The organism is Shewanella sp. SM101, from assembly GCF_025654465.1.
Classification (GTDB): domain Bacteria; phylum Pseudomonadota; class Gammaproteobacteria; order Enterobacterales; family Shewanellaceae; genus Shewanella; species Shewanella oncorhynchi.
Window position 1 is genome coordinate 1 of record NZ_JAKKRH010000029.1, and the last position, 57,671, is coordinate 57,671.

The 57,671-nt window shown below is 43.8% G+C and carries 54 protein-coding genes, 2 pseudogenes and 1 riboswitch (1 of these 57 running past the window's edge); of the genes and pseudogenes, 17 read left to right on the forward strand and 39 right to left on the reverse strand.

What is annotated here, in order from left to right; translation table 11 throughout:
• The 3 genes and pseudogenes from L5M38_RS15780 to L5M38_RS15790 form a co-directional block, all read right to left on the reverse strand.
• Window positions 1-103: pseudogene (locus L5M38_RS15780) on the reverse strand (IS110 family transposase); the annotation flags it as partial.
• Window positions 104-609: 506 nt separating this feature from the next.
• On the reverse strand, window positions 610-906 hold the full coding sequence (locus tag L5M38_RS15785) for a hypothetical protein (protein ID WP_263179624.1): 297 nt from the start codon (window positions 904-906) through the stop codon (window positions 610-612).
• A gap of 22 nt (window positions 907-928) precedes the next feature.
• Complete coding sequence (locus tag L5M38_RS15790) at window positions 929-2,131, reverse strand: ATP-dependent nuclease (protein ID WP_263179625.1); 1,203 nt, start codon at window positions 2,129-2,131, stop codon at window positions 929-931.
• Window positions 2,132-2,231: 100 nt separating this feature from the next.
• Between L5M38_RS15790 and L5M38_RS15795 the strand changes: the two are divergent.
• Window positions 2,232-3,787 (forward strand): annotated as a pseudogene (locus L5M38_RS15795) (IS3 family transposase).
• Here the strand turns inward: L5M38_RS15795 and L5M38_RS15800 are convergent.
• The 6 genes from L5M38_RS15800 to L5M38_RS15825 form a co-directional block, all read right to left on the reverse strand.
• On the reverse strand, window positions 3,772-4,047 hold the full coding sequence (locus L5M38_RS15800; protein WP_263179626.1) for an ATP-binding protein: 276 nt from the start codon (window positions 4,045-4,047) through the stop codon (window positions 3,772-3,774). The pseudogene L5M38_RS15795 and the gene L5M38_RS15800 sit on opposite strands and share 16 nt — an antisense overlap.
• A gap of 486 nt (window positions 4,048-4,533) precedes the next feature.
• Window positions 4,534-5,031: a hypothetical protein gene (locus L5M38_RS15805; RefSeq protein WP_263166492.1), complete on the reverse strand. Its 498-nt coding sequence runs from the start codon at window positions 5,029-5,031 to the stop codon at window positions 4,534-4,536.
• 830 nt (window positions 5,032-5,861) lie between these two features.
• Window positions 5,862-8,696 (reverse strand): ExeM/NucH family extracellular endonuclease, encoded by a 2,835-nt coding sequence (locus L5M38_RS15810; RefSeq protein WP_263179627.1) that lies wholly within the window; start codon window positions 8,694-8,696, stop codon window positions 5,862-5,864.
• Window positions 8,697-8,979: 283 nt separating this feature from the next.
• The gene (locus L5M38_RS15815) at window positions 8,980-9,483 is read right to left on the reverse strand and encodes a GDYXXLXY domain-containing protein (RefSeq protein ID WP_263179628.1); all 504 of its coding nucleotides are present in this window, start codon (window positions 9,481-9,483) and stop codon (window positions 8,980-8,982) included.
• Complete coding sequence (locus L5M38_RS15820) at window positions 9,483-10,613, reverse strand: DUF4401 domain-containing protein (RefSeq protein ID WP_411568978.1); 1,131 nt, start codon at window positions 10,611-10,613, stop codon at window positions 9,483-9,485. The genes L5M38_RS15815 and L5M38_RS15820 overlap by 1 nt, the downstream gene beginning before the upstream one ends.
• Before the next feature lie 19 nt (window positions 10,614-10,632).
• Window positions 10,633-11,730 carry a DUF2157 domain-containing protein gene (locus tag L5M38_RS15825; RefSeq protein WP_263179630.1) on the reverse strand — a complete coding sequence of 366 codons (1,098 nt, stop codon included), beginning with the start codon at window positions 11,728-11,730 and terminating at the stop codon, window positions 10,633-10,635.
• Window positions 11,731-11,867: 137 nt separating this feature from the next.
• Between L5M38_RS15825 and L5M38_RS15830 the strand changes: the two genes are divergently transcribed.
• A complete protein-coding gene (locus L5M38_RS15830; protein WP_263179631.1) occupies window positions 11,868-12,683 on the forward strand; it encodes a substrate-binding periplasmic protein in 816 nt (271 codons plus the stop codon).
• Window positions 12,684-12,749: 66 nt separating this feature from the next.
• On the opposite strand, the gene L5M38_RS15835 is transcribed toward L5M38_RS15830, so the two are convergent.
• The 13 genes from L5M38_RS15835 to L5M38_RS15895 form a co-directional block, all read right to left on the reverse strand.
• Window positions 12,750-13,145, reverse strand: a complete 396-nt coding sequence (locus L5M38_RS15835; RefSeq protein ID WP_105252761.1) for a hypothetical protein — start codon at window positions 13,143-13,145, stop codon at window positions 12,750-12,752.
• 327 nt (window positions 13,146-13,472) lie between these two features.
• Entirely contained in the window at window positions 13,473-13,877 is a 405-nt protein-coding gene (locus tag L5M38_RS15840; RefSeq protein WP_105252762.1) for a hypothetical protein, read from the reverse strand.
• 32 nt (window positions 13,878-13,909) lie between these two features.
• Complete coding sequence (locus L5M38_RS15845) at window positions 13,910-14,374, reverse strand: GNAT family N-acetyltransferase (protein ID WP_028760288.1); 465 nt, start codon at window positions 14,372-14,374, stop codon at window positions 13,910-13,912.
• A 19-nt stretch (window positions 14,375-14,393) separates the two neighbouring features.
• Window positions 14,394-14,999 (reverse strand): GNAT family N-acetyltransferase, encoded by a 606-nt coding sequence (locus tag L5M38_RS15850; protein WP_131525840.1) that lies wholly within the window; start codon window positions 14,997-14,999, stop codon window positions 14,394-14,396.
• 412 nt (window positions 15,000-15,411) lie between these two features.
• Window positions 15,412-16,035 (reverse strand): 2OG-Fe(II) oxygenase, encoded by a 624-nt coding sequence (locus L5M38_RS15855; protein WP_028760290.1) that lies wholly within the window; start codon window positions 16,033-16,035, stop codon window positions 15,412-15,414.
• Window positions 16,036-16,228: 193 nt separating this feature from the next.
• Window positions 16,229-16,726: a GNAT family N-acetyltransferase gene (locus L5M38_RS15860; protein WP_131525839.1), complete on the reverse strand. Its 498-nt coding sequence runs from the start codon at window positions 16,724-16,726 to the stop codon at window positions 16,229-16,231.
• Window positions 16,727-16,756: 30 nt separating this feature from the next.
• On the reverse strand, window positions 16,757-17,305 hold the full coding sequence (locus L5M38_RS15865; protein WP_263179632.1) for an NAD(P)H nitroreductase: 549 nt from the start codon (window positions 17,303-17,305) through the stop codon (window positions 16,757-16,759).
• Window positions 17,306-17,491: 186 nt separating this feature from the next.
• Window positions 17,492-18,085, reverse strand: a complete 594-nt coding sequence (locus tag L5M38_RS15870; RefSeq protein ID WP_263179633.1) for a DoxX family protein — start codon at window positions 18,083-18,085, stop codon at window positions 17,492-17,494.
• A gap of 81 nt (window positions 18,086-18,166) precedes the next feature.
• Window positions 18,167-19,024, reverse strand: coding sequence for a DUF6279 family lipoprotein (locus L5M38_RS15875; RefSeq protein WP_263179634.1), 858 nt, complete (start codon window positions 19,022-19,024; stop codon window positions 18,167-18,169).
• A 192-nt stretch (window positions 19,025-19,216) separates the two neighbouring features.
• Window positions 19,217-20,329 (reverse strand): phosphotransferase, encoded by a 1,113-nt coding sequence (locus tag L5M38_RS15880; protein WP_263166512.1) that lies wholly within the window; start codon window positions 20,327-20,329, stop codon window positions 19,217-19,219.
• On the reverse strand, window positions 20,329-20,982 hold the full coding sequence (pnuC, locus tag L5M38_RS15885) for a nicotinamide riboside transporter PnuC (protein WP_263166514.1): 654 nt from the start codon (window positions 20,980-20,982) through the stop codon (window positions 20,329-20,331). The genes L5M38_RS15880 and pnuC overlap by 1 nt, the downstream gene beginning before the upstream one ends.
• 46 nt (window positions 20,983-21,028) lie before the next feature.
• On the reverse strand, window positions 21,029-21,289 hold the full coding sequence (locus L5M38_RS15890; RefSeq protein WP_028760297.1) for a hypothetical protein: 261 nt from the start codon (window positions 21,287-21,289) through the stop codon (window positions 21,029-21,031).
• Between the two features lie 97 nt (window positions 21,290-21,386).
• Complete coding sequence (locus L5M38_RS15895) at window positions 21,387-23,606, reverse strand: TonB-dependent receptor (RefSeq protein ID WP_263166516.1); 2,220 nt, start codon at window positions 23,604-23,606, stop codon at window positions 21,387-21,389.
• 54 nt (window positions 23,607-23,660) lie between these two features.
• Window positions 23,661-23,799, reverse strand: a riboswitch (TPP riboswitch).
• 197 nt (window positions 23,800-23,996) lie between these two features.
• On the opposite strand from L5M38_RS15895, the gene L5M38_RS15900 reads away from it, so the two are divergent.
• Entirely contained in the window at window positions 23,997-24,677 is a 681-nt protein-coding gene (locus L5M38_RS15900) for a Crp/Fnr family transcriptional regulator (protein WP_012196926.1), read from the forward strand.
• A gap of 67 nt (window positions 24,678-24,744) precedes the next feature.
• On the opposite strand, the gene tsgA is transcribed toward L5M38_RS15900, so the two are convergent.
• The 6 genes from tsgA to hinT all read right to left on the reverse strand — a co-directional run bounded on the left by tsgA (window position 24,745) and on the right by hinT (window position 28,905).
• Entirely contained in the window at window positions 24,745-25,920 is a 1,176-nt protein-coding gene (gene tsgA, locus L5M38_RS15905) for an MFS transporter TsgA (protein ID WP_219252759.1), read from the reverse strand.
• Between the two features lie 50 nt (window positions 25,921-25,970).
• Window positions 25,971-26,675: a purine-nucleoside phosphorylase gene (gene deoD, locus L5M38_RS15910; RefSeq protein ID WP_012196924.1), complete on the reverse strand. Its 705-nt coding sequence runs from the start codon at window positions 26,673-26,675 to the stop codon at window positions 25,971-25,973.
• A 300-nt stretch (window positions 26,676-26,975) separates the two neighbouring features.
• Window positions 26,976-27,371, reverse strand: a complete 396-nt coding sequence (locus tag L5M38_RS15915; RefSeq protein WP_263166519.1) for a YcfL family protein — start codon at window positions 27,369-27,371, stop codon at window positions 26,976-26,978.
• A 169-nt stretch (window positions 27,372-27,540) separates the two neighbouring features.
• Window positions 27,541-28,038, reverse strand: a complete 498-nt coding sequence (locus L5M38_RS15920) for a PaaI family thioesterase (RefSeq protein ID WP_168823948.1) — start codon at window positions 28,036-28,038, stop codon at window positions 27,541-27,543.
• Window positions 28,025-28,552, reverse strand: a complete 528-nt coding sequence (locus L5M38_RS15925) for a PaaI family thioesterase (RefSeq protein ID WP_028760303.1) — start codon at window positions 28,550-28,552, stop codon at window positions 28,025-28,027. Before L5M38_RS15925 ends, L5M38_RS15920 begins: the two co-directional genes overlap by 14 nt.
• Window positions 28,549-28,905, reverse strand: a complete 357-nt coding sequence (gene hinT / locus L5M38_RS15930) for a purine nucleoside phosphoramidase (protein WP_006081303.1) — start codon at window positions 28,903-28,905, stop codon at window positions 28,549-28,551. The genes L5M38_RS15925 and hinT overlap by 4 nt, the downstream gene beginning before the upstream one ends.
• A gap of 144 nt (window positions 28,906-29,049) precedes the next feature.
• Between hinT and L5M38_RS15935 the strand changes: the two genes are divergently transcribed.
• Window positions 29,050-30,816 (forward strand): M61 family metallopeptidase, encoded by a 1,767-nt coding sequence (locus tag L5M38_RS15935; RefSeq protein WP_263166521.1) that lies wholly within the window; start codon window positions 29,050-29,052, stop codon window positions 30,814-30,816.
• A 117-nt stretch (window positions 30,817-30,933) separates the two neighbouring features.
• On the opposite strand, the gene L5M38_RS15940 is transcribed toward L5M38_RS15935, so the two are convergent.
• Window positions 30,934-31,569, reverse strand: coding sequence for a LuxR C-terminal-related transcriptional regulator (locus L5M38_RS15940; protein ID WP_219233747.1), 636 nt, complete (start codon window positions 31,567-31,569; stop codon window positions 30,934-30,936).
• A 297-nt stretch (window positions 31,570-31,866) separates the two neighbouring features.
• Between L5M38_RS15940 and L5M38_RS15945 the strand changes: the two genes are divergently transcribed.
• Window positions 31,867-32,613, forward strand: a complete 747-nt coding sequence (locus L5M38_RS15945) for a cytochrome b/b6 domain-containing protein (RefSeq protein ID WP_105252822.1) — start codon at window positions 31,867-31,869, stop codon at window positions 32,611-32,613.
• 97 nt (window positions 32,614-32,710) lie between these two features.
• On the opposite strand, the gene cctA is transcribed toward L5M38_RS15945, so the two are convergent.
• The 3 genes from cctA to L5M38_RS15960 all read right to left on the reverse strand — a co-directional run bounded on the left by cctA (window position 32,711) and on the right by L5M38_RS15960 (window position 35,114).
• Window positions 32,711-33,061: a tetraheme c-type cytochrome CctA gene (cctA, locus tag L5M38_RS15950; RefSeq protein ID WP_263166522.1), complete on the reverse strand. Its 351-nt coding sequence runs from the start codon at window positions 33,059-33,061 to the stop codon at window positions 32,711-32,713.
• 511 nt (window positions 33,062-33,572) lie between these two features.
• Window positions 33,573-34,655 carry an AI-2E family transporter gene (locus L5M38_RS15955; protein ID WP_263179635.1) on the reverse strand — a complete coding sequence of 361 codons (1,083 nt, stop codon included), beginning with the start codon at window positions 34,653-34,655 and terminating at the stop codon, window positions 33,573-33,575.
• A 225-nt stretch (window positions 34,656-34,880) separates the two neighbouring features.
• Complete coding sequence (locus tag L5M38_RS15960) at window positions 34,881-35,114, reverse strand: sulfurtransferase TusA family protein (RefSeq protein ID WP_219250542.1); 234 nt, start codon at window positions 35,112-35,114, stop codon at window positions 34,881-34,883.
• A 111-nt stretch (window positions 35,115-35,225) separates the two neighbouring features.
• Here L5M38_RS15960 and L5M38_RS15965 point away from each other — a divergent pair, with 111 nt between their 5' ends.
• The 4 genes from L5M38_RS15965 (at window position 35,226) to L5M38_RS15980 (ending at window position 39,859) form a co-directional block, all read left to right on the forward strand.
• A complete protein-coding gene (locus L5M38_RS15965; protein WP_168823942.1) occupies window positions 35,226-36,695 on the forward strand; it encodes a M48 family metalloprotease in 1,470 nt (489 codons plus the stop codon).
• Window positions 36,696-36,823: 128 nt separating this feature from the next.
• Complete coding sequence (gene arsC, locus L5M38_RS15970; RefSeq protein ID WP_263179636.1) at window positions 36,824-37,174, forward strand: arsenate reductase (glutaredoxin); 351 nt, start codon at window positions 36,824-36,826, stop codon at window positions 37,172-37,174.
• A gap of 52 nt (window positions 37,175-37,226) precedes the next feature.
• On the forward strand, window positions 37,227-37,601 hold the full coding sequence (locus L5M38_RS15975) for a DUF2069 domain-containing protein (protein WP_028760312.1): 375 nt from the start codon (window positions 37,227-37,229) through the stop codon (window positions 37,599-37,601).
• 302 nt (window positions 37,602-37,903) lie between these two features.
• Complete coding sequence (locus L5M38_RS15980) at window positions 37,904-39,859, forward strand: hypothetical protein (protein ID WP_263179637.1); 1,956 nt, start codon at window positions 37,904-37,906, stop codon at window positions 39,857-39,859.
• Between the two features lie 118 nt (window positions 39,860-39,977).
• Here the strand turns inward: L5M38_RS15980 and hda are convergent, their stop codons facing one another.
• On the reverse strand, window positions 39,978-40,688 hold the full coding sequence (gene hda, locus L5M38_RS15985; protein ID WP_168823935.1) for a DnaA inactivator Hda: 711 nt from the start codon (window positions 40,686-40,688) through the stop codon (window positions 39,978-39,980).
• 62 nt (window positions 40,689-40,750) lie between these two features.
• Window positions 40,751-41,842 carry a DUF2066 domain-containing protein gene (locus tag L5M38_RS15990; protein ID WP_105252829.1) on the reverse strand — a complete coding sequence of 364 codons (1,092 nt, stop codon included), beginning with the start codon at window positions 41,840-41,842 and terminating at the stop codon, window positions 40,751-40,753.
• Window positions 41,843-42,057: 215 nt separating this feature from the next.
• Here L5M38_RS15990 and L5M38_RS15995 point away from each other — a divergent pair, with 215 nt between their 5' ends.
• Window positions 42,058-43,308 (forward strand): uracil-xanthine permease family protein, encoded by a 1,251-nt coding sequence (locus L5M38_RS15995; RefSeq protein ID WP_028760316.1) that lies wholly within the window; start codon window positions 42,058-42,060, stop codon window positions 43,306-43,308.
• 161 nt (window positions 43,309-43,469) lie between these two features.
• Here the strand turns inward: L5M38_RS15995 and grxD are convergent, their stop codons facing one another.
• Entirely contained in the window at window positions 43,470-43,802 is a 333-nt protein-coding gene (gene grxD / locus L5M38_RS16000) for a Grx4 family monothiol glutaredoxin (protein ID WP_011846572.1), read from the reverse strand.
• Window positions 43,803-44,027: 225 nt separating this feature from the next.
• Here grxD and sodB point away from each other — a divergent pair, with 225 nt between their 5' ends.
• The 4 genes from sodB (at window position 44,028) to L5M38_RS16020 (ending at window position 49,704) form a co-directional block, all read left to right on the forward strand.
• Complete coding sequence (sodB, locus tag L5M38_RS16005) at window positions 44,028-44,612, forward strand: superoxide dismutase [Fe] (RefSeq protein ID WP_028760317.1); 585 nt, start codon at window positions 44,028-44,030, stop codon at window positions 44,610-44,612.
• Between the two features lie 286 nt (window positions 44,613-44,898).
• On the forward strand, window positions 44,899-46,833 hold the full coding sequence (locus tag L5M38_RS16010) for a PrkA family serine protein kinase (RefSeq protein ID WP_131523897.1): 1,935 nt from the start codon (window positions 44,899-44,901) through the stop codon (window positions 46,831-46,833).
• A 66-nt stretch (window positions 46,834-46,899) separates the two neighbouring features.
• The gene (locus L5M38_RS16015) at window positions 46,900-48,168 is read left to right on the forward strand and encodes a YeaH/YhbH family protein (RefSeq protein ID WP_263179638.1); all 1,269 of its coding nucleotides are present in this window, start codon (window positions 46,900-46,902) and stop codon (window positions 48,166-48,168) included.
• 9 nt (window positions 48,169-48,177) lie between these two features.
• A complete protein-coding gene (locus tag L5M38_RS16020) occupies window positions 48,178-49,704 on the forward strand; it encodes a SpoVR family protein (RefSeq protein ID WP_173496550.1) in 1,527 nt (508 codons plus the stop codon).
• Between the two features lie 84 nt (window positions 49,705-49,788).
• Here L5M38_RS16020 and fadR read toward each other — a convergent pair whose 3' ends face one another.
• A complete protein-coding gene (fadR, locus tag L5M38_RS16025; RefSeq protein WP_028760321.1) occupies window positions 49,789-50,505 on the reverse strand; it encodes a fatty acid metabolism transcriptional regulator FadR in 717 nt (238 codons plus the stop codon).
• 301 nt (window positions 50,506-50,806) lie between these two features.
• Between fadR and nhaB the strand changes: the two genes are divergently transcribed.
• From nhaB to L5M38_RS16040, 3 genes are all read left to right on the forward strand, one after another.
• Entirely contained in the window at window positions 50,807-52,408 is a 1,602-nt protein-coding gene (gene nhaB / locus L5M38_RS16030) for a sodium/proton antiporter NhaB (RefSeq protein WP_028760322.1), read from the forward strand.
• An 89-nt stretch (window positions 52,409-52,497) separates the two neighbouring features.
• A complete protein-coding gene (gene dsbB, locus L5M38_RS16035) occupies window positions 52,498-53,025 on the forward strand; it encodes a disulfide bond formation protein DsbB (RefSeq protein WP_028760323.1) in 528 nt (175 codons plus the stop codon).
• Window positions 53,026-53,185: 160 nt separating this feature from the next.
• The gene (locus tag L5M38_RS16040) at window positions 53,186-55,816 is read left to right on the forward strand and encodes a PAS domain-containing protein (RefSeq protein ID WP_263179640.1); all 2,631 of its coding nucleotides are present in this window, start codon (window positions 53,186-53,188) and stop codon (window positions 55,814-55,816) included.
• A gap of 11 nt (window positions 55,817-55,827) precedes the next feature.
• Here L5M38_RS16040 and L5M38_RS16045 read toward each other — a convergent pair whose 3' ends face one another.
• The 3 genes from L5M38_RS16045 to L5M38_RS16055 all read right to left on the reverse strand — a co-directional run.
• A complete protein-coding gene (locus tag L5M38_RS16045) occupies window positions 55,828-56,190 on the reverse strand; it encodes an STAS/SEC14 domain-containing protein (RefSeq protein ID WP_263179641.1) in 363 nt (120 codons plus the stop codon).
• A 423-nt stretch (window positions 56,191-56,613) separates the two neighbouring features.
• Entirely contained in the window at window positions 56,614-56,970 is a 357-nt protein-coding gene (locus L5M38_RS16050) for a DUF3802 family protein (RefSeq protein WP_028760326.1), read from the reverse strand.
• Between the two features lie 176 nt (window positions 56,971-57,146).
• A protein-coding gene (locus L5M38_RS16055; protein WP_263179642.1) for a YceI family protein crosses the window boundary here: on the reverse strand, window positions 57,147-57,671 show its 3' portion. Its footprint extends 51 nt past the window's final position; 525 of the gene's 576 nt are visible here — the last part of the coding sequence; its start codon lies off the right edge, out of view; its stop codon occupies window positions 57,147-57,149.

Here is a 57,671-nt window from a genome sequence, read left to right on the forward strand (position 1 = left end):
CACGTTTAATCGAACGGTTAAAAACACTCTTGCCTGCTTGATTAACTCCACATACTTGGAAGATATTTTTTGCGAGATCAATTCCTATTAGTGTAACTTTCATTTTGGACACCTTTTGTTGTTATTGAACGTGCAAATTCAATATGGCGTAAATGACGCCTACTTCACAAGAGGTGTCCATCCCATCATCCTTGGATGCTCGACCGCCCCGTCCATGGGGCGGACGGTCGTCTCGCCAATCACCATGGCACACCTTTCGAGCATTCGCGTAATCTGTAGGTTTTAAAGGCATAGGTAGTACACTTTGGGACAGAAATGATTTAGAGCTTAAGCATTAAAGCTCATGCTTCACATTATAATTATTAATGCAAAGCTTCAAGTAAGAGTTAAGAAAGCGGGTTTATGTTCACTGAGAGATGGATGGATTGCAGTTCACTCTCGAAACAAGAAGCTAACCAGAAAGCCTAGGTTAGACGTTCTAAATGAACCGCCCTCGACTTTGGCATCCAGCTTCGCCCTACTTCCTAAATCCATTTAGTCGTGTGCAGAGCCGAATACAGGGTGGTTTGGGGGCTGGAGGTTAGATACCTCCGGCTACCCGATTAAGTGTCAATTACGTAGCCATTCAACAAGATCTATTATACTTTGGTGATCATTGCATGCTTGGGCTAACCCATGAATTGATACATTATTTTTAAATTGCGCCCAAGCGCTTTCATCTTTACTTGTTGTTCCAATATGAGCCTCAATAGCACCTTTTTTCCAAACCCAAATGCTTTGTGCTTTCATTTTATTATGTAAAGAATTTATTAATGGAATTGCGGCTTGCTGACTAGCTAAAGCTTCAAAAGCTTTCGCCGCACTTATTGCATTGGTGTTTTTAGGTAAACCATTCCCATTTAACATCACACCATGGGATTGAACTAAATTAGGAACGAAGCATAGCCTTCAACGCAACTAAATCTTGATCAGTAGATAAAATAAAGTTATCCCTTACTGCACCCGTAAAACAATAATCTAGATCACATATTGCTTTTGAGGGTAAATCCATTGCACCAAGTATTTCTAATGATTTTTTTGTATCGTTAACACCACTTTGCGCGACAAGAGCATATTTTTCCTGTCCCATAGTTAAATTAGCAACTGATTTGAATAAAAAAGGAAGTAAACGTAACTCCGTTTTCCCCTCAGTTAAGATGACATTTTCAGCAAATAAAACTTGATTAGAGTGTGATAAATTAAACAACTGCTCCATCTGATGCATAGAATTAGGCACAACTCTTTGAATAGCATCTGTCAATCTAAGTCTTGAATGAGTGCCATGAGAATCATTTTTTCTAATTAATAATGTTTTTTCAGCTAATTCTGGAGTAATCATTTGAGCTGAGTGAGTAGTAATTAGTACTTGATATCCATTTTCTGATAATGCTACTAAAGCCTCTCTGATTTGCTCAATAGCAAAAGGATGTAAATATAATTCAGGCTCATCGATTAACAATAATGTAGTTGAGCTTGAATTGTTGTTAACTCTTTTAATTTCCGCTAAATATTGAACTAAAGCCATCTGGATAGAACGTTGAGCACCATGACCATACGAAGAAAAGTCTCTACCATTTCCAGTTCCTTCAAAAACTTTTATTGTACCTGCTTTGATCAAATCATCTATTGAAGGCGTGTCAAAGTGAAGTTTTACACTCATGCCTGGAAACAAGTCATTTACTTTAGAGTTAACGTTTTGATCGATTGTTGAAAGTTCCCCAAATCGCATATCTCCGTCAGATGAAATTCGTCTTCCTACCTCATTGAGGTGAAGGTTTAACTCTGTTTCATGCGCCGCTTTTACTGGAGTCAGAAATTCTGCGAGTAACTTCCCAATTGTTGTGGAGGTTTTGGCTTTTGAAGCATCTTCAGCTGCATTTTCCATAGCACCAATTCTGATAGGCTCAGGAAGTAGTACACTAATAGCATTATCAAGACCTGTTGGGTTTACAGCCCACTCAGCTTCTACTTCATCCCATACTGAAATTTTAATATCTGCTGTTTTTTCACTAGGAATTGCTTGAAATCGTCGTATTTTTAACGTTTCATTTTGAATATATTTTCCGATAGAGCTTTTTTGCCTTGGTGGCATTGAATCGAGAAGAGCTTGAGTAACCCGCCGTGTCAGAGTAGTTGTCCTGTCTTCTTTTCACACTAGTTAGAGGCAGACGGCGGGTGGTTAGCAGGTTGAAATGGCTATATCCCCAGAAAGAAAAGAAGCAGTATTAAAGAAGTTATTACCGCCGTTAAATCGCCCCGTGGCGCAGTTGGCTGCAGAGGAAGGCATTTCTGAGCAGACGCTGTACAATTGGCGCAATCAGTTAAAAGCTCAAGGGTATGCCGTGCCGGTAAGTGGACAAAAGCCTGATGATTGGTCAGGAGAAGCAAAGTTAGCGGTCGTCATTGAAACTGCCCCGCTATCTGAAACCGAGTTAAGCCAGTATTGCCGTGAAAAAGGATTGTTGGTTGAGTAAGTGAAAGAGTGGCGCTGTGCCTGTGTGATGGGGACGATGAGCGAGGCTCAGCGTAAGGTCACTGAAAAAAAGCAGGCCAGAGAAGATAAAAAACGGATTAAGCAGTTAGAGCGCGAGCTAAACCGTAAAGAGAAAGCACTGGCGGAGGCGGCAGCGTTGCTGGTGTTGCGAAAAAAGCTCAGAGCGTACTACGACGAGGAAGACGAGGACAGTTAACGTCGGTGAGCGAGCGCAGCTTAAACCTGGGCTGGGTTGATGAAGCCGTATTAGCGGGAGCCGGGCGCGAGAAGGCCGCACAGGAGCTTGAGATACCATTACGCTCACTTCGCCGCTGGCGGGATGAACAAGGTGTGGTGCTTGAAGATAAGCGACCAGCGGCAATCCGGCCACAGCCAAAGAATAAGCTCAGTGAAGCCGAGCGCGAGCAGATAGTGGCGACGTGTAATGATGAGAACTATGCCAGCTTACCGCCATCACAGATTGTGCCAAGGCTGGCAGATGAAAGCATCTATCTGGCTTCAGAATCGACGATGTATCGGGTGCTTAAAGCGGCAAGACAGCAACACCACCGAGGCAAAAGCAAAGCACCGGTGAGTCGGGCTAAGCCCACCAGTTACAGTGCCTCAGCCCCAAATCAGGTGTGGTGTTGGGACATCAGCTATATGCCGTCAGGCATTCGTGGGCTGTACTGGTATTTATATGCCATTATCGATATTTATAGCCGCAAGTTAGTGGCGTGGGAAGTACACGAAAAGGAATGCAGCCAGTTGGCCAGTGAGTTGGTACAACGCGCGGTACTACGGGAGCAGTGCCTGTTGAAACCACTGGTATTGCACTCGGATAACGGTAGTCCTATGAAAGGCAGCACACTCAGGGTGAAGTTGCAGGAGCTGGGGGTCACGTCTTCATTCAGCAGACCCAGAGTGAGCAATGATAATCCGTATGTGGAGTCGCTGTTCAAAACCCTGAAATACTGCCCGCAGTGGCCATCAGGTGGCTTTGCCACCTTAGAAAGCGCCAGAGTGTGGATGTTGGAGTTTACCGGCTTTTACAACAATGAGCATCGTCACAGTGGTATCCGATTCGTGACACCGGCGCAGCGCCATAAGCTGCAAGATGTGGGGCTTCTGGCAAAGCGTAAAAACGTGTATGAACAAGCGAAATCAGCGCATCCAGAGCGATGGGCTGGCAGAGCAACAAGAAACTGGAACCCTATAGGGTCAGTAAGTCTGAATCCAGATCGGGAAATCGTGCAGGTTCAGGCAGCAGCATAAAACGGGAAAATCGGACAACTACCTTGAAAAACTCCGGTAACACCTTCTATAGTTGCGATTACTTCAATTGGCTGAGTAGCATCGAAAAAGTCTTTTTCTGGTAAACTAGATTTTTTAAGTAACCATTGAATAGCAGACAAGCAATTCGATTTACCTGCATTATTATAACCAACTAAAGGAGTAAAACTTGACAGTTTAAACTCTGCATCAATGACAGATTTGAAGTTTTTTATTACTACATTCGATATTTTGTGGGACATAATTCCTCCATGATGTGCCAGCCTATCCTTTGACACTTAGCGTATGTATAGTGCGCATGCACAGTTAACTATCAGTGTGCAAAGAACTTATCAGCTTTTTATCAAATACACCATCCGGAAAAACGCGCATGCGCATTTTCTAAATCTATTATCTAACCGACATAAAACTTAAGAATTTAATTTTTAATAGTTTTATCTTTACAGTATTGGGATAACGCGCATGTAATTTAAGTAAAAGCACTCAATACTAGGCATTTATGAACACAACTGTATAGCATTTCAATTTTGATCAGTCATGATGAAGAGCTAAAAGTCGGGTTAAAAAGCAGAACTAATAGATAAGGATTTGTAGGGCAAGTAGTTCGTCAATTTTCGATTCACTAAACGAGTGCTAGCAAACTTTGGGGCAAAAGGATAAATGACGGTGGAACAACTTGTTCAATATTTGGGATAAGGTCGCCGCTTCGCGCAGCCTAACCTTATTTGTTAGACTTTGAAAACATTTGGATAATTAAGAACCTCATAAGTATTCTTACATGCATTGATAATTTTGGTTTTTCTTTGCTCTTTTGACCATCCATTAATGTATTCACAGTACCATTCGTCCTCGAGAACTGTAAAATCGCCAAATGAACTAGGATAGTCAAGTTTTACGTTTGCATTATATATCATTGAAACACCAACTTCTGGGGTTAAAGATCCGTCAACCACCTCTTTCATTAAAACTTTGGCATAACCTTCAATTGCTTCTTCATCGTTTGGTCGTTCAATATCTAGTTCTGATAAAACTCTATTGAAGTAATCATCGGCTTCGAATTCATTTATAGGCTTTATGAGTGTAGCTAAAATAGCAATATATGGCGTATCTACACCTTGTTCAAGCAAGCTCATAGCCCATGCACACTTATACTCACTGCCACCGCAGACCATAGCGATTTGCCCCATAGCTTTGTATGTTTCAATTTTCTGCGATTCAGAGAACATTTCTTCAATAGTTCCTAACGCTTTTCTTAATTTGCACCAAAAACTGATTCACGATTTGCATCGAAAAATGATCCACCGAAGTAAGTTTGTAAATGGAGGCGAACAGTTCCTGATGACTACATTGTCTCATTACTAAAATTTGGTCAATCTAAAAGCACCAAGTCGTACATATTAAGTCATTGCTTAATTGGAATGGGGCAATAGCTTTTTAGCTAAACAAACAGCAGAAGTGTCAGTTAAGTTGGCATTGTTGTACCAGTGACCGTTGGCGGCATGGATGCTGCCGTCGAGCCTATAGGGATATATTTACGGCGAGTCACTGGGGAAGCAATGACAATTCATGCTGCACAACTGACAACAAAGTTATCTTGCTTTAGGGCAATATCTTTTAGCTAAACGAGCAGCTAGAGGGTTAGTTAAGATTGGTATTGTTGCACCAGTGACCTTCTAAAACAGGATGTTTTAGCTGAGCCCTCAGGGAGGCTTATTTTGAAAGAAATAGACGAGTCACAGGGGAAACAATGACAATGAATACAGCACAACTGACGACAAAGTTATCTTGCTTTGTGCATTAGCTTTTTAGCTAAACAAACAGCGAAAGGGTTAGTTAAAATTGTCATTGTTGCACCTGTAACCTTCTAAAACAGGGATATTTTATTAGAGCCCTCAGGGAGGCTTCTTGTTAAATAAAGAGGTGACGAGTCACTGGGGAAACAATGACAATTGATGCGTCACAACTGACAACAACTTTATTTTGCTTTTGGGCAAAAAGAAAAGCCCGCGGCTGCGAGCTTGGCGTCACTTAAAATCAACGGAATAAAAGGACTGGCTTAACGGTAAGTCAGCGTTGTGGTATCCGTTAACTTGTCGTTATCTTTAACGGTCAGTTCAACTGTGTGTTGTCCACGGCGGGCAAGGCGCAATACCACTTGACCGTTAGCGCGGGTGCCATTGTCGAACGTCCATTTATGTTGCTTGATTACGCCATCGGTATCATAGCTAGTCGAGATAAACATATCGACTAACCATAAATTAATACGCTGAATTTGCGCAACGGGTGGTTGTTTCACGTTATCAGCAACCACTGTCACCATTTGCGACGTGCTATGGGTTAGGCCGTCGTTATCAGTCACAGTTAGCGTGACCAGATACTCGCCGCTTTGGCTATAACTGTGAGTCACTACCTCACCCATTGCGACGGTATTATCACCAAAGCTCCACTCTGCTGACACGATTTGTCCGTCGCTGTCGGTTGAAGTGGATGTCAGCTGCACCGCAGCACCATTCACCACTTGGGTGAAACTGGCCACTGGCGCGACTTTTTCCGCGTCGAGCAAGAGTGAAATCACCACAGGATCGTGATCCGATGAGCGATACGCATCAGTGGCAAATAAGTCTTGGATTTGAGTAGGCGTCTTAAACTCTTCGTTGTAATCCAATACGCGCGGTTCGTCGGTATTGATATGCCACTGCGTCACATCCACCACTTTATCCACCAGGGCAGCGTTTGCTAAAGCATGGTCCAACTGACCCGATTCAGCCGAGAACACATAGGAATAAGGATTTGGCTTTTCAAGTTTGGCAAACAGCTCACTAAAGCCTGCATTACCTAAAGCAGTTAATGGATCTTCCTTCGCATAGGCGTTCAAATCACCAATCAGCAGTACGCCTTGATCTGGATATTGCTCGCTGATCCATTGACCTGCAGCCGTCGCCGCACGGGTACGAGTGATATTACAGTTGCCTTGACCGTCGTTAAGATCAGGTTCGCCTGCACATTCACTGCCTTTAGATTTAAAGTGATTAACCGCAACAACCACGCCTTCTTCACTGCCGTTCACGCTAAAGGCTTGCGTCAGCATTGGACGGTTTTTGCTATCGTCAAACAGGGGCTGTTGATCGCTATCTAATGGCGAATTCGCACTAGATAGAATACGTGCAGCGCCCTGCGGCGTGACTTTATCGCTGCGATAAATCAAGCCAACTGTGATGGCATCGGTGCCAATCACATTCATGCCTGTTGGCGCGATATAAACGTACCGCGCTTCACCCACTGCGGCATTCAAACCTGCGACTAAATCGGCAATGGCTGAATTAGCGCCAAAGCCATCATTTTCAATTTCCATCAAACCGAATACGTCGGCACTAATGCCCACCATGGCGCTGACAATCTTCGCTTTTTGACGCTCAAATTCGCTCAACGTATTGGCACCACGGGCGGTTGGGAAACCTGCACCTTGGCCATCACCATTGAAGTAGTTAAGCACGTTAAAGCTAGCGACTTTTAGATTACCGCCATCATTCAATGTGGGCGCAACAGGGCGTGGGTTTTCCGCCACAAAGTTCACCGTTTCGATTGGCATAATGCGATACAGATTAAAGCCATAGTGCATTACACCCGTAAGCGATGTGGCTTTATCGCCTACACGCACTGTGTTTGATGCGCTCAAACCAGGAGCGGGGAATTGCACAGGATCAGGATTCTGCGCCGTTAAACCGTCATCCAATAAAATACTGTCACGTTGGTTGGCTGCACTCACCGCCAGCGCATCCGCGCCCGGTGCAGCCACCTGCGTACCAATAAAGTGGCGCTGACTGCCTAATGAAATCTCGCCATAACGACCGAGGTTATAGACTTCATTCACCACTAAATCTTGGCTAAAACGAACACGCATGCCCTCAAAGGGCTCAAAATCATCACTGCTGTTAACTGGTAAGGCCACTAGCGCGGCCGTTGGTAACGTTTGTCCTGTAGCACACAACTTGTGTTCTGATAAAGTCGTTAGTTCAGTTAAGCCTTGATATTCAGTGACTTTGGCTTTTAAACGAATACGATCGCCTGCCACATAAGCTGTGGGCGCAGTGCCGGTATACACAAACACCCCTTCCGAGGTTTGGGGATCACTATCGGCTTCATTATCAGCCATTTGCACGAAAATGCCCTTAAGACCAGCTTCTTGATTACTGACGACAACCGCCTCAACCACTAAAGTTTGACCATTGAGAGGGCTGGCAGCGCCCGCGCCTTGAAGCGCATGAATTGCTGTGGCTTCTTCGCCGCACACTAAAGAGCTTGGTGGAGGGTCGACGGGATCGGTTGGCGTACCCGCACTGAACTTACCAAGATCAGAAACATCATCCTTAGCAAAACCTAGCCAAGTGCTAAAGCTTACTGCATCAGTACTGATAGGATCGGCAATCAGCAGATCAGGATTACGGCGCAGGGTATTATCTTGAGTGGAGAGATCACCACTGCCCCACTCGGCACCGGGATCGACACCGACTTGACCTAAACTATCAATGACTTGATTTTGATAGGTCAGTTCAATCGCATCGTCGCCGTTAAAGAAGCTGGCGTTACTCTGTTGATTTGTGACCGCAAGGATATCGGCAGAAGAGTCATTATCGGCAACCACATAAGTCGCCCCCGCCGCTAATGATCCAGTGAGCGCAATGGTCGTGCCGACGTTTGTGCTGCCATTAAAATAGAAGCGCAATTGGTATTGGCTTAAATCAATAGCGCCCGCGGTTGGGTTATACAGTTCGATAGCTTTATTATTGCTGCTGCCTTCGACGTATTCAGAAATGATCAAATTATCCGCGCCATGGGCAAGCCCACAAACGCTGCTGATGGCTAACGCCAGCACAGTTTTAGTGTTAAACATTGAGACCCCTAAATGTATTGTTTTAATATTTGGTATTTAATTGATGCGCTTAGATGCTTCAAGGTGATATCACCTCGAAGACTGACGATACTATAGGCGGTCAAGGTTACAAATTGGTTGCATCAAAGTTGCAACTTAAGGTGGATATTATTCGCGCGATTTAGCGATCAGAACTAGGAAGAAAGCAGTACGGAAGATGCAGGCCGCACTACACAGTGCGGCTAGAGATAAATCGAGGTTAATCAAGTAAGCAGAACCAATGGATGACAATCCTGACACAGGGTTATAAGGGCTGAAGCTTTTCATCGAGTAAACTGACGAGCAGTAACTCACCTTGCAAATTCACTCTAAACTCACCGTATTTAGCTGCACTAAAATGATCGGCTTGTCCTTCTTCAAAGAAAAAGCTGTTCGATGCGAGCTTAATTTGATTACCACGGACACGAAACTGCACTCGTAGTTGATCTTTACCGAGTGCTTGGTCGGTATAAAAGTCCACAAAACGCGCCACTTTTTGCCCATCGACAGCCAGCAATAACTGGCCCTGCATTTGTTGCGGCGCTAAGGCACTACGCACATCGCGCGCAATGGCATATTCAAGCGCCATGTAATCACCCTGCATTAATGAGCGCGGATCGACCGGTGCTAATGCAAAACGCACCACTTGGCCGTGATTAAGCAGTTGTTCGAATTTGAAAATTCGCCAATTCACGCCAGCGAGAATCGTCACTGTTGTGAATAATACGAGCCCAAGCGCCCATTTATGTGAAGCCGACAGTTTTCCCATCACATAGTCTCCTTGGCATTTTCATTAGCAGGAAATAACCGCCACATCACTAACCTTGCCACTAACAGCAAGGCGCCTAAGCCCATCAAATAACCAGATTTAAGTAACAGAGTCGTCTCTAGGGAATAATAATACCCGCTGACAAATAACAGCGCCGACACCATTCCCATACCTTTCAACCAAGACTCGTTGCAATAATGACCAAGCAAGATCAATAGAATAGCCGTTGATAAACCCTGCATAGGTAAGGATAAACCGCTAACGATGACTAAACCGATAACACACCCCAGCGCCGCTGGTGAGCTTAGTGATTGCTGGCGCTCGCGCAAGATTGTCACCAATAAAAATCCGCAAATAGCGAAAATAATCAACAGATGAGTCAGTGTCAGCCACAGGCTTTGCTGCCAAGGGCTAAATAAGGCTTCAAAAATACTGTCCATACTAAAAGCGTGCATCAACTGCAACGAAAGCAAGGCGAGTGCGAAGCCATAGATGAGCATCCGAGCCCTGCGATAATGACGCCCGAACTGATTGATATTTAATAACACTAGACTAATGACTACGGCAAAAAGGCTCGGGCTAAAATTGAGCAGTTCAAATTTTGCCATCAGGCCAATCACGCACCAACTTAAGCAAAAAGCGAATACAAACTGGGCTAGCCCATGGGCAATCAAGCCCCACAATAACAATGTAATACCCGCCATACAGAGATACCATGTGAGGCTAAAATCATTGTTAATTAAATCAAATAATCCCCATGCCACACTGATCAAACCACTCAAACAGGCGGCAAAAGCAAATTGTTCAATAAAAATCTGTTGCCGCGGTAAAAAATACAGCCCAATCCCCAAGGCTAAATAGGTTAAGCCGATAAATAAAATGACATCTTCTTCAACATGCTCAAAAATGGCACCAAACGCTGCCATCATAAAGCTCAATAAAAACAACGCAGCTATCCAAGCAGCAAACGCCTGCATAGTGGCAATATACCAAGGGATATCATGGTCTTCTGACATTTGAGCTGCACTAACATTGCCTTCGGCATACAAAGCTTGCCAGAGTTTGATTAGACTTAATTCACTCGAAGCGTCGATTGAATTAAGTCTATCAGTGCAGGGTCGAGTGATCATTTCGCTATCCTGTAAACCATTATTGTTGCTCATGAACATCTCCCACGCTCACGCTCCCTTGGCTGGCGATTCCTACAAACTGTGGTTTAAGTTTCCGGCTTAGCTCCCTCAACCAAATACTCAAACCTGTGCTTGCCAAAATGATATAAAGCCCAATAAACAAAAATCCACCTATGGGGTCATTATCCTCAAACATCAGCTTTATCAGTAACGCGGCGCCTACGGCAATCAAGCTAAAACCGCCCAAGGCCAAGGGATATATGCGTGGTAATCTATAACGAAAAATAACGAATCCGAATATAAGATGGGCAAAATAACCACAGAAAATCCCAGTGCTGAAGCTGTCACGTTCAAGGAAATCGTCGAAAATAAGCCAAGTGATTAACCAAGTAAAACAGCCCATAGCAAACAATGAACAAACATATTCAAGGATTGGCGCATGCCAGCGCCCCGCGACTTTGTTGTCTAAAAGTACGAAAGCATAATAGATAATTAAATTCAAACAGATAAAGATCAGCAATTGTCCTTGAGCGCCCCAAAATAATCCCCAGAAATGGGAAAAGGAATCCAGAAATATCCCTATGCTGAGGTTTAGCAATCCCACCAGCAACAGCCACAAACCATCAAATCCCGCCACCCAAGCAAAGGGTAAGATAACGAATGCCCATAGCGCAAATAACTGCCAAGGATCGGCGCCCGTTTGATAGGTTTGCCCAACTAACGCTAATAAGCCACCAACTAACACACTTGCGGCCAGTAGCACGCCATTGGCGGTCGTCGCACCAAAAGTGCTGTCTTTACGATAAGAACTAACAGGGGAATAAATATTGGCACGATAATAGAGCCAAGCAAATGCGCTGATAGCGAGTATTATCGCCACTTCAATCAGTCCAAATTTGGCAAATCGCCCCAAAGATTGCCAATTATAGGCAAAGAAAAAAATCACCCCACAGGCAAAACTTAACGCACCGAACCAGAGTAATAAATGAGCAATTAAGCGACGCCAACTCGACCCATCCGGCAAGACAGTCACCTGTCGATAAAGCTTATTCGCCTGCTCTTGCGTGATATGTCCCTGTTCAACCCAACCACACACTTGAGATTTTATCTTGCTCAATGTGAAATCTCCCTCATCCTGTTTGCGCTAGCTTACTATGACAGATTTAAAATTCGCACTTTATCGACAGCATTGAACAAATTAAATTGTGTATACTTGTAAAAAATCATTCATGCTAAAAATAACAAGGGGTGACTATGATATTGAGCCAGTTGTGTCGTCTACTCTTTTGTTTAGCCTTAAGCATTAGCGCATTTACCACGGCTATCGCCCAAGATAAAGTTCAGTCGCCAGCGATTCCCGAGTCAATTCCGACAATTCATGTCGGTGGTTATCAATTTGCTCCCTATGTCCATCAACAACAAGACAGCCGTTACACAGGTCTCACACTCGATATCATTAATGCATTAAATCAAGTACAACAAGAAGTGGTCTTTAAATTTGCCGTCACCAGTATTGAGCACAGATATAAAGCCCATTCCTTAGGTCGATTCGACATGATGCTCTTTGAGAATCCCGCTTGGGGATGGCAAAAAATAGCGACTCAGTTTATTCCGCTACATATGATAGATGGTGAAGTCTTTATTGCACTTAAAACTAAAGCTCATAACCAAAGCTATTTCAAAAACTTAACCAACAAGTCAATTGCGTTCATCAAAGGATATCACTACCAGTTTGCCCACTTTGAAACCGATGCGAATACGCTGGCAAAGCAATTTCGTCCCTTGTTCGTCAGTCACAATAACGCCTCTATCGAAAGTATTCTACGTGAACGCGCCGACCTAGCGCCCGTGACTAACTCTTACTTACAGTATTATTTAAAGGTTCATCCAGAAGAGAGAAAATTACTTTTAATATCAGATGAATGGGACCAAAAATACGCCAATGGCATTTTACTCAACCCCAGTTCACAGCTCGATAGCAAAAGGCTCTCACACTGGATTGAACTGCTCATCAATAATGGTAAACTCGCTGAACTCGCCGCCCAATACGGTATTCAATTAACCCCATAATTCACTGTTTGTTTTTCAAACTCTTACGCTTCAATCGCGATGATTTATCAAGTTCTCATGAGCAATTTACGCGGCAGACAAGAGTGGCCCTAACATAGCCAAAATACCAATGAGTAAGAAAATCAGCGCTTGCACTATGATCATCTGACCACTATTTGGTGGACTCAGAGTGGCAATGTAAAACTGCCAAATCGCAAAGATCCCATAGTTCATCCCGAGGAATAACAACAGGCTAAAGGCATACATCCCAGGGATTACCTTTAGTGCACAGGCTAAAAGTGCAGCCGTTGAAACCACAAAAAATACCGATTGGCAGTGAAATAAGCACAGTAGCATTTGCTTGCTTTGCTGTGACACATTCGCCTTCAAGAGTGGTGCTAATAAAACCCGCTTACCATAGATTAAATGGTACCCACAGACTCCAGCACTCAAAACAGTCGCTGCCATTATTGTTAATACCATAGTGCTCCTATTTGGTACTCATATTTGATTATCTTTGAATATCGTAACGGAACTAAGAATTTAAAACTGAGGAGAATTTAAACCGAAGGCTTAAATACTTGGCCATGTAACTTGGACCCTAAAAACTGCGGTTGAGTTTCAGCCGAGCGAAAATAAGCAACTTGGTTCTAAGCCCCTAAACCAAACGAGGCTAAAATCTATGGGAAAACCGACTCAATATGAATGACTCCACCAGCTCCTTAGTGCTTGTACTTTAACGTAAAAAAGGAGCCATCAGGCTCCTTCTCTTCACAATCCGTAAACGATTACCCTGACTAAAACCTACGATTACATCGTCGCCATAGTCCAATAATTTAAGCGCTTTTGTGGATCGGCTAACAGGTTTTTACATTCTTCTTTATATTTACCCATTAACGCACCTAAGTTGCTTGACCCCCCTAAGCTTTCGATTTGACGGGCTTTAGCATCGGCAACCGCTTGAGTGACCTCAGCTTCAGAGCTGTATTTCTTAGCTAAATTCTCAGACTCAATTTTAGAACTTTTTAAACGCTCACCCACGGCCTGCATTTGCGGTGCATTCATCGCGCCAATGGCTTCTGAGCTAATTTGATAGTAAGCGGCACATTCAATGGCTTCTTTACTAAACGCTTTTTCTGCTTCATCAGCCCAAACTGCAGTACTGGCACTTAAGACTAAACCACCTAATACTAACGTTTTTACCTGAGTTAACATGTTACTTTTCCTTTTAATCGCCATAAATAAACCTACTCAAGCCCTCGGTGGAGCTCAAGTTCGTAGATATAAAAATCTTGGTTACGCACAAACCCTAAACCTTCATACAAGCCCTGCGCGCGCTGGTTTTTTTGCTGTGTTTCTAACATCAAATAACTCATATTATGCGCTTTGGCATAACTGGCGGCCTGTAGCACTAACGCCCGCCCAATACCGACACATCGGGCATGTTGAGTCACATACACATCATTGAGGATCAACATAGGGGCCAAGCGTAACGATGAAAAACTGGGATACATTTGAACAAAACCTAATCCAAGCCCTTGATTATCTTTGGCTATAAATATCACTGATGAGCCATCTGACACTCTTGAATGAATAAACTGCTCCGCAGCCGCGAGATCATCCCTACGCCCATAAAACTGTCGGTACTCATTGAATAACACTGCAACCTCATGGACATGAGTCACATCTACTCGAGTTATAATGCTTGCCATGGGCCTTTCCTATTTATCATTAGAGTGTTGGCGGTCGTTGTCGCAATCGAAATTGCAGACTGTTTTTCACCGTTGGCCACTCGGTATCAATAATGGAATACACCACGGTATCGCGGATAGTGCCGTCCTTAAGAATCTTATGATTTCGCAATACACCATCTTGCTTAGCGCCCAGTCTTGCAATGGCTTGTCTCGAAGCTTGATTATGCCAGTGAGTACGGAACTCAACGGCAATGGCGTCTAAGGTTTCAAAAGCAAAGGTCAATAACAGCAGTTTAGCTTCAGTATTAATCCCAGTGCGCTGGGCACGTTTAGCATACCAAGTGTATCCAATCTCAAGACGACGATTATCAGACTCCCAGTTGCAAATTCGCGTGCATCCGACGATTTCCCCTGACACTCTATCCCGCACCGCAAAGGGAAAACTCAGGCCCCGCGCTTTTTCTTCGAGTGCTTTAGCCACATAGAGCTTCATCTCAGTTGGCTCAGGGACACTGGTAAACCATAAACGCCAAAGTTGACCATCTGTAACGGCGAGACTCAATGCCGCCACATGGGACAAAGATAAGGGCTCAAGTACAATATGCTCACCACTTAAACAACCTAAGTTATCTTCACAGCCCACAGTATCGCCTCCGTTAGATGATAGAAAAGTGTGTTGTAGCGCACGTTTTTATCTAGCCTAACATTAAACGAGAATAAAAAAATACCCTATTTTCAGCATGATTGGACAAATTCATTCCATTGTCGGCGGCTTAGATTACCTAAAGCTTAAGAATGTAAAAAAAATTGAAAAAATGAGTAGAAGGCAGTTAAAACAGGTTGGAATAAATACTGCTGCGGAAGAACACGCCGTGATATGGCCAATCAATATCCGAGAAATAGCCAATGACATTGCGCAGTCGCGATAAGTGATTGGTGATTGGTGATTGATGATTGATGATGACGATGACCAAAAGCGGCAATCGAGAGCAAAAACACCTAAACCTGTGGGCAGCATTTAGGCGTTTGTTATCTGGTGAAGTTAAAAGCTAAAGCTAAAAACCATGCACGCTGTTACTGACCCTAAACCAGCCCGCAATGCTATTACGCTGGGCCAAGGTTTTAGTCACTTCATGGGGAAAACGCTCACTGAGGAAAATCACAAAATGGCCCATTTTAGGCGCGATGCGCTCAATCTCAATATCGGCTTCATCATAGATAATCAACTCACCACAATCTGCCGCTTTCCAGTCAGGATTTAAGAAAAACACTGTGGTTAAAATACGATTTTGGCTGCCTTTTAGCGCATCAACATGTTTTTTATAAAAGGCCCCAGGCTGATATACCGCATAGTGGCTTTCATAATCGAATAAGCCCATAAACAAGCGACGATTCAAGCCATTTTTGAGTTGTGTCATCAACTCAAGATACTGGGCATCGGGCTCATTTTGCTCTTCTAGCCACTGTATTCTGTCACGACGAATGTCTGGATTTAAGTGCTGTTCAGAACCTCGACCAATAGAGGCAGCTTTTAATTCATATATTTCAGTTGATTGAATTTTTTCCAATAGTACTTGGCTAATACAGGAAGGAACTAAGTCAGATAAAAAGATATAGCCTTTGTCTACCAAGGCATCAGCGATCACGTCCAGCATTGCTTCACTTAATTGCGAAACCATTATGCTACATCCAAAAAAGGGCTACGCTTTTGCTGTACTCAAGGGCTCAAGGAGGGATTAAGTGAGCCTGATTTTCGAGGGGCGTCGATAAGAGATATGATTGCCATATCTCAACGATAAATTTTGCGAAATTCTAGAATAAAGAAGACGGAATTACAATAAAATAAAAACCTATACAAACAACACGTTAACATTAACCAAACAGTTCAACAGGCGCATCATGATCACTAAGCTGCAAACAACGCTCAAAGTGTAATCCAAGTTTGTTCAGCAAAGCTTTTGAAGCACTATTATGACTGCTAACAATCGCGACAATACGCTCAATACCTAAACTTTTACCTAAGTCAAAAGCGGCTTTAGCCGCTTCGAATGCATAGCCCTTGCCCCAATATTGCGGCAAAAAAGCATAGCCTATATCGACATTGTCCAGTGTCGGCCGTTTGATTAAACCGCAGATGCCAATAGTGAATCCATTCTCGGCGAGCACTACAGCATAAAAACCAAAACCGCACTCGGCATAACTTTTCATCGGTCCATTGACGATATAATCCTTAGCCTGCACAAGTGTGCGTACTCCTCTATCCCCGATATTCTCTATAAAGCCTTGGCTATTGAGCAAGACTAACATAAAAGAAGCGTCGGCTGGGGTTAACTGCCGCAGGATGAGTCTAGGAGTACGCGCAACTTGCATAGAATTTCTCCACTAAAAAAAGAGGCGGATTTATAAATAACGGACGTACTGACTGCCGTCCTTTTGCGGTTTCTTGGGAGCGGTAACGGCTGGCGTCCCCACATACAAAAAGCCGACAATTTGATCGTGTGGCTCAAGACCTAAAGCAACATTCACATTCGCATCAAAGGCAAAATCCCCTGTACGCCACACGGCACCTAAACCTAAGGCGAAGGCAGCCTGCTGCATCGCCATGGTCGCGCAACCCGCTGCAATGAGCTGTTCAAGTACGGGGACTTTGGAATGTTGCTGCGTTTTCGCCACGACAGTAATCACCATAGGCGCACGCATTGGCATACCCTTAGCTTTATTGACAAAATCCTCATCGGCGCCGTTCGCTTTCGCTGCCTCAACAAAGATATCTGCCAAGGTCTCTAACCCTTGTCCTGCGGCAATAATAAATTCCCATGGCGCTAAGGCGCCATGATCTGGCACACGAATGGCAGCATCTAAGATGATTTTTAATTGACTCGCATCTGGAGCAGGAGCAGTTAATCGTGGGGTTGATTGGCGAGTGAGTAAAAGTTCAATAGCGTCCAAGTTCTTATCCTAGTTCGATATAAATTGCGCTCAAGCATAGCAAATTGCTGACAAAGAGGCATAAAAAAATCCCACCGCTTGAGTGGGATTTAACTTGTTGAGTGCACTTAACAATCGAGTGGGCTGCAAAATTAAATGCGCTTGAAAATCTGATGCAGTTAACAATTGGGCCCGTTTAAGAAAAGCTTACTTAATCCCACAGCGCTTAGCGATGAAATAATCTAGGCTAGTGTAACGACCACCGCCTAAGGTAAAAAGCGCCAGCAACATAATAAAATAGGTGATCGCAAACTCAATACCATTATTAAGCACAGCAAAATTACCTGAACTGGTCAGCCAGTCATAGTTACCGTGCTCCTGCAATAACTCTTTGGCTTTTATCAGTTTATCCCCTGCCTCAAGCACTCTGTCGTTGGCTAGCCAAGAACTACCATCGGCAATCGCTAACCAACCATTTGGCCAATGCACAGTCAATGCGGCGACCAGCATAGTGATCATTAAAGGGATTGAAATCAGTCGCGTCGCGAGCCCAAGCAGTAACAAGATAGCGCCAAAGAACTCAGTTCCCGCCGCCAGTCCTGCCATTAACGCCGGCATTGGCAGACCTAAGCCCCAATCGGGATTGGCAAACCAAGCAACCGTATCTTCAAAGTGAGCGAGCTTGTTATAGCCTGCTTGTATTAACACAGGTGCAAGGTAAATCCTAAGGGCTAATGGTGCTAAGCCTTCGAAATAGCGGCTCATATTGAGCAGTTTCTGATAAAGGGATACGAGTGGCATAAGGTCTCTATTTAGTCGTTAGTAGGCTGATTTATTGGCTTGCAGGAATAGACCCTAGCAAGGTAATAAATCTTTCATGGCCTAGGCTTCTTTTTCAATCGCTTCCTGATTCAGTTCCTTGAGATCTTGAATGAGTCCACCTAACTTTTTATAAAAATGCTTAGACTGCTGCTCCGATAAGCTCGCATTCATTGCCAACAGCAAAGTCCCAAATGCCTCAGTATTTTTACGTAAAAACACTTTATGTTGTTCTGACTTAAGCTCATCGGGCTGCGTCATCAGCAAGGTTAAACGCTCGGTTAATAATGCTTTATCGGCACGCTGACCCAGTGCAACCTCAAACTGGCGTAACCATTCGTGCCTGTACTCAAGCCACATATCTAAGGTAGATAAACGCTGTTGATTATATTGGTGAATAAGCACTTTTTGCTCCGCAGTTACACTTCCAAGCCAATCATCAAATTGGGTTTGAAGGTTTTCATCGGCATCTTTTTGTAACTGTTCAGGGGTTTTTCCCGCAAATTCTTTAACGAGCTCCTGCTCTTCCTCCCGTAATTTTGTGAGGATCTGCTTCACCTGTTCATCGGACAAAGACATTATAATAGGTAGAAGCTCGGGCAAGGCGAACTCAAACAATCGAAACCAATGCCGCTTAGCAATATTCACATGGTCTGCCCATAGCACTGGCGTTAACGTATTGGTTTTTATGAGGCCTTCGACTTCGGTCAATTGCACCACATAATGAGCTAACTCTTTGGATTGGTGCCAAATGACAAATTTTTCAATGAGGGAATCGAATGCCTTTTGCTGAGATTTATCTAAGGTAACATAATCCTCTTGCTCCCAGCCGATGGCCCAGTCGAGGAAATGGTAACTGAATTTAGTGGAGCAGGCGCTTAAGCCTAAGAGACACACAAGTAGCATCACGCCTTTTTTCATACTGAATAATCCATCCTAGAATTGTTGCTAATAAGACGCTTGAGACTATATAAAGTTGCTTTTTATATCAAACAAGTTTATCTAATAAAGGTTTTCAGTATGTTATACCCGCATGTCCCACCATAGCGCGGTCAATGCCATAAGGGACTGAACCATTATCATCAGATGGAAACTAAGCACACGCAATAATGACTATTTGGGGGTGATCAGCGGCCAGAAGCTATCAAACCAAGCAAGGTAGTCGGCGCTACGACTGGGTTCTGTTTGCGCTGCCATCAATAATGCCCAGTAACAAGCAAATACCCAATACATGTCAATAGCAGCAGGCACTGCCGTTACGGCTTGTGCAGTAACATAAGGATGTCCACTCAGATACTGTTTCACCAACACACTTTGCTGATAGGGCGTTAACGCATGGGTCGCTAACACTACAGCCAACTCACACAGTGGATGCGACGCCGTCGCATACTCAAAATCGATACAACACAAGCGGTTATTTTTAAGTAACAAATTATGGGGATTAAGATCGCGATGGCAAAACTGTGGCTTGATTATGCAGGCTGCTAACTCATCACACCAATGTTTGATTTCGATTTGAATTGCAAGCAGCTTAGCCACCCGCTCATTCCAATCGTGAGTATTGCTATCACCAATATCACTACCCTGCTTCAATGGCACAGCTCGCCTTAATACAGGCTCACTAAATGTTGCAGAAGCCTGATAGACAAGCATTTGCTGGTGATATTCCTGCCACTGCTCAGTGATACTAATAGCATAAGGCCCTGTAGGCAGATCGCGTAATTGCAGCAATAACGCCAATAGCAAACAATGGGCTTGGTTAGGATGCGTTTCTTGTTCTGCTGCCGGAAACTGTGAATAGTTAAACGTCGATTGCCCCAGCACAAAATCAGCAGCACTCGTTTGGCGCTCTAACGCTGGCCAGTGGATTAAGACCTCGTTTTCAAGATCGTCACTTTCAATATAATCACTTTCAATAAAATCACTGAGGTAATAACGCTCATCTTCACTCACCCACAACAGTTCAGGAGCAAGTTTAGCTTGAGCCAATTGCTGCCAGTAAAAACGCTCCTGCTGGCGGTTGCAAAAACTGTCCGCCGCATCCGCATTCACCCGCAGCACATAACTGCCTGTGGGCGTAGTGATTTTATAGTTGTGATTACTTAAGCCGCCCGCAAGCTCATGAATACTTAACACGTTAACTAGCCCTGCACTTTTGAGTATGGGGTAAAGTGCTTTGAATGGCTCGCCTGCTGAGCGCTGCATCGAGGCGTTTATATCGAGCATTAACTGAGTAACTTCAAGGTATTAGCTTCACGGGCGTCGGCTAACGCGGTTCGCCACAGGAAATACCCCACGACCGCCAGACCCACATAAAGCACGAATAACAAGGATGTCAGCATCAAGCCTTTGCTGAGATAAAGGTAAATCGACACTATGTCGATAACCACCCAATAAAGCCAATTCTCAAGTACCTTTTTTGCCACTAAATAAGTCGTCATCACGGCGAAACAGGTTGTCGCCGCATCTAGATACGGGAATGCGGCTTGGGTATACGTCGCCATGCCGTGACCAACCAAAAGCGAAATCACGCCCGTCGGTGCGATCAACTTTAAATGGGTTTTCAATGGCCAAGTGGTCACTTTTACGCCTTGATGCTTATCACCACCTTGGGTCCAGAGCCAATATCCATAGAGCGCCATCGCCATGTAATAGACGTTAAGCACAGACTCCATCAGTAGCGACACCTTCCAAAACAACACAGTGTAAATGGCGGTACTGGCAAAGGCCGCCGCCCAGCACCACACATTGGCCTTCATCGCCAGCAGTAAATATGCCATCGCCAACAATACCGCGAGGGCTTCCCATACGGTCATCACATGGACTTCACCAAAGGCCGTATTAACGCTCTCGACCAAGGTTAACCATAAATCTGTCATAGTGTTGTTCTCATTGCCTATTTGTCGCTTACATGGCGGTCAATCATTATTCGCTGTGGGCTAAATTCAGCTCACCACCGATAAACTTACACACAAATACCGCCTTGCCCCACTTCTCATGGGCCGCTTGCATCTCGGTCGCCAGCATAGTCATCACATCTAAATAATCGCCGCACACTTGAGTTGCCATCGCATTAGTCACGCGCTCGATATTGGGATAACTATCCACGCGGCCAATAAACCACTTGATAGGATCGAGGTAATTTTCATTAAAGGGATACATGCTAATTTCTGCGGTCAGTTTCATTTTAATTCCTTGATATTCTGAAGTAAGGCTGTAGCCCAAATACTGGGCTACAGTTCAGTTAACACTTAAATGATTATGCTCATTTTAAAATGAGCTATTACATAAACTTAACGTTAAAGGTTACGCCAATCTGACGCGGATCGCCGTAACGAATATATTGCTTTTCCGCCCAACCGTTATCTGGCTCATTGCCAAAATAGAAGCCACGCACACCGTATTCTTCATTAAACAGATTGCGTCCCCACAAATATGCCGACCATGCGCTCGCCTCATAACCTACGCGGGCATTGACGATAGTGTAGGGTTCAGAGCGGGATTCATTGCTGTCTGAATAATAGAATTCACTCTTACCGCTAAGATTCAGGTTAGCAAACCAACCCGAATTAGCACGATAAGTCCCACCAAGGCTGTAGGTAAGATGTGGAGAATGGGCCAGATCGCGGCCAGTTAAATCCACCTCAGTACCATATTTATCCTGATACTGGTAGTCACCGTAGGCCGTTTCTAACCAACCTAAGCTTGAGTAAACTTGCAGATTATCCGTGGCATACCAGGTTGCATCTAACTCAGCGCCATAGTTATTCGAACTGCCTGCATTTTCAGTGAACAAGATAAAACGCTGTGGTTTATCGGGATCTTGCTGTGATGCAGCCACCTGTTGATCTTGTCTGTCCATATAGAACAGCGCCAAATTAGTATCGATAAGTCCCGCTAACCAATGGGATTTAAGGCCGATTTCATAGTTATAGAGCGTCTCAGTACTAAACTCTTTTTTATCGTTCAATTCGACGGGTAAAGTCATGTTGAAACCGCCCGCCTTGTAACCGCGTGCGACTCGGACATAAGCATTGTGCGAGTCGTTCAGCACTTTACTCACAGCAATATGACCGCCCCACATGGTTTCGCTCGGGTCGAAATTATCGTTATTCGTATCAGAGTAATGGCTGTTGCGGCGCTCTAAACGTAGCCCCACAGATAAAGCATAATTTGAGCCCAAATCCGTATCGAGCTGACCAAACAGTGCATAGTTTGTCGCCTCATACTCTGAGTCTAAGACTTCATCCGGCGAAGCATTGTATTCAGAATACAATTGGTTATCTTCTTTCAGATTCATGGCATACACACCAAGCAACCAATCAGTACTCTCTGCAAAAATACGGCCCTGCTCGGTAGAACTTAGGCGAAACTCTTGCGACGCGGTTTTACGCTGACCCGTTTTATCCCAAAAATAATCGTATTGACACGGCGCCAGATTGCCATTGTCATCATTGCATTGCTTAGAGGCCCAATATTCTGAGTTAGCCCAATCGCCATCGTAACTGTAATGGTGATCGGTATTCGCAAAAGAGGTTAACGAAGTTAATTCGAAGTTTTCTGCACCAGAATAGGTCGCTTTAAAACCCGCGCCTGTGGTGCGTTGGCTATCGACACCCGGTTGATCCGATGTTGTCTGGGTTGGTGAATTGGTTAAACTCCACACATCATAGCCATTATCAAAATCGGCATGCAGCACAGTTAAATCAAACTGCAAATCATCTGTCGCATACCAGCGCAGCTTAGCGCGGCCGCTGAATTCATCGCGACCATTGGTATCATCACGGCCTAAATACAGGTTATCGTAGTAACCATTTTGCTGATGTTGCTGCATTGACACACGATAAAGCAGCTTGCCAGAATCCGTTAATGGGCCTGAACTGAAACCGCTAAAAGTGCGTAAATCATCATCGCCTAACGACACTTCACCGCCATGCTCAAACACATCGGTGGGATCATTACTCTTCAGATAAATCAATCCCGCTAAGGCATTCGCGCCGTAACGCGTCCCCTGCGGTCCACGAAGCACTTCGACCTGCTGTAAATCGTACATGCTCGACACCATACCAATACCGGATAAATCGATATCATCTATGATGTAACCCACGGAAGAATTAGGTGCGCCTTGGTATTGCTCTTGCTCACCTACGCCGCGAATTTGAAAATATTTCGGCCGAGAGCTTCCACCTGACCAGTTAAAATTGGCGATAGAATTAAGCAAATCTTCAAAGTGTTGCGCACTTTCATCTTGAATTTTTTGACTGTCGATAACGGTAATACTGGAGGGCATTTTTTCTAAGCTTGAACTGCGAAAATCCGCCGTCACCACCATGACTTCCATCTCAGTGCTGGGATCGGGTTTATCGATAGCGTCGGTTTGTGCAAAAACAGGGGTGCTCAGCGCTGCGGCGATGGCTAATGCCAGCGGCGCTCGGGCTAAAAATAAGCTTGGCGATACGGTTGAAAATGGGGATTGATGGTTTGACGTTTTACGGTTTGACATAGGACCTCAAATATAATGTTTGAGATCCGGCAACGAATAAGCGATTCAGAAGTGTGCTGTTGATTGGCCCATTCCTACGCCGGTATTAGCCGGATCAGGTTCTAAGGGTTCGTCAGATGACATCTCAGTTTGCAGCCGTTAACGTTAAAATCAGAGTAACATTAATGCACAACAAACACCCCTTGGCGGCGCCTAGTATACATGACGGAAATAAAAAGTGGGCACTCTTATCTCTGCGATTCAATTAAATGTCGCGAAAACCACTGCCCTTCAGTCCGTATGATGAAAATATCTTTAGTAGCCGCCTAAATCCTTTCGTCCATTTGACCGCCTATCATGATAATGCTATAGAAGGTCGCAATTTCGAACACAGTAAGAGGATCATAGTCGATGCAGCTAAAACCTTTATCGAAAGGGCGTTATAGCCAGCGATGGGAGCAAGATTATCCACTTATTGAAGCGGTTGTACTTAGCTGCATCAGCGAAATAAAAATGCTCAAAAAAGGCGCTCACCTCATGACGCAGGGGGAAGCGATGGCATCACTTGTATTGGTGAAGCAAGGTCGCGTATCACTCGGCCATACCGCGAGAAATGGTCGGTGTTTTCAATTAGGTACTATTGATTGTGATTCACAACTGTTTGGCGAAATGGAGTTCTTCACCCAGTACCACTGTCAACTAGACATTATTGCCAGTGAACCCTTAGAAATCATGTTGATTAGCGCTGAAAAACTACAACATTGCCTCGGTCAGCATCCTCAACTCGCGCTATTTTTCGCTAGTGCAATTGCGATTGACTACCAAGACACAGTGGATATTTTTACTCGACGACTGCTCTATCCCATCAGTTATAACGTGGCATTTGATATTTACCATGAATACTTAAATGACTTGCCCGTAGATGGCTTTAGTAAACGCTATTTAGAGGCTGAACGATTTGGTACTACCGACCGAGTCTACCGTCGGGCGCTACAAAATCTTGAGGAACGAGGCTTAATTGAGCGGAAAAAAGATGGCATTCGGATTTGTGATCTCAACGCACTCAAGAAATTTGTTGAAGCAGGTATATAACCGCTTTCAACATAACCCACACTCGACTTAATTTAACAACCGAGTGTGGGATGGATGCACAGGTAAATTAACTTACCGATGGAGAGTGTTGTTCCATAGCCGATTTCATCCGACTTGAAACGATCAATAGCATAAATATCGCTGCGTAAAGCAGAGGTATCACATACATCACTGTTTGTAATCCGATAATACGTTCAAAGAAAGAACTGATGGCTGGGCTAAACATCGCCCCAGCACTTCCGCTAATAAGAATATATGACACATTTTTGCTGCTGGCTTTTTTTACAAAAGACACGCCATAAGCAATAAATGCATTATAAAGCGCGGCACACACAAAACCGTAACCATAGGTTAAATAAGCTATCCAATTAAGATTATTGGTACTGACAATGGCAGCGGTGATCACCATAGCTAAAGCAATAATACCGACTAAGAAATGGTGAATTTTTACACGAGTCACAATCACAGTCGAAATTAACGCCCCAATTAGCGCAGCGGACCAATACTGGGTAATAATATTACCGGCATCTTCAAACGGAATATCAAATTTTTGTTTTACAAATAAAGGTGCCCAAGTTAAAAAAGTATATAAAGCCAACATTCCTAAAAATAAACCAATACCTCCACTAATAATACCGAGATTCCATTCAGACTGTTGTTTCTCTTGTGTTGTAGAAGATTGCTCGCAAATAGAGAAATGAGTGAACAAGGTAATAATGACTGTACCGAACGCCACTAAACCTACGGCTAAATAGCTATAACTCCATGATAATGAATTTGTTAATGCATAAGTCGTTATCAATGGAAAAATAACGCCTGCAATATTAAACGTTGCATCTTGCACCACTAACATTGTGCTTTGTAATTTCTCTTGCCACACAGACACCACAATCGTACCAGCAATACATAGACCGATACCGCCACAAAAACCAATTAAGGTCATTGCTACCATCACAACTTGTAGGGAACTGGTTAGATGTAAAGCCAGAGCAGAAAGAGCAACCAGACTGTAACTTATCAAGGTCATTCTTTTGATACCCATTTTTTCAATAAAGAAAAATGCAGCAATCGTTCCCGCGAGTGCACCGCCATTAAGCAATGAAAAAATTGATGCAACTTCGTTAACATTAGCGGCAAATTTCTCAGCTATGGGTTCAATCAACATCCCAAATTGGGTCGCAAAGCCCGCCATAATAAAATTGGCGAGAAAACTGATGGCTGTTAAAGTAATTTTATTATTCATTATGTCATTCCATAAGTGAAATGCTAAGGGTTCAAAGGATGGCTTTAAACCTAATTGAGGGCGGTTTCTAACGCGAGCTCGATCATATTATTAAAAGAGAGTTGGCGTTCTTCGGCCGTAGTTTCTTCACCGGTTAAACAATGATCCGATACCGTTAAAATGGCTAATGATTCGATACCTTGTTGGTGTGACAATCCATAAAGCCCCGCCACTTCCATATCAATACCTAATACCCCAAAACGTTCAAGTGCGGGGATCATATCTTCATCGGGATCGTAATAAAGATCACCACTAAAGATATTGCCAACTTTTACACTAATGCCTTTCTCATTCGCTGTTGTATAGGCTTTATGCAATAAAGAAAAGGTCGCAGAAGTTGCCATTTGGTAGCCACTACTACGCTTAGCGTTAGTAGGTGAATCCGTGCCTGCGGCTTGGGCTAAAATGACATCTCGCATTTGTACATGTTTTTGTGTTGCACCTAAACTGCCAATACGAATAATGCGTTTCACGCCAAAATAATTAATCAGCTCATGGCCATAGAGCACCATAGATGAAATACCCATACCATGACCCATAACGGAAATGCGCTGTCCTTGGTAAAAGCCCGTGTAACCAAGCATATTGCGAACATTCGTGACTTCTACGGCATCGGTAAGATAGGTTTCAGCGATATATTTAGCACGGAGTGGATCACCCGGCATAATAACAGTTTCAGCAAAATCAGTAGGTTGAGCATTAATATGAGCAGTCATCTTTCTATCCTCATGTGGTAATATGCTGATAGTAGTGCTCAATCACTAAATGTATTTAGGACTAAAGTCCGGATTTCACCTTGCCGTAAACCTTTTTGCTTAAAAATGGGTGATTTATCGCAACTTTCAATGTCAAAAAGACGAAAGCTAATAACATTTGAGTGACCTTAAGGTCATTGAAAGTTGATGTAAAACGAATAAAAAGGCTTACTCCTTAAAAGAAGTAAGCCATTTTAGAACGGGTTTAATATCAAAAAATCAATTAAACACGGAATAAACTAAACAGAAGTAAACTCAAGCTTAGTTTGAAAAGGTTTCACGCACGTATACATCAAATTTAACCACTTGGGCATTAGGTGCAACAGCGCCGACTTGCAATTGCTGTTTACCATGTAATTTCACAGATTTCCAGCTGGTCGCTTCATCTTCGATAGTAAAGCCGCTGGCATCGTACCAAGTGAATTTATATTGCACACGCATATCGGAAGAGGATTTGCTAACAATCAACGCTGAGCCCTGCACGAAATCACCGACTCGGCGTGCATCCACACTCTGTACCGCAATATCTCTGGCAAAGCTGGAGTTATCGACGCGGGTTTCACCCAGTGAGCTCACTGAAATCCCTGCGGTATGTGAGGCACAAGCACCTAAGGTAAGCGCTGCGGCCAGTAATAACCCTGTATAAACTTGTTTCATATATTTCTCCTAGTCACGCCACAAAATACGCAGCTAGCGCATCATTTCCCATTAAACGACAAACTAATCGAACAGTGCTGAACTCATGCTTAATAACATAGGTTAAATAAAGCATTCTCAATCTAAAATAGTGAATCAGTCATGCTTCATCAATCTAAACTTAATCAGATTAATCAATCAAAAAATGTGCCCGTGCCGTAGCAATAAGCTGCTTACGATTGGTTTGCCAACAATCAATATTCACGTTGGCGACTCGTCGACCCTGACGGGTAATACGACACTCAGCAAAACTATCCTTGTGCAGACCTGCACGTAAATAGTCGATTGAAAAATCAACGACTTTAGGCACCTTTGCCGTTTGCATAAATACCATTAACTGCACTATCGCTGACATTTCCATAAAGCCCGCAATCACGCCGCCATGAATAGCGGGCAATACAGGATTACCGATATTGTCGTCTTTAGCGGGCAATTTAAAAATCAGTTCATCACCAAAACGCTCCACCTTCATGCCAATAAATTTGGCATAGGGAACGTGTTCAAGTAAATGGCCAAAATCATTAAGTTCAGTGGCGCGTTTAACTATACCTTGCACATCAATAGGCGCTTTAACCTGTGCGTTTTGAGTTGTACTGGCTGCATCTAGTATCGAATTATTTGCGCTCATCACTCTCTCCTATCGCAGGCACGGCTTCACCCATTAACGCTTGCCTAAAGGCATCACCAACCATTTCAGGGCTTATCCGCATAAAAGAGCCGACGGCATGGGCGATGGGATCGTCGATACTGTCTTGGTAAGCAATTGCACGGGTAAAGGCAATATTAGAAGACAACTTGTAACATTCAGCAAATCCAAACACTGGCTTATGGGGCTGAGCGGGCTTCATGTAATCCACCCGCAAATCGAGCGTGGGTGATATTTCTAATAATTTGAATTTATGGAAAATAGCGCTCACGACTGCACTGCCACACGCGGTATCCATTAAAGTAGTGATCACCCCGCCATGGATAACACCGGTATCGGGATACCCAATTAATTCAGTGCTGTAGGGCAACTCAATCAACACATGGTGCTCACTCGCCTCCAATACGGTTAAACCGAGGCGACGACACTGAGCTAATTGATCCACAAACCGCTGCGCCATTTGGGTCAACGGGAAAAAATCCGAATTGACCTTCATTTGCCTTGGCTCAACATGGGCCCCAGAGGCTCCCCGCCCACAAGGTGGAAATGAATGTGATAGACTTCTTGTCCACCGTGTTGATTGCAGTTCATGATCAGTCGGTAGCCATCTTTAGCGATACCCGCTTCAGCCGCCAATTTAGCCGCAACCGTCATCATACGGCCAAGTACCGGCTCATCAGAGGCTTTCATGTCGTTCGCCGTTGGGATCAAATGATTCGGCACAATCAAAATATGCGTTGGCGCCTTAGGGGAAATGTCTCTAAAGGCAGTCACAAGTTCATCTTGATACAGAATATCCGCGGGAATTTCGCGACGAATAATTTTGCTGAAAATCGTTTCTTCGGCCATGGGGCGTCCTCCTTGGGTTAGTTGGCATAGTATACTAGCAATTCAATACTTTGTGTCTGCAGATATTTTGCTTTTCATTTGCCAGTTGCAGGCATTTTTGGCAGCATGGCCACCATTAAAACACTCAGGTTTTGCAGGATAAATATGATCCATTACCAGATAATCCCCATCGATCCGAAAGCCCATTTATTCGCTATCACTATGACATTATCACAACCCAAGCCAGTGCAGGTATTTAGCCTACCCGCTTGGCTGCCCGGCAGTTATATGGTGCGCGACTTTGCCAAAAATATCATTGAACTCAAGGCACAAGATGCACAAGGCCAAACGCTTAAGCTCACCCAACTAGATAAACAAACTTGGTCGGTTGACAATAATAGCAGCGAAATTATTCTGACTTATCAAGTGTATGCTTGGGATCTGTCGGTGCGCACCGCGCATTTGGACATGACCCACGGCTTCTTTAACGGCAGTAGCGTGTTTTTATCTGCCCATGATTTTGAAGACACTTTACACACCGTCTCTATAGATCCACCAACAGAGTCAACATTAAGTGACTGGCGCCTTGCTACCAGCATGACTCGCACCAGTGGTGACGATTTTGCCTTCGGCCAATTTTCAGCTAAAAGCTATGACGAGCTCATAGATCATCCGGTGGAAATGGGTTTATTCACCTTAGGAAGTTTTGATGCCTGTGGCGTGAGGCATGATATCGTACTCAATGGTCGCCACCGTGCTTGCATGCCAAGGCTCTGCCAAGATTTAAAGACCATTTGTGAGTATCAGATTAACTTCTTTGGTACGCCTGCACCGTTTAAGCGTTATTTGTTTATGACCACAATATTAGACAATGGCTTTGGCGGTTTAGAGCACAGAGCTTCTACTGCATTAATGTGTTCACGCAAAGACTTACCGCTGTCGCTAGATATGCCAATCAATAATGACTATCGCACTTATTTATCCCTGTGCAGCCACGAGTATTTCCACAGCTGGAACGTTAAGCGCATTAAGCCTGAATGCTTTTTACCCTATAAACTTGATGCAGAAACCTATACGCCACAATTATGGGCCTATGAAGGCATCACCTCCTATTACGATGACTTTCTTACCTATCGTGCAGGTCTGGTAGATGAACAAAGCTATTTAGATATGCTGAGTGAAACCTTCACCCGTGTCTATCGCAGCCAGGGACGCTTTAAACAAAGTGTTAAGGACTCAAGCTTTAATGCTTGGACTAAGTTCTACAAGCAGGATGAAAACGCACAAAATGCCATCATCAGTTATTACACTAAAGGGGCTCTGTTTGCGCTGTATTTAGATTTAACCCTGCGCAGCGAAACCCAGGGCAAATACAATCTCGACCATGTTATGCAGATTTTATGGCAGGAATATGCTCTGCAAGATAAAGGCACCACAGATACTTGCCATCAAGCCATCGTTGAACGACTCCTTGGTCGTGATTGCCAAGATCTGTTTGCCTACTTAGATAGTACGGACGATATTCCGTTAGCGGCTTTACTCGCCGAATTTGGGGTCAACTTGAGTCTTCGATCCAGTCAAGGTGCGCAAGATGTGGGCGGCGGGCAAGCGAAAGGTTATGAGATTGCATTCGGCGCGAAAACCCAAGCAGCACCTGTTGGATTAAAAATCGTGACTGTCACCCAAGGCAGCCCTGCACACCTTGCAGGGTTAAGTGCAGGTGATGTGTTAATTGCCGCGGATAACCTACAAGTCACAGGACAATTTGAGGCGCAGCTACAGCAGTATCCGCTGGGTGAATCGTTGGATTTACATTGGTTTAGACGGGATGAATTGATGACGGGTGAATTGATGATAACTGCCGCGCCTAAGGATACTGTCGCCCTATCCATTCGTGACAAAAGCAAAATAGCGGCTTGGCTTGGACGTTAATAGGCTTTCGGCTTAAGACTACTTTTGAGAAATAATAAAAGGGGCTTTAGCCCCTTTTATCTGAGATAAGACTTAACTTAAACGTATATACGTTTGTATATCAATACTGATATCGACTTAAACCACCACATCGTGCAAATAGGTTTGTGCCCACGCAATCGCTTGACCACGGCTAGACACTCCAATTTTACGGAATACTCGGTACAAATGGGTTTTTATCGTGCTTTCACTGACAAACAACTGATTAGCGATATCTAAATTAGTACTTCCCGTCAACAATGCTTGTAATACTTCACGCTCACGGATAGTTAACGGTTCAGTGTCTTCGAACAATCCAAAATCATCATTTACCCCATTAATGAGCTGAATTGGAATGACCCTATGACCTCGTAAAATATTCGAGAGTCCGAGGCTTATCTCAGTTAAACCTGCATCGAGATAAAACACCCCTGCAGTTGTGGCAGCTTGCATTAAGAAACGTGCATCCACTTGTTTAGGGAACTGTAAATAGACAACTCGCACACTCGGTTGCTCACGGGCAAGTAAACGTTGAAATTGATGGGCTTTTTGAAGATCAACAGTCGCTAAATCGATCACGACCATGGAGGCATTATTTTCTTTGATTTTCTCACACATCTCATCAGGGCTGACTTGGGTCAACTTAACGAGAAACTCCTGCGGCCAACGTCCTGCGAGCAATTCCATCAATACTTGCGATCGTGACACTACAATCCAATGTAATATTTTGAACATCCTGCTCACTCCCTGTCTGGTTAACGATTATTCACTTTAAGGATCTAAGATCCTCCAAATACGACTTCAACATCCGTTCAATAGACTTCCAAGTCTACCGTGGTCACGATATTAGCATTAGATAAAACAGATTAAAAAGACTTACGTAAAAAATATTTACCGTACGCAAATCAAAAACTTCTAACACTTTCGTTGACTACACTATCAATCAGAAGTCTTAATTGAAACTGAAAAAAGTTACTGAAATTTTAGGAAAAAAGCGTAAGATCATACCAACACAAAAAATAAGGAAATTCCATGTCCAGCAGTAACCCCACCGCTTTTGAAATAAAATCCTATCCTGTGTGGGACAAACCGACGCGATTATTTCATTGGATTAATGTCATTCTTGTGCTCGCACTCATCTTAGTCGGTGGCATCATGATGTATCGCACTGAGCTAGGCATATCTGAGTTAACAGGTAAAATTGGCTTGAAAACTTTACACGTGTGCATAGGATATGCGTTCGCAATAAACCTCATCGTCCGCCTTGTGTGGGGTTTTATCGGTAACAAATATGCGCGTTTCAGCCACATGTTTCCCAATGCTAATAGCAAAAGCGAATTAATAGCTTATAAGACTGAATTAGCCGCGGGGAAAAATCCGCAGTATTTAGGTCATAACCCTAAAGGTAAATTTGCCGTGCTGGCCATCATGTTGCTATTAGTGACCATAATGATCACTGGACTTTTGCGTGCAGGTACAGATATTTATTATCCGCCGCTAGGTAGTGCTGTACAAAGCTATCTTGCCGATACCAATGTCGAACCTACAAGCTTAAAACCCTATGATGCAACGGGTGTGAACGCAGAAAAAGCGGATGCACTTAAACCAATGAAAGGATTGGCAGGTCAAGTGCACGTCTATGCGGTTTATGTGTTGTTACTGCTGATGTTATTACATGTATTCGCGGTGATTTATACTGAAGTAAAACGTCAACCAGGGATTATTTCAGCCATGTTCTCCGGCAAGAAGATCATCCAAGGTCAGCCAAAAGACGAGTAATCGGTTAGTAAACGGATAAAAATAACGCCAGCATTGGCTGGCGTTATTTATTTAGACATGAAGGTATATACCAACTTTTCTAAACGTATTTTTGAGATTATTTTTTCAGAACAGTTGCAGGGGTACGGCCATCATCATGGCAGCTTTCACAGGTAGGTTTTTGACCGACATTCATATCATGTACCGCATGACAATCTGCACAGACTAAATTACCGTCATGTGGCTTATGCACAGCGTCCATTTCAGCATAGGTACCATGACAACTTTGGCACTGTGCAAATTCAAAGGCACCATCCGCAGAAGGTGTACCATCTTTATGACAGCTTTCGCATCCACCCGACTCAGCATGGAAATCAGACAATTTTTGTTCTGCAGCAAATGCGGTTGGCGACAGCGCTAACGCTGCAAGACTTGCCCCGAAAAGTGCACTTAATAGTTTTTTGCTCACAATAGTATCCTCCAATGGCGATTGTCAGTGGAAATTCTTGTCAGGGTGACTTCCATCTCTCAACCAAAATAAATAGCACGACTCGATATAACTTAGCTAAGGATGAACGAATAAGCAAACCCAAACTAAGCGACACAACTTTATCAACATACTCAAGGGTAAAATGTGCGCTGCATCATGTAACCACATGCTTATATAAGAGTTTTACATCTACCTAACCTAGAGGCTACATAATGTAAATCCCTAAACTGGCAAGCGACAGAATAAATCCCCCCTTAATCTAAAACTAAAAGCTCGATTCATGGTGATACTTAAGACAAAGTGATAATAAAAAGGAATGACAATAAGTGAATGGGTACAGAGTACTAGACGAGGATGCTTTAAATAGTGAAGGCACAACATTCAACCCAAACGCCTCTGGCACTTAATTCAAATGCCAGAAGGAATTAGCGATAACGGTTAACTCGCCCACTATAACCAATGATACAAATGGCGGTTAGACAGGTAGGCATCAACTCGCATCAAATTTATTGTCAGCCTCAAGCTCTGTTTTAGGCCAAGCGTTAATCACGGCTTTGACCAACGATGCCAATGGAATGGCAAAGAATACTCCCCATACACCCCATAAACCGCCAAAGACTAAAACGGCCGCTATGATGATCACCGGATGTAAATCCACCGCATCGGAGAACAAAATAGGCACGAGTAAATTACCGTCGAGCGCCTGAATAATACCGTAACCCAACATTAAATAGCCAAATTCAGAACTAAAACCCCACTGAAAAAATGCCACTAGGGTGATAGGTAATGTAACTAAGGTTGCACCGACATAAGGGATCAATACCGATAACCCCGTTAACACACCAAGCAACGCCGAATATCGCAGTCCCATCAAGGCAAACAAAATATAAGTTGCGACACCAACAACCACGATTTCAATCACTTTGCCACGAATGTAATTAAAAATCTGTTGGTGCATTTCAAACCACACTTTACGGGCTAGCTGGCGATTTGCAGGGAAAAATCGCTTACTGCCGCTAATCAGTTGATCTTTATCTTTTAAAAAGAAAAACACCAGTAAGGGGACTAAAATCGCGTACACCATCAAGACGAGTAAAGAAGCTGAATAACCGATTAATTGCTTAGCAATATCCAACACATGTTGAGTATCGAGCAGTTTTTTAAGCTCACCAACCATCAGATCTAACTGCTCTGGATTGATAAATCGTGGATATTGATTGATCAGCGTTTGTATTGTCAGCAAGCCTTTATCAATCATGCTAGGCAAGTCGGCAATTAAGCTAACACCTTGACGCCACACACTCGGAATTAAGCCAAATGTCAGCAAAACCACGATTCCCAAAAACAACACAATAACCAAGGACGCACCAGCGGTGCGATTAATCCCCAATTTAAGCATTTGCGCCACAGGCCATTCCAATAGAAATGCCAACACAAGAGCGACCAACAGCGGAGCAAGTAAACCTGCCGCAAAATAAATCACTAGCGCGAGCCCGACAAGAATAGCCATTAAGGTCACAGCTTGTGGATCACTAAAGCGCTCTTGATACCAACGAGAAAAAACAGTAAACATGGATCATTCCAATTGTGATGGTTGGCGAGGCTTCCCAAACGCTCAGGAAAGTTTATTTATCATGATGTTATTCGAGACTTTACTCAGTTAGACTTTCGCTTCTACACGTCAGCTAAATCAAAAAATAAACTGACAAGAGTAAACAACCTAGCCTGAGCGGCACTCTGGCGCAGAATTAGGCGCTTGATGCTAGTCTAAGAGGATTTAAACATAAAAATCCTCAATTTATCCCTGAGATAGATCAACTTTGGTGACCATCAAGGCTAACAGACCTGCATCATTACGCAACTCTTGCACGACATGCCCTTGTTTTTTTAAATATTGGGGAACATCTCGCCGCGAACCAGAGTCTGAGAGTAAGATATGCAACTGCTCACCCTCTCGCATTGGCTTCAATGCAAGCTTCACTTTCACTAAGGGTACTGGACAACGAAAGAGCATTAAATCAATAAAAATCATAATGAACTTGCTATAGACGAACTTGGGCCATTATCCTAAGTTGCACCTCAAACTACAAGCTAAGTGCAGTATCTGCCTTTAGTTGAGATAATTAGAAATAAAAGGATCCGCTTGCGTAACTTGACTTTTTTGACTCGATTCAAACCTTTTGTTGCAGGCGCACTCTCCTTGATGCTGCTAACCTTCGCCGCCAAAAGCTTTGCCAACAATGACTTACCGGATTTAGGTACGGCCGCAGTTAACACCTTCAGCCTTGAAAAAGAAATGGTTTACGGTGATGCTTATATGCGCATCATTCGCTCATCGGCACCTATGCTAAATGACCCCGTGTTGAGTCAATATCTTACCGAGCTTGGCAATAAACTGGTCGCCCATGCCACAGGCGTAAAAACGCCGTTTTATTTTTTCCTATTACAAAATGATGAAATCAACGCCTTCGCCTTCTTTGGCGGCCATGTTGCCGTGCACACAGGCTTATTTCTCAATGCCGACAATGAAAGCGAACTGGCTTCAGTATTAGGCCACGAAGTGACTCACGTTACTCAACGTCACCTTGCCCGATCCCTTGAAGCACAGCAAAAAAGTAATCCTGCAACAATTGCCGGTTTACTTGGCGCCATTTTGTTAACTATTGCAGTACCACAAGCAGGTATGGCGGCGCTTGCGACAACCCAAGCCATGGCGACACAATCGAAAATCAACTACACCCGTTTGCATGAAAAGGAAGCCGATCGCATCGGAATGCAAATTCTAGTGGATGCAGGCTTTAATCCCAATGCTGCGGCGGATTTCTTTGGTAAATTAGCCAGTCGTTATCGCTTTACCACAACACCACCACAAATGTTATTAACTCACCCATTGCCTGAATCGCGGATCACTGAAGCCCGTAACCGTGCCGAGCAATACCCTAAACGTTATATCCCTGATAATCTTAATTTTCAGCTAGCAAAAGCTCGTATTCAAGTCCGTTTTTCCAGCTATAGCGACGAAGCAGTATTAAGCATGTTTGATCGGCAACTCAACAAACAGACCTATAGCTTCAAAGAGGCGGCACTTTATGGCAAAGCGCTGGCTTTATATAGATTGAAGAAGTTTAATGAATCAGAAAAAATCGTCGATGAGCTGTTAAAAATCGATGATAACAACCTGTTTTATATAGACACTAAATCTGATTTACTGATCGAACGTAAGGACTATGCAAAAGCGATTACTATGCTCGAAGCCCAACGTAAAATGAAACCAACGTCTCAAGTGATCAATGCCAACTTAGCCAATATATATATCGAAGCCGATCAAGCCCCCAAAGCAATCCCTTTGCTGGAAGATATGATTTTCCTCGATAAACAAAATGAACTGCCCTATCAATTGTTGACTATGGTGTATAAAAAAACCGGCAATCAAGCATTGGAATATTTTTCCACCGCAGAGCTGATGGCCTTAGGTGCGAATTATAAGGGCGCAATCGATCAACTTAACTTTGCCTACCGTGCATCCGAAAATAATCCATTACAGCTTGCACGTATTGAAGCACGTATTCGCCAGTTTAAAATGGCTGATAAAGAAATGGATGCGCTTAAGTAATAAGTTGTTTTACAAATAGATTAAAGACAATAACCCATTTATGCGCCCCGAACACACTGACGGGGCGCGGTTTTTTCTGTTATTATCCGCGCCATTGTTATTTCAGCCCGTATTGAGCCTCTAGTACTATGACCCAAGTGACGATTTACCATAACCCACGTTGTTCAAAAAGCCGTGAAACCTTAGCTTTACTCGAGCAACAAGGCTGCGACATTACCCTAGTGGAATACTTAAAAAATCCCCCTACGGCTAAAGACATCGGCGACATTCTGGCTAAACTAGGCCTCAGTGCTCGCGAATTAATGCGCACCAAGGAAGCAGAATATCAAGCCTTGGGACTTGCAGACTCATCACTAACAGAATTGCAGTTGATTGAGGCTATGGTCAACACTCCTAAACTCATCGAACGGCCAATTGTGCTCGCCAATCAAAGCGCAGCCATCGGCCGTCCTCCTGAGAATGTGCTCACTATTCTTTAACCCATGATTTTTAAACCAAAATGGCTTTTATTTTCAACCCTTAGGTAGACTTATGACGTCCAACACCTTATTTATCCTTAGCCGTTTAGGCTACTTTGCGCTAGTGCTGCTATTAGGCGGTTGGTTTGTTGGCCAAGGGATTAGCGGTGAATACACCCTACTATTTAGCCTCTTATGGATAGTGCCGTTATTACTACCCGCAAAGGGAGTTTTCCAAGGTAATCCATACACTTATGCTTGGGCGAGTTTTATTCTGTGCTTATATATGTTACATGGGCTCACCCTGCTTTATGTCACCAATGATGCCTTCGCTTTTGCCTTAATCGAAGTATTATTGATTGGCGTACTGCTAATCGCTTTCCCATTTTATGCCCGCATACGTGGTCGTGAACTGGGATTAGGCCTGAAGAAAAAATCTAAAGAATAGTCCGTTCAATGTATTTTCTGTGCCGTCTCACCTTGCTAGGTATGGCGGCATTTTTTATATTAGAAGGCCAAACCTTGGCTCAAATATCCCTTATGATCTCAGTCTGAATACCCATTTTAACCTTAGTTCTAACCTCCGTTCCGACGTCAATTCCCATCACGACAAAATTAACACTTATTATACTTACACTGACTTTTTGCAACTAAGTGCCCGTGCTATAGTCAGTTTCTCACGGTATAAGCGTCCCATGGCGCCACAAAAGTCTAAATAGCACAGCAGAGTTAACAAGGGAGAATGGTGTAATGGGAATGTCGATACCACTGAAATTTTTCGGATTTATGGCCTGCTCTGGCCTACTCATCGCATGCGGGGGCGGTGGTGATAGTAAACCAGATGATAGTGTAGTCACGCCCCCCTCCACTTCACTAGCACGCTGCACAGATAGCATTTCGCCACTCATTACCACCACGTCATCCTCAATTCGCTTTCAAACCGAGCCAAATTATGTGGCGGGTCAATCCAGTACTATCATTGCCAATATCCTAAATCGTGACAGCCAAGACTTAACCTTCCGTTGGCAGCAAATCGATGGCCCTAACATAGCACTCGTCAGTCAAAACAGCCCGGTATTAGCCTTTGATACTCCCACCGCAGGCGGCTACCGTTTTAGCTTGCATGTGACGGGCAGTAATCTAGATGTCACCGGAGAAATTGGCATTAATGTCGATCCCGCATCGACGGGTGTGCTAAACGTCCGTCAAGATCACCAAGTGGTTGAAGGCAATAATGTGAGCTTAAGACTCGGACAACAATCGGAATTAATCGCAGCAAATATCTCTTGGTGTGTAGCATCTGGCCCAGATTTAATGGTCGATGTGAGCGATCCGTTTAGACCCTTGTTTACCGCGCCAACGGTCACCCAGGATACAATCACTCGCTTCAAAGTGAATGCCAACGTCAATGGCAATCAGCTTAGCGATGATGTCTTTGTGCTAACAACCTCGGCGCCAGCGATCAGCTCACCATACTTCGATACCCCAGTTGCGCGCACCCATGCCTATCGTCCGGCTTCACCTTACGCCAATGTGCTAGCAAACTGTGTTTACTCCAATCAGCTTAATGATAGCTGCACTATCAATACCTTACCTTTGATAGGTCAAACCTCAAGCGATCTCAATCACGAGACGATTCTAAATCGTGTACTGGTTTCACACGATTGGATGGGTGATAACTTTGCCGCTTTCTTAGCCCAGATGGACCCTAATAGCGATTTTGCCCGCCTGTTACAATCCGTTACAGCCGTGGTGATTAGCTATGATGTACGCCCTTCTTTCTATTGGGTAGTCACAGGGGCGATTTATCTCGATCCCAATGATTTATGGCTTACGCCAAGCCAGCGCGACACTATTAATGAGGCGCCGGATTACCGCAGTAATTTTGGAAATGATCTTAACTTTATGATGCCTTGGCGTTACGTGAAAGATAACCAATATACCTCCCTTGGCGTGCCTATCACAGTCAGAGCAAACCGCACATTAGCGCAAATCAATCCCGATCTGGCGTCCTTGTTGTACCACGAGCTCGCCCATGCCAATGACTTTTTTCCACGCAGCGTGCATGCCACACTCACAGGGCCAAGATTGTTAGATGACTACAGCCGCCGCAATGCCAGCAAGAGTCTAATATCAGATCAAGTCAGCAAAACCTACCCATTAACGAGCACTGAAATGATGGGACTTGCCAATGTTAGTTTCCTCGGCGCAGCGGCGAGTAATGTACAAAAGACCTATCAAGCATCGGATGTCAGTACTTTCTTTTCTACCGATATCGCCAGCGACTTCTATGCCTATTCCAGTACCCGTGAAGACGCGGCCATGTTATTTGAGGAAGCCATGATGAGTTATCGCTATCAAATATTGCGTGATGTCGCCGTCACCAATAAACCTGCGATTTTAACTGCGGATTCGCTGATTATTGACTGGGGACAAAGGGGACGAATTGCGCAAGACAGTCTAGAAAATCGCGCTGCGTTGGTGATTGATGAAATGCTGCCAGAGCTTAATGGGATCAGTCTGGTCGAAAGCCTACCCGAGCCAATGAATATGGTGCAAGGTCAAAGCTGGCGTCAAACATTGGCAATATCGCCTGCGAATACGCAGCTCAAAGGCCAAAGCAATGCAGCTGCAATTAATGCCGAGTCTCGTTTTGAAGCCGAACTTCGCTTAAGCGGTGACCGTCACCAACATCCACAACAATAGCGTTTTAAATTTTAGATAAACAAAAGCCCGTATGTATTCAACATGACGGGCTTTACTTTTTTTGGCTTTAATGCCAGTAGGTTTTGTATCTTCAGAACGAACACAAACCATGCTGTATCTAAAGGTGCAGCATCTCTTTGGCAAACGGAATCGTGAGCTTACGCTGATGCACTAATGAGGCTTTATCTAACTTATCCAATACATCAAACAAGGTCCGCAAATCCCGCGCCATACGGTTCAGTAAAAAACGCCCGACATCTTCCGGTAATTGCAGGCCACGCATAGCGGCGCGGCGTTGCAGTGCAGCAAGTTTTTCATCATCTGCCATGGGTTGCAGTTGGTAATTCAACCCCCATTGCATACGTGAAACAAGATCTGGCAAGAGGAACCCAGCATCCGCAGGAGACGAGCTGCCGCTGACTACTAAGGCGCAATTCTTATTTTCTGCGACGCGATTGTAGAGATCAAAAATCGCCTCTTCCCAAACGGGGTGGCCGGCGATGGCATCGACATCATCGATACAAACCAAATCCAACTGTTCTAGGCCTTCAAGCAATGCGGTCGAAATACTCGCATGTATGCCTAAGGGAATATAAAAGCTGCGACGCTCCACTTCATTAGCGTGCGCGCAAGCAGCGTGCATTAAATGGGTTCGACCCGATTTAACTGGGCCCCACAAATAGATGGCGGCTTCACCATGCCCTTCGGCATTCGCTCTCAATTTTTGAATAAGTTCATCATTACCCGCGGCGGGGTAATAACTATTAAAGGTTTCGTCGTCTGGCAAATGCACAGGTAACGAGAGTTGCAGAGGTGAGTTTAAGGGCACTCGGTCTTCTCAATATTAAATAAAAACAATGCCGTGCTTAACTAAGCACGGCCGATAACATCTTAATGTAAACGCCATTCATACACAGGTTTGCCAGTTTGATTAGAGACAGGGCTAAATTCACCTGCACTCACAGGTGCGACCACAGAAATACGCGGCTCTAAGCTTAATAAGCGTTGTAAATCCGTCTCTGAGCCGAATAAATCTAACGAAAAAGTCACTGTATTACCTTGAATATGCGTTAACGTGGCATTTTTAATCGCGCTGAGTTGCTTCAAATATTTTTCAACTTCAACTAATTGCGCCATTTTTTGGATATTAACGAAGGTAACACTCGCACCAAGCTGAGTACCAGTATCAGCAATCGCATACTTAGTAAAATAATATTCACCTAACGCTGCCATCATAGCGGTAATCGCTTGGGCCGAATTTTCAGCAGTACCGTTATAACTGAATAACGGTGGCGTCAAAGAGTCAATGGTAGCCTTAGTATAAAGATTTAAACGATAACGAACCTGATTGCCGGCGGCATCAATTGCCACTAGCGCCAAAAAGTCAGCTTGATAGCGGCCAGATACACTCGCCACGATGTCGGCAAACATCCCTTTAATATCGTTAGGATTAATACCCATCAACTCATCAAGATCTAAGATAGGCAGGAGTACAGGTATACCGCGGGCATAGGAAAAATCGCTAAAAATCTTACGTTCGGCTAACGCAGATGAGTCACCCAATATCATAGTGTCGCCATCACCAGGCATAGCGACCCAAAATAAGGTCAGCGGGCGTTGAGTTCCCCAAACAGGCAATTGTGCCTGACGCAGTAACGCCACTATGCGGCGGTGCTCAAAACTCGCGGTCAACAGCAATTGGCCATTTTGCTCGATATAACCATACTGGCTCAGCAAGGTATCAGGATTACTGAGCTGAGATTGGATCAGGCTGTTATCGAGGGATCGCGCAGTCCCAGTGTTCTTGATAATGACTTGCTCAAGTGCACTTTTTAAGGCTTTGTCGCGTTCAGCAACTGCGCGCGAAGACACAGGCACATTGGCCTCATCTAATTTACTCACCTCAACAGCATTGACGCTATTAATCGTGAACAGACAATATAGAAATGCAATTAAGCTCGGCTTCAATAGGAATTTCAGCATCTTTGAGTAGTTGAAGTAGCGTCAGATGAGGCAAATTGTACCATAGTTAGCGCCTTAAGCGAGTCTTGCCAAAATTTAGCCCCATTTCCGTGCCTGCCATAGCACAGAAAACCCAAACAGTGATCAACGTCGGCAAAACAGGCGATTTTCTTCTGCTCAAAATCCAACAAACTGTTATCATTTGGCGGTTTACCCTAAATTAACGAGAATAATAAATGAGACGACTCGCTATCCCCCTACAGGGCGCGCAAATGCTATTTGTGGCCTTCGGTGCCCTAGTACTAATGCCGCTACTTACAGGGCTCGACACCAGTGTGGCATTGTTTACCGCTGGTATCGGTACCCTACTCTTCCAATTGATTACTAAACGCCAAGTGCCTATCTTCCTCGCATCTTCCTTCGCCTTTATTGCCCCCATACTTTATGGCGTGCAGACTTGGGGAATTCCATCCACAATGGGCGGCATTATGGCCGCGGGCGTGGTCTACGTCATGCTCGGCGCCTTGGTTAAAGTGCGCGGTACTGACTTTATTCACAGACTATTGCCCCCAGTCGTAGTGGGACCTGTGATCATTATTATCGGCCTTGGCTTAGCCCCCGTGGCAGTGAATATGGCATTAGGCAAGAGTGGTGATGGTAGCTTGACTTTAGTCGCTACAAATACGGCGTTATTTATTTCGCTCGCATCGCTTGGTACCACTATCGCGGTGGCGATTTTCGCAAAGGGCCTACTCAAAGTGATGCCGATTTTAGCAGGTATTATAGTAGGTTACAGTTTAAGCCTAGCCTTTGGTATTGTTGATTTTGCAGTCGTGACCGCTGCAAGCTGGATTGCTATTCCTAAATTTGTCGCGCCAGAATTAAACTGGTATGCCATCGCATTTATGATCCCAGTGGCAATCGCCCCTGCGGTAGAACACATAGGTGATATTCTGGCGATATCCAACGTCACGGGTAAAGATTTTATGAAAAAACCCGGCCTGCATCGCACGCTAACGGGTGACGGGATTGCCACGATTGCAGCCGCAGCCTTTGGTGGTCCACCGAACACGACTTACTCAGAAGTGACAGGTGCAGTAACCTTAACCCGAAATTTTGATCCTAAGATCATGACTTGGACTGCCATTACCGCCATCACTTTAGCCTTCGTTGGCAAACTAGGTGCGCTGATGCAAACTATTCCCGTCCCAGTGATGGGCGGTATTATGTGTTTGCTATTTGGTTCCATTGCCGCAGTTGGCCTCAACACCCTTATTCGTAATCATGTGGATTTATCTGAGCCACGTAATTTAAGTATTGTCGGTGTTACCTTAGTCTTTGGTATCGGCGGCATGGCATTTGGCATAGGTTCATTCAGTCTTACTGGTATTAGCTTGTGCGGTATTGTCGCTATTACCATGAACTTACTATTACCCGCGACTAAGCCACACAATAAACACCATGAGTCTGATGTGACGCCTCATTAATTACGGCTTGAAAACACGATCAATTTCGAAGTATGTCGTTGAAAAATAACAACTTTATAAAATTGATCGTTTCTTAAGAAACCACCATAAAAAAGCCGCCGTGATATCAATCACGGCGGCTTTTTTATGAAGCAATATTTTTATGAAGTAAGAATTAACTCTTACTCTTCAGTCTTGATCTTAGCGGCAGCCGCTTTGATCAAAGGTTGTAATTCGCCTTTTTGGAACATGTCCACTACGATATCACACCCACCGATCAACTCGCCTTCAATCCACAATTGTGGGAAAGTCGGCCAGTTAGCAAACTTAGGTAATTCTGCGCGAATGTCTGGATGCTGAAGAATATCCACGAATGCAAACTGCTCGCCGCAGTTAATCATGATCTGAGCTACCTGTGACGAGAAGCCACAGCTTGGTAACTTAGGAGAGCCTTTCATATAAACAATGATAGGGTTTTCCGTGATCTGCTGCTTAATTTTCTCTACTGTTTCCATTTTGATTCCTAAGTAGGATGACGTTGACTCAATGCGACTATTGTACGTCAGCTAGACGCAGAACAAAATCCCACAGTTTGTAAGGTTATGTCGACATTTGATTTTTCGATGGCGTCTATCTAGTCAATTAGCTAAACAATGATTCACATCACAAATTTTATCGGTACAATAGTCCTAAGTGAGCACGTTTAAGAAACGATAACCTAAGACCATGGAGAGATACTAATGGCTTTCGAATTACCCGCATTACCATATGCAAAGAACGCACTAGAACCACACATTTCTCAAGAAACCATAGAATACCACTACGGCAAGCACCACAACACTTATGTTGTGAAGCTAAACGGCTTAATCGAAGGAACTGATTTCGCTGGCAAATCTTTAGAAGATATCATCAAGACTTCTACCGGTGGCGTATTTAACAACGCAGCTCAAGTGTGGAACCACACTTTCTACTGGAACTGCTTAGCCCCTAATGCTGGCGGCGAACCAACAGGCCCAGTTGCTGATGCAATCAATGCCGCTTTCGGTTCATTCGACGCATTCAAAGCGCAATTTACTGATTCAGCAGTAAACAACTTCGGTAGCGCTTGGACATGGTTAGTGAAAAAAGCCGATGGCACTCTTGCTATCGTTAACACTAGCAATGCAGCGACGCCACTGACTGACAGCACAGTAACGCCAATCATGACAGTTGACGTGTGGGAACACGCTTACTACATCGATTACCGTAACGTGCGTCCTGACTACCTTGCCCACTTCTGGCAATTAGTTAACTGGGACTTCGTTAACCAAAACTTCGCAGGTTAATTCATTTAACCTAACGTTGTTTACTGCCGAATGAGCAGTGGGTTAATCCCAGTAAAAAGAGCCCTAGTGGCTCTTTTTTTATGCCACTCGTTTGCCGCCCATCCCTTATCCTACCGATTTATCCTCCGCTAACTACAAGTGCAATAATTGCGTTTGCAACTATTTGTTATTGTTTTTATTTGATATTTTTTTGACACAGATAGTGAGTTTGTGTCTAAGATTAGAGTAGGAGGCTGGCTAGCCAGTTATCCGTTCCATGACATCACTGGCGTTTCAGGGGGTTTATATGGGCATTTTCGAGCATTACCAAAAGCGCTACGAACAAAAACTCGATGAAGAATATTCTTTGCAGGAGTTTCTGGACATCTGCAAGGGAGATCGCAGCGCTTACATGTCAGCATCAGAGCGACTACTGCTTGCAATTGGTGAAGCAGAAGTCATTGATACCGCAAAAAATCCAACACTTAGCCGTATTTTTTCGAATCGACTTATTTCACGCTATCCCGCATTTAAAGATTTCTTCGGCATGGAAGACGCCATAGAGCAAATTGTGGCTTACCTAAAGCACTCGGCTCAAGGATTAGAAGAATCCAAACAAATTCTATACCTACTGGGCCCAGTGGGCGGCGGTAAGTCATCGCTAGCCGAAAAACTCAAAGCCCTAATGCAAAAAGTGCCCATTTACATTCTGAGCGCGAATGGAGTCCGCAGCCCAGTCAACGATCACCCCTTCTGCCTGTTTGATGTGGAAGAAGATGGACAGCTGTTAAAAGATGAATTCAACATTCCCAACCGTTATCTGAAAACCATCATGTCGCCTTGGGCGGTAAAACGTCTGCATGAATTTGGTGGCGATATATCCAAATTTCGCGTAGTAAAAGTCTTTCCATCCATTCTGGACCAAGTGGCAATAGCGAAAACTGAACCTGGTGATGAAAACAACCAAGATATTTCGTCCCTTGTCGGTAAAGTCGATATTCGGCAACTCGAACATTTCTCCCAAGATGATCCCGATGCTTACGCCTATTCAGGCGCATTGTGCCGTGCAAACCAAGGGGTGATGGAATTCGTCGAGATGTTTAAGGCACCAATTAAAGTGCTGCATCCACTACTGACTGCGACGCAAGAAGGTAACTATAACGGCACAGAAGGCTTATCGGCCTTGCCCTATAGCGGGATTATTCTGGCTCACTCAAACGAGTCCGAGTGGTCAACCTTCAAAAACAACAAAAACAACGAAGCCTTCCTCGACCGTGTTTACATAGTCAAAGTGCCCTACTGTTTACGGGTCTCAGAAGAGCTGCAAATCTATCAAAAACTGCTAATCAACTCTGAGTTATCGAAAGCGCCCTGCGCTCCCGGCACCTTAGAAACCTTAGCGCAATTTAGTGTGTTGTCACGCATCAAGCCGCCTGAAAACTCCTCCATCTACTCTAAGATGCGGGTATATGACGGTGAAAGCCTGAAAGATACCGATCCTAAGGCTAAGTCTTACCAAGAATACCGTGATTACGCAGGTGTCGATGAAGGCATGAATGGACTATCCACCCGTTTTGCCTTTAAGATTTTGTCGCGGGTATTTAACTTCGACCATTCAGAGATCGCCGCCAACCCAGTACATTTATTCTATGTCCTCGAACGACAAATTGAACAAGAACAGTTCCCCGGTGATACCGCCGAACGTTATCTTGAATTCCTAAAAGGTTATTTGATCCCTAAATATGTGGAGTTTATCGGTAAAGAAATTCAAACCGCTTACTTAGAGTCTTACTCTGAATACGGCCAAAATATCTTCGACCGCTATGTCACTTACGCCGATTTTTGGATCCAAGATCAAGAATACCGCGACCCAGAAACAGGTCAGCTATTCGACCGCGCCGCCCTCAATGCTGAACTTGAAAAGATTGAGAAGCCCGCGGGGATCAGCAATCCTAAAGATTTCCGTAATGAAATCGTCAACTTTGTGCTGCGCGCCCGAGCGAACCATGAGGGTAACAATCCACTCTGGACCAGCTACGAGAAACTTCGCACAGTGATCGAGAAGAAAATGTTCTCCAACACAGAAGATTTACTGCCTGTTATTTCCTTTAACGCCAAAACGTCGAACGACGATCAACGCAAACACGATGATTTCGTCAATCGCATGATGGAGAAAGGCTATACCAAAAAACAAGTCCGACTCTTGTCTGAGTGGTATTTACGAGTTCGTAAATCTTCTTAAACTTGCGCTAACTAAGTACAGGGCTTTGGTGTTGCCAAAGCCTTCGCTGGGTTTTGGGAGGTGCGTATGGCGAACTTTATCGATAGACGGTTGAATGCGAAAGGAAAAAGCACAGTCAACCGCCAACGCTTTATCAATAGATATAAGCAACAAATTAAAAAAGCCGTCAGCGATGCAGTGACTCGTCGCAGCGTAACGGATGTAGATAAAGGCGAAAAAATCAGTATCCCAACACGGGATATCAGTGAACCTATGTTTCACCAAGGCAAAGGCGGTGTCAGGGATAGAGTGCATCCCGGTAATGACCAATTTACCCGTGGCGATAAAATTGACCGACCACCTGGTGGTTCAGGCGGCGGTTCGGGCAAAGGCGAGGCCTCAAACTCGGGTGAAGGCGACGATGACTTTGTGTTCGAAATCTCTAAAGACGAGTATCTAGAGTTATTGTTTGAGGACTTAGAACTCCCCAATCTACAAAAAAATCGCCTCAATAAACTGGTGGAATACCAAATCTACCGTGCTGGGTTCACCAATGATGGCGTCCCCGCTAACATCAATATTGTCCGTTCATTACGTTCATCCCTTGCTCGTCGCATTGCGATGTCGGCCAGTAAAAAGAAACTATTAAAAGAGTTAGAACAAGAGCTTGCTGAACTGGAAAATATTCCAGGCACTAAGGCCGAGTTGATTTTGGATTTAAAAGCCCAAATTGAGGAGTTAAAACAAAAGATTGCCAGAGTGCCGTTTATCGATACCTTCGATCTACGCTTTAATAACTATTCCAAAAGGGAAATCCCTTCTAGTCAAGCTGTGATGTTCTGTTTAATGGATGTGTCTGGTTCTATGGATCAGGCAACTAAAGATATGGCAAAACGCTTCTATATCTTGCTGTATCTGTTCCTCACCCGTACCTATAAAAATTTAGAAGTGGTTTACATTCGCCACCATACCCAAGCCAAAGAAGTCGATGAACACGAGTTCTTTTACTCGCAAGAAACAGGCGGCACCATAGTGTCCAGTGCATTGAAATTAATGCATGACATTCAACAAGCCCGCTACCCCGCCGATGAGTGGAATATTTACGCAGCCCAAGCATCCGACGGTGATAACTGGGCTGACGATTCACCTACCTGTAGGCAATTGTTAGAACAAAAAATATTGCCACTCGTGCGCTACTACAGCTATATCGAAATCACCAATCGCGCCCATCAAACCCTGTGGCGCGAATATGAATCCCTGCAACAGCATTACGACAACATCGCCGTGCAGCATATACGTCAAGCCGAAGATATTTACCCTGTATTTAGGGAGCTATTCAAGAAACAAGCGGTTTAAGGGGGCACTATGGGGATAACTAAATCAACATCTTGGACACCACTGAGCGATGGCCCCGACTGGAGCTTCGAGCTACTTCAGGACTACCTCAAGGAAATTGAACGGGTGGCAGCGCTCTATAAGCTCAGCACTTACCCAAATCAAATTGAAGTCATCACCGCTGAGCAGATGATGGATGCTTATGCGGGCATTGGTATGCCCATTGGTTACACCCATTGGTCCTTTGGCAAACGTTTTATCGAAACCGAGCAAGGTTACAAACGTGGCCAAATGGGGCTCGCCTATGAAATTGTGATTAACTCTAACCCCTGCATCGCTTACTTAATGGAAGAAAACACCATCACAATGCAGGCGCTGGTGATAGCTCACGCCTGTTTCGGACATAACAGCTTTTTTAAAAACAATTACTTATTTAAGACATGGACAGATGCGAGCTCGATTATTGACTACCTTGTCTTTGCTAAAAACTACATCAGTGACTGCGAGCAAAAATACGGTGTAGAACAAGTCGAAAGCGTCATAGACTCCTGTCATGCGCTAATGAACTATGGTGTCGATCGTTATAAACGTCCCTCTGAAATCTCATTCAGGGAAGAACAAGCAAGACAAAAGGATCGCGAGGCTTACCTTCAAAGCCAAGTAAATGATTTATGGCGCACGATTCCGACCCATCAACATGAGCAGTCTCAATCTAAAAAACGTCGTTTCCCCGCCGAACCGCAGGAAAATATTTTATATTTCATCGAGAAAAATGCTCCTTTGCTTGAACCATGGCAAAGGGAAATAATCCGTATTGTGCGTAAAATGGCGCAATATTTTTATCCGCAAAAACAAACTCAAGTCATGAATGAAGGCTGGGCAACCTTCTGGCATTACACTATCTTGAATCACTTGTACGACGATGGCGTGGTCACTGATCGCTTCATGATCGAGTTTTTGCAAAGCCATACAGGCGTTGTGGCCCAACCCGATTACAACAGTCGTTATTACAGCGGCATCAACCCATACGCTTTAGGCTTTGCCATGTTCACCGATATTCGGCGTATTTGTGAAAATCCAACCGATGAAGATAAAGCTTGGTTTCCCGACATTGCCGGCAGTAATTGGATAGAAACGTTGCATTTTGCGATGCAAAACTTTAAAGATGAAAGTTTTATTAGCCAATATCTCTCACCTAAAGTTATCCGCCAATTTAAATTATTTGGTATCCATGATGATGAGAAACGCAATTATCTTTCGGTATCTGCAATCCACGATGAACGGGGCTATCAAGATATTCGCCAGTTACTATCACAACAATATAACCTGTCTAATATTGAGCCAAATATCCAAGTACATAATGTGGAGATCAACGGTGATCGATCCTTAACCTTACATTATGTGCCAAATAACGATATTCCCTTAGCCAATAGCCATAAAGAAGTATTAAAGCATTTACATCGATTATGGGGTTTCACTGTCACCTTAGAGCAAAAAAATGCAGATGCGAGTATTAGCGTCTTAGCATCCTGCCCTGAAGCCAATAAACCAGAATAATAAGCACAATAAAAAGGCCGTTTCCAATTGAAACGGCCTTTTTGTTTATTTAGCGCTATCTTAACGCGATATCACTCACAGAGATTAATGATCTTGAGCAATAGAAGCTGGCATATCTTCGCGTAATTGTAACCACATCTTACCGCTATTCATGCCATAGGTACGCATTAGCGCAGAGACATCGAGGTAATTTTTCGCCTGAGCCAACAGTTCTAATTCTTTGTAAAAGTTCAATGCTAATAAACGCGCATCTGAGCTGGTAAAGTAATAACGCCCAACTCGACTATACAAACCTTTAAATCCGTTTAATATCAAAACGTAAAGTGGATTTCCTGACGAAAACGCTAAGGTGTGATGCAGTAAGTAGTCAAATTCAGCATAGGATTCAGCCGTATCTTCAAGCTGGTGTATCTTTGCAAGTACCTCCACAGCGGTATCCGGGTTATAACGCAAAGCACCGCGAAAATAGATAGCACTGACGTTCGTTCTAGCTGACAAGAGTTGGTCAACCAATACCGGAAAACCCTCGGGATTCAAATCAGCAATAGTCTCAAGGATGTTTAAGCCTGAGGTTTCCCAAAAGTTGTTAACCCGTGTTGGTTTGCCATGCTGAATTTTCAGCCAACCGTCACGCGCCAAGCGCTGTAGCACCTCACGCAGAGTGGTGCGAGTCACACCAATCAATTCTGAAAGCTCACGTTCAGCCGGTAAAATGGACCCTGGAGGAAATTTGTTTTCCCAAATTGATCTCACAATATACTTCTCTGCAAAACTTGCAGGTCCTTTGGCATTGATAATCATCAGCCCACTTATCCAGTTGTTGTGCGTCGTAATGGTCACTGATCATACCAGAGCGGTAAAAAATGGAAACCATTCACTTAAAATCACTGTGTTATCGCCGTGTAAATGTCACAGAATCGTTCAAAAAAACGACCAAGGTCAATACAGGATGGGCCAATTTTGCCGCTTAGCTCCGCTTTTTGAAATGTCGGTATCAGTAACTCATTACATTAGCTTTCTCTTTAGGCTAGACTCATTTAACTAACGCAGGTATTGATAATAATCACGTGCAATTTTTAACATAATTAGAAGAGAGGCTGCCATGCCGGCGACAATGAGTCAGGCGTTTATTGGGAACTTCTTAGGAAATTCTCCTAAGTGGTACAAAACCGCAATACTGTCATTTTTAATTATCAATCCAATACTCTTTTTCTATGTCGACCCCTTTGTGGCTGGTTGGGTATTGGTTCTAGAATTTATTTTTACCTTAGCAATGGCATTAAAATGCTATCCATTACAGCCTGGCGGATTATTGGCAATTGAAGCCGTCGCGATCGGAATGACATCGGCAAGCCAAGTCTTACATGAAATAGAAGCCAACCTCGAAGTATTATTACTCTTGGTATTTATGGTCGCTGGTATATATTTCATGAAGCAATTGCTGCTATTTGGCTTCACGAAAATCATTACTAAAGTGCGCTCTAAAATTTTAGTGTCATTAATGTTTTGTTTGGCTTCAGCCTTTTTATCAGCCTTCTTAGATGCGTTAACGGTTATTGCCGTCATTATCGCGGTCGCTGTGGGTTTCTATTCTATTTACCACAAGGTCGCTTCTGGAAAAGATTTCGGCGCTGATCACGATCATACCTCTGAAGGTAAAAATGATGATGGTGAAGATCAGTTAAACGAAGAAGAACTCAGTGCATTCCGTGGTTTCCTACGTAATCTGTTAATGCATGCGGGTGTGGGTACTGCACTGGGCGGCGTGTGTACTATGGTGGGCGAACCACAAAACCTTATTATCGCCGCGCAAGCAAATTGGCAATTTGGTGAATTCGCCGTGCGTATGTCACCCGTTACTGTTCCTGTATTAATCTCGGGTATCTTAACTTGTTACTTAGTTGAGAAATTTGGCATTTTTGGTTATGGCGCTAAGTTGCCAACGGCCGTTCATCGGATCTTATGTGAATATGCCGCCCATGAAGATGCGCGCCGTACCAATAAAGACAACATGAAGTTAATCGTCCAAGCCTTAGTGGGTGTCTGGTTGATCGCAGGACTTGCATTGCACTTGGCCTCAGTGGGCTTAATTGGTCTTTCTGTGATTATTTTAACCACAGCCTTTAACGGCGTTACCGATGAGCATGCCCTCGGTAAAGCTTTCGAAGAAGCACTGCCTTTTACCGCGTTATTAGCTGTCTTCTTTGCAGTTGTTGGCGTGATTATCGACCAGCACTTATTCGCACCAGTGATCCAATGGGCACTGAGTTATCAAGGCAATACTCAGTTGGTTATTTTCTATATCGCCAACGGATTGCTGTCTATGGTGAGTGATAACGTGTTCGTCGGCACTGTGTACATTAACGAAGTGAAAGCGGCATTGATTAACGGTCAAATCAGCCGTGATCAATTCGACTTGCTGGCCGTTGCGATTAATACTGGAACTAATTTACCTTCGGTTGCCACGCCCAATGGTCAAGCGGCGTTCTTGTTCCTACTAACCTCAGCCCTAGCACCACTTATCCGCTTATCCTATGGCAGAATGGTATGGATGGCATTGCCTTACACTATCGTGCTCTCTATTGTAGGTGTCATGGCGATTCAAACGGGTTTCTTAGAACAAGCCACCCAATATTTCTATGATTCCCAGATAATCATCCATCACAGTGCTAGTGAAGTTTTAGAGCCGATGACTGGACATTAATCTTCTTTATTGACTGAACTTTATTTAATAAGTAGAGTCCAAAAAACGCCCCATGTCTGAGGGCGTTTTTTGTTGATATGGAGCTCACTTTGACTGTAATGACTCGCTTTGCCCATTCCCGTTCATCTTGGTTTATTCTCGCAGGCACAGCCCTTGGGTTAGAAGCAGCCGCCCTGTATTTTCAATATGTCATGAAACTGGAACCCTGTGTCATGTGTATTTACCAAAGACTCGCTATTTTTGGTTTATTGGCAGCAGGTCTCATTGGCATGACAGCACCCAAATATCGAATCGTCAGGATCTTAGCTGCCGTGCTCTGGGCCATCAGTGCAACTTGGGGATTAAAACTAGCCTTATCGCTCGTAGATATGCAAGCCAACCCATCCCCTTTTTCAACCTGTTCATTCTTACCTGAATTTCCAGCTTGGATGCCATTACACGAATGGTTCCCTGCCGTTATGATGCCTACTGGCATGTGTACTGATGTACCTTGGGTCTTTATGGGTGTAACGATGCCCGAATGGATGGTCGTGGCCTTCAGTGGCTTCTTAGTCGCTTGGTTACTCTTTATTGTGCCTGTCCTAAGTGGTTCAAATAAACCATCTCTTTATAAATAACGAGTTTGAGATAAGGCAGGCATAAAACCTGCCTTTTTATTGACGATTATATTCCACTTATCCTATTCAATCCTCGCAACTTAAACATATGCCAATAGCAAAACAGTGAGAAAGCGCTACACTGGCTCAATGAAAAGTGGTGATTTGGAAACTGGGGATTATGGGAAAAAGTTCGACATCTGAGCCACACACGCCATTAACCCAATGGCAAAACAGTTTGCCATTCAAATTTAGCCTTATTCAGCTCGTCATTGCCGCTATTTTGATTTGTAGTACAGCTTGGGTGATGCTGAGCATTCAACGCCAACAAGTTCTTGATCAGCAAGCCGTGTTAAACCAAAACTATGGCCAGTTGATTATCGCCAAACTGCAAGAAATGATTTCACAGGTTGAAACCGTAGTCGACTCTATTTCCAGTATTGCCAAACTTTACCGCTATGATCATGAGCAACTGGTGAAAACCATTCCCACGTTGCTGAAACTCGATAGTCAACAACGCATCATCTCTGGTGGCGGCGTCTGGCCGGAACCCGGCGCGTTTAATCAGCAAAAATTTCGAGATAGCCTGTTTTGGGCACACAATGTAAACGATGAATTAGTCGCCATTGATTCCTATAACAAAGACACGTTCCCAAGCTACCACACCGAAGAATGGTATCGCCCGACGCGCTATTTTCCTGCAGGTAAAATTTTCTGGTCAAAATCTTATTTCGATCCGACAACCCATGAGTCAATGATCACAGCCTCAGGCGCTATGTGGATGGACCATCAGTTTATTGGTGCCGCCACTGTGGATATCAGTTTAGAAAAGCTCAATGTACTGTTACGCAATGCTATGATTAATGTCAGAGGCTATGTCATAGCCTTAGATCATCAAAACCAAGTACTCGCCTATCCAGATGCCAATAACAATCTTAAGCAGCAAACCAATACCAATCATTCTTTCGTCACCTTCAATCATCTCGCCAGCCAACAGCCAGATTTCAGCCCCGTCGAAGTCGCATTAGAGAGTGCAGATAAAGCCTTTATAGAAGCGGCGATTGCCGAGCGCGTTTTTACCCAAGAACAGATGCAGCATCTAACGAGACTAAGTCATCAAAATGAGCGTGACATGTTAGCGGCCATCGTAAATAACAATGCCTTAAATCATTTTACTGCCCCGAAATTACTGACGTCGGTAACTTTGGTCCATGATCCAATCCTTAAAACGGCATCCCTCGTTTCGGTATTTCTCATGCCAAATACCTATTGGAAGGTACTTGTCGTCACCCCAATTTCACCGCTGCAGGATACCGCTAAACATTTAATCGAAAAGGTCGGCGTTTATTTAGTCTGTATTCAACTATTAGGCTTAATTCTATTATTTTTACTCCAGCACCGACTATTTATTACCCCCATTATTGAAATCGTCCAAGCCTTAAAACGTAATGATTCCGCCTCTATCGAACTCAAAGCCAATAACAGCCATGACGAAATTGGCTTATTGGCAAAAACATTCCTGTCGCGTACTCGACAACTTGAAGTGGCAATGGCGAGCTTAGATGCGAGTAACCTGGCACTAGAACAGCAATTGCAGAGCCAAAACCTGTTTCAACTGGAGTTAAAGCGCCATAAAGAACAATTGAGGGCTTTGCTTAAATTTTCTCAAAATCTCATCTATATCAAAGATCTTCACGGTAAATATATTCTCGTCAATGACAAATATTGTGAAATCTTAGGTATAGAACGCAGACGCATTATTGGCACCTCTGATTTTGAGATATTTCCCAGCCAATTTGCCCACGAATATCAACAAAATGATCGACGCGTTCTGCATAATCATGAAGCCATAAACTTCGAAGAAGCTATTCCATCGCCCCTAGGCAATCTTATTTATATCGTGACTAAATTTAAGATCAAAGATGATGACGATACCGTTATTGCAGTCGGTGCTATTGCCTTTGATATCACCTTACAAAAAATTAAAGAGCAAGAACAAGAAAAGTTACTTTTAGGGCAAGTCGAGGCGCTTAATCACCTACAAGAACAAGTTCGTCTCAGTAATCAACATAACCATGAACTCTATCTGCTCCAAGACAAATCAACCCAATTACTTGAGAAGCATCATCAACTCAATCTCAGTCGTGAACAAAGCCAACAGCTAATGCAAAATTTTCTAGCTGAAATGATGACGCAAATTATGCATGAACAAGATCAGCTACTCGCCAAAGTGTGCCAACTTCAGCCAATAGATAATGCTAACGATCAAAATCAGATTACCGAAATCATGGTGACTCAGGCAGATAAATTGCGACATATTGCCCAGTTATTAACGAATCATCAAAACGATATTCGGCCACTGCATCTCGCACAATTTATGCGTCATCTTTTAGGGTTGCTAAAGGTACAATTAGCTAAAACAAATGTGGAAATAGCGTTAAATTGTGAAGAAAATATCATCATTGATGGCCCTTCTTGGCAATATTTGCAGCTGTTTTATCGTCTAATCACCAACACGTTGAATCATGCATTTAAAGCTCACAATGAACAGCGTGAAATAACCATTAATATCGACAAGTCGAGCGAAGAGTTACACATCAGTATTATCGATAATGGGATCGGTATGACAGAGCCGCAACTCGCACAGTTACGGCAAGAACTAGCGCAAGAACTCTGCCTTGGAACGCTGACCTGTATAAATCTGTGGCTTAAAAATGATCTCAATGGCAGCCTTAGCATCAGTAGCCACTTGAACCAAGGCACACACATTCAATGTCGTTGGCCACTGAGTACAGATTTAGAACCGCAATAAACAAAGGTGCGTTATTGATCTAACCATGCCTTGGCTTGGCTATGTTCATCGGCGGTAAATACCTTTACCGGACATGGCAGCATGCAGGCTAACGCATTAACCATAGCATTTGTTTGAGTGGCATTGGCAATCATCACGACCCTTGAAAAATCACTTAAATGAAATAAACCTAATACCGCATCATCCCACAGGGCCCCAACGGATATACCTTCAAATTCAGGGGAAAACTCGTACCAAAGGCGAATGCTGGCGTGGTCTTGCAGCTTGGCTTCTATGGCGGGAACCAAATAGCCTTGAACATCCCCATGGTTAACACGGCCAGATGCGACCACTGCCAATATATCATCAGCATGACCCGAAGAAATCGTTAGCATTGAACACTCCTTATCAATACATGAAGGGAAAAATAGTTAAAGCTCATACACTAAAGATACACAGACAATGACATAAATGCGGGAAAGATGGGCTTTTTATTTTAAGCTAACACCATTTTATACATACACATCAGCAATGCAAATGACGCCAAAAGGAGCGAATCCACAGCGATAACTCGCATAACCCAGCAACAAAACTTAGTCGCAGAACTCGATGAAAAATGGTGACCATACGAAATAACATGAGGTGAAGCAAAGAACAGATATTTACCTCACACTCAAGGCTACGACTGCTCGAGCTTAACAATAAGAGTGAGGAAACACATGGTACTCAAACGATGATGATTTACGCCGCTAAAAATTAGTATTAGTCGTGACTTACCTGAAATCACGCATTAATAGATAATCTAATTGCTATTCTGACTAAGCACTCACTTGAAGTTTAGCGATTTCTTGATCGAACAAATTCTTAATCAAACTAGAAAACTCAGTAATAAATAAAGTCTGTGCGGGAGTCGCTTTATGGTTGGCAACTGAAGCTAAAATCTCTTCTAAATCATACACAATTGCATCCACTTCACGGATAATCACATTACGTTGCGTAAAAGACAACGATGGATTTTGGCCACACACCATAATGATCTGTGCCGACAATTGCTCTTCAAATAATTCCATCACAGTATCGTCTGAAACTACCTCTGAACCTGGTGTTTCAAATAAGCCAAGATGTTCAGTTAAATACTGGACCAAATGCATGTAACCATCTTTATCTGTGACCATTTTTTACCCTTTAAACTCATTAACTTAATATCTATTGTGATGCTATTAATAGCACATCAGAAAATATCAAAGAAGCCAAAAGCTCGGCTTCTTATCAAGATCTCGCATACGCCACTTATTTAACTCTAGCCTATCTTCGATAACAGACGTATTGATCTATACCAATCTTATTGAAGTTACTGAGTTAAGGTTAGTACAAATGACACAGGAACAGCTTGACTAATGCTCGATAAACCCGCAATTTCACGTAATTTATCAATCCCAGCCACAAGATCAAACTCATTGGCATTAACAATTATCGGTTGAAAACTGTTCACTAAAAGTTTGTTATCAGAAACTTTAGTGATAATCACCGAAAAAGCCTTAGTTTGCGATTTGCCGTGTAACGCAATTTTTCCATCAATATCAAAAACTTTACTCTCACCGACGCCAATATTTTTTAGTATCTTAGGGTCTACTTGTGATGACAGTTTCAGCTCTGGATACAAAGACACTTCAAATAACAAATTTTGCATCCGCTCATCGCGGACATCAATACCCGTTGCCACACCGATTAGTGGAATTGTTAATTCAAATTGACCGTTATCTTTTAGCGTACCTTTGAGTTGTTTAAAGTGATGGACTTCACCTATATCACCTTTCTTTACCGAAATAAAACTGACTCGCGAATCTTGTTCCATCACTTGCCATTGCGCGGCACA

Bases quoted from the DNA above. Each gene is read 5' to 3' on its own strand.
- L5M38_RS15860 (WP_131525839.1), bottom strand. From the start codon at position 16,726: ATGCAAGTTGCGCGTACTCCTAGACTCATCCTGCGGCAGTTAACCCCA.
- tsgA (WP_219252759.1), bottom strand. From the start codon at position 25,920: ATGAATAATAAAATTACTTTAACAGCCATCAGTTTTCTCGCCAATTTT.
- L5M38_RS15960 (WP_219250542.1), bottom strand. From the start codon at position 35,114: ATGATTTTTATTGATTTAATGCTCTTTCGTTGTCCAGTACCCTTAGTG.
- L5M38_RS16020 (WP_173496550.1), top strand. From the start codon at position 48,178: ATGGGGATAACTAAATCAACATCTTGGACACCACTGAGCGATGGCCCC.
- L5M38_RS15920 (WP_168823948.1), bottom strand. From the start codon at position 28,038: ATGAGCGCAAATAATTCGATACTAGATGCAGCCAGTACAACTCAAAAC.
- L5M38_RS15945 (WP_105252822.1), top strand. From the start codon at position 31,867: ATGTCCAGCAGTAACCCCACCGCTTTTGAAATAAAATCCTATCCTGTG.
- pnuC (WP_263166514.1), bottom strand. From the start codon at position 20,982: ATGACAGATTTATGGTTAACCTTGGTCGAGAGCGTTAATACGGCCTTT.
- grxD (WP_011846572.1), bottom strand. From the start codon at position 43,802: ATGGAAACAGTAGAGAAAATTAAGCAGCAGATCACGGAAAACCCTATC.
- L5M38_RS15785 (WP_263179624.1), bottom strand. From the start codon at position 906: ATGTTAAATGGGAATGGTTTACCTAAAAACACCAATGCAATAAGTGCG.
- L5M38_RS15855 (WP_028760290.1), bottom strand. From the start codon at position 16,035: ATGGTTTCGCAATTAAGTGAAGCAATGCTGGACGTGATCGCTGATGCC.
- L5M38_RS15995 (WP_028760316.1), top strand. From the start codon at position 42,058: ATGAGACGACTCGCTATCCCCCTACAGGGCGCGCAAATGCTATTTGTG.
- L5M38_RS15790 (WP_263179625.1), bottom strand. From the start codon at position 2,131: ATGCCACCAAGGCAAAAAAGCTCTATCGGAAAATATATTCAAAATGAA.
- L5M38_RS15915 (WP_263166519.1), bottom strand. From the start codon at position 27,371: ATGAAACAAGTTTATACAGGGTTATTACTGGCCGCAGCGCTTACCTTA.
- L5M38_RS15830 (WP_263179631.1), top strand. From the start codon at position 11,868: ATGATATTGAGCCAGTTGTGTCGTCTACTCTTTTGTTTAGCCTTAAGC.
- fadR (WP_028760321.1), bottom strand. From the start codon at position 50,505: ATGATTATCAATGCCAAAGGACCTGCAAGTTTTGCAGAGAAGTATATT.
- L5M38_RS15875 (WP_263179634.1), bottom strand. From the start codon at position 19,024: ATGAAAAAAGGCGTGATGCTACTTGTGTGTCTCTTAGGCTTAAGCGCC.
- hinT (WP_006081303.1), bottom strand. From the start codon at position 28,905: ATGGCCGAAGAAACGATTTTCAGCAAAATTATTCGTCGCGAAATTCCC.
- nhaB (WP_028760322.1), top strand. From the start codon at position 50,807: ATGCCGGCGACAATGAGTCAGGCGTTTATTGGGAACTTCTTAGGAAAT.
- L5M38_RS15880 (WP_263166512.1), bottom strand. From the start codon at position 20,329: ATGCTCGATATAAACGCCTCGATGCAGCGCTCAGCAGGCGAGCCATTC.
- L5M38_RS15840 (WP_105252762.1), bottom strand. From the start codon at position 13,877: ATGTTAACTCAGGTAAAAACGTTAGTATTAGGTGGTTTAGTCTTAAGT.
- L5M38_RS15925 (WP_028760303.1), bottom strand. From the start codon at position 28,552: ATGAAGGTCAATTCGGATTTTTTCCCGTTGACCCAAATGGCGCAGCGG.
- L5M38_RS15890 (WP_028760297.1), bottom strand. From the start codon at position 21,289: ATGAAACTGACCGCAGAAATTAGCATGTATCCCTTTAATGAAAATTAC.
- L5M38_RS15845 (WP_028760288.1), bottom strand. From the start codon at position 14,374: ATGGCAAGCATTATAACTCGAGTAGATGTGACTCATGTCCATGAGGTT.
- L5M38_RS15975 (WP_028760312.1), top strand. From the start codon at position 37,227: ATGACGTCCAACACCTTATTTATCCTTAGCCGTTTAGGCTACTTTGCG.
- L5M38_RS15815 (WP_263179628.1), bottom strand. From the start codon at position 9,483: ATGGGAAAACTGTCGGCTTCACATAAATGGGCGCTTGGGCTCGTATTA.
- L5M38_RS16010 (WP_131523897.1), top strand. From the start codon at position 44,899: ATGGGCATTTTCGAGCATTACCAAAAGCGCTACGAACAAAAACTCGAT.
- L5M38_RS15935 (WP_263166521.1), top strand. From the start codon at position 29,050: ATGATCCATTACCAGATAATCCCCATCGATCCGAAAGCCCATTTATTC.
- L5M38_RS15820 (WP_411568978.1), bottom strand. From the start codon at position 10,613: ATGATCACTCGACCCTGCACTGATAGACTTAATTCAATCGACGCTTCG.
- L5M38_RS15955 (WP_263179635.1), bottom strand. From the start codon at position 34,655: ATGTTTACTGTTTTTTCTCGTTGGTATCAAGAGCGCTTTAGTGATCCA.
- L5M38_RS15980 (WP_263179637.1), top strand. From the start codon at position 37,904: ATGGGAATGTCGATACCACTGAAATTTTTCGGATTTATGGCCTGCTCT.
- L5M38_RS15800 (WP_263179626.1), bottom strand. From the start codon at position 4,047: ATGTCCCACAAAATATCGAATGTAGTAATAAAAAACTTCAAATCTGTC.
- L5M38_RS15805 (WP_263166492.1), bottom strand. From the start codon at position 5,031: ATGTTCTCTGAATCGCAGAAAATTGAAACATACAAAGCTATGGGGCAA.
- L5M38_RS15835 (WP_105252761.1), bottom strand. From the start codon at position 13,145: ATGGTATTAACAATAATGGCAGCGACTGTTTTGAGTGCTGGAGTCTGT.
- L5M38_RS15900 (WP_012196926.1), top strand. From the start codon at position 23,997: ATGCAGCTAAAACCTTTATCGAAAGGGCGTTATAGCCAGCGATGGGAG.
- sodB (WP_028760317.1), top strand. From the start codon at position 44,028: ATGGCTTTCGAATTACCCGCATTACCATATGCAAAGAACGCACTAGAA.
- L5M38_RS15990 (WP_105252829.1), bottom strand. From the start codon at position 41,842: ATGCTGAAATTCCTATTGAAGCCGAGCTTAATTGCATTTCTATATTGT.
- L5M38_RS15895 (WP_263166516.1), bottom strand. From the start codon at position 23,606: ATGTCAAACCGTAAAACGTCAAACCATCAATCCCCATTTTCAACCGTA.
- L5M38_RS16040 (WP_263179640.1), top strand. From the start codon at position 53,186: ATGGGAAAAAGTTCGACATCTGAGCCACACACGCCATTAACCCAATGG.
- deoD (WP_012196924.1), bottom strand. From the start codon at position 26,675: ATGACTGCTCATATTAATGCTCAACCTACTGATTTTGCTGAAACTGTT.
- L5M38_RS16015 (WP_263179638.1), top strand. From the start codon at position 46,900: ATGGCGAACTTTATCGATAGACGGTTGAATGCGAAAGGAAAAAGCACA.
- L5M38_RS15870 (WP_263179633.1), bottom strand. From the start codon at position 18,085: ATGCCACTCGTATCCCTTTATCAGAAACTGCTCAATATGAGCCGCTAT.
- L5M38_RS15810 (WP_263179627.1), bottom strand. From the start codon at position 8,696: ATGTTTAACACTAAAACTGTGCTGGCGTTAGCCATCAGCAGCGTTTGT.
- L5M38_RS15940 (WP_219233747.1), bottom strand. From the start codon at position 31,569: ATGTTCAAAATATTACATTGGATTGTAGTGTCACGATCGCAAGTATTG.
- L5M38_RS16045 (WP_263179641.1), bottom strand. From the start codon at position 56,190: ATGCTAACGATTTCTTCGGGTCATGCTGATGATATATTGGCAGTGGTC.
- L5M38_RS16050 (WP_028760326.1), bottom strand. From the start codon at position 56,970: ATGGTCACAGATAAAGATGGTTACATGCATTTGGTCCAGTATTTAACT.
- arsC (WP_263179636.1), top strand. From the start codon at position 36,824: ATGACCCAAGTGACGATTTACCATAACCCACGTTGTTCAAAAAGCCGT.